The organism is Mesorhizobium sp. M0136 (assembly GCF_040322515.1).
Lineage (GTDB): Bacteria > Pseudomonadota > Alphaproteobacteria > Rhizobiales > Rhizobiaceae > Mesorhizobium.
This window is the reverse complement of record NZ_JAMYTP010000025.1, coordinates 1-57671: the sequence shown is the minus strand read 5'-3', so window position 1 is coordinate 57671 and position 57671 is coordinate 1. Positions and strand designations below refer to the sequence as shown.

Below are 57671 nucleotides of genomic sequence, written 5' to 3'. Positions count from 1 at the left end.
CCTGACGCTGCGCCGCGGCGACAAGCGGCGGACGATCCCGCTGGAGGATTTCTTCATCGCTTATGGCCGACAGGACCGGCAGCCCGGCGAATTCGTCGAGGCCGTGCATGTCCCGGTGCCGGCCGGCGAGACGAAATTTGCCGTCTACAAGATCACCAAGCGCCGCGACGAAGACATCACAGCAGCGCTGGGCGCGTTTTTCCTGAAGCTCGCCGAGGATGGCACGGTGGCGGATGTGCGCATCGCCTATGGCGGCATGGCGGCAACGCCGAAGCGCGCCTTTGGCGTCGAAAAGGCATTGCTGGGCAGGCCCTGGACGGAAGCGACGGTCGAGGCGGCGATGGCCGCGTACGCCGGCGATTTCACCCCGCTGACCGACATGCGGGCAAGCGCCGAATACCGGGCGCTGGCGGCACGCAACCTGCTGCTGCGCTTCTTTGCCGAAACCACCGGCACCCGGGCGCCGATCCAGGTATCACGGCACGAGGCGGCATGATGAACAAGCACGCCACGCCAAACCTGAAGGCGCAAAAAATCGCCGGCGGCGTCGCCACTGACCAGCGCCATGATTCCGCGCACAAGCATGTCAGTGGCACGGCCGTTTACATCGACGACATGCCGGAACCGGCCGGCACGCTGCACGGCTGCCTTGGGCTTTCGACGGCGACGCATGCCACCATCACCAGCATGGATCTTTCGGCGGTACGCGCCGCACCCGGCGTCGTCGATGTGCTGACGGCGAGCGACGTGCCAGGCGAGAACGACATTTCGCCGACCGGCCGTCACGACGAGCCGGTGCTGGCCGACGGCAAGGTGCAATTTTTCGGTCAGCCGATCTTCTGTGTCATCGCTGAAACCCGCGAGCAGGCGCGCCGCGCGACAAGGCTGGCCAAGGTCGAATACGAGGAATTGCCGTTCGTCGCCGATATCGGCGAGCTCAATCCCGGGAAAGACAAGCTGGTCACGCCGCCGCTGACGCTGAAGCGCGGTGACGCAGCGGCTGCGATCAATGCGGCGCCGCGCCGGCTGAAGGGAAAAATGCGCATTGGCGGCCAGGAGCATTTCTATCTCGAAGGCCATATCGCCGTGGCCATCCCTGGCGAGGACCACGACGTCACCATCTATTCCTCGACCCAGCACCCGAGCGAAATCCAGCACATGGTCAGCCATGCGCTCGGTGTTCCGAGCCACGCCGTGACGGTGGAAATCCGCCGGATGGGCGGCGCTTTCGGCGGTAAGGAAACGCAAGGCAATCAGTTTGCGGCATTGGCCGCTATCGCCGCGAAGAAACATCATCGGGCCGTGAAAATCCGGCCCGACCGCGACGACGACATGATAGCCACCGGCAAACGCCACGATTTCCTCGTCGACTACGAGGTCGGCTTCGACGACGAGGGCAATATTCTGGGCGTAGATTTCATGTTCGCGGCGCGCTGCGGCTTCTCGGCCGACCTCTCCGGCCCGGTCACCGACCGCGCGCTGTTCCATTGCGACAACACCTATTTCTGGCCGGCGGTGCACGCGCAATCGGCGCCGCTTTACACCAATACGGTATCGAACACCGCCTTTCGCGGCTTCGGCGGCCCGCAAGGCATGGTCGGCGCCGAGCGCGTCATCGACGAAGTCGCGTTTGCCGTCGGCAAGGACCCGCTCGAAATCCGCAAGAAGAACTTCTACGGCACCTCAGACCGCAACATCACGCCCTACCACCAGACGGTCGAGGACAACATCATCCACCGCATAGTCGCCGAGCTGGAGGCGAGTTCCAATTATGCGAGGCGCCGCCGCACCATCGATGCTTTCAATGCCAACAGCCGCTTCATCAAGCGCGGACTGGCGCTGACGCCGGTCAAGTTCGGCATCTCGTTCACCGCCACCCATTACAACCAGGCCGGCGCGCTGGTGCATGTCTATACCGACGGTTCGGTGCATCTGAACCACGGCGGGACCGAGATGGGGCAGGGCCTCTATGTCAAGGTGGCGCAGGTTGTGGCGGAAGAGTTCCAGATCGACCTCGATCAGGTCAAGATCACCGCGACGACGACCGGCAAGGTGCCGAATACCTCGGCCACCGCCGCGTCTTCCGGCTCCGATCTCAACGGCATGGCGGCGCAGAATGCCGCCCGCCAGATCAAGGACCGGTTGACCAATTTTGCCGTCGAGAGATACCAGGTGCCGCGCGACCAGGTGCTGTTCCTGCCCAACCGCGTGCGCATCGGCAACCAGGAGATCGCCTTCGCCGATCTCGTCAGGCAGGCCTATATGGCGCGCATCCAGCTTTCGGCGGCGGGTTTCTACAAGACGCCGAAAATCCATTGGGACCGCGACAAGGGCGAGGGCCGGCCCTTCTACTATTTCGCCTATGGCGCCGCGTGCTCGGAAGTCTCTGTCGACACGCTGACCGGCGAATATATCGTCGAGCGTACCGACATCCTGCACGAAACCGGCCGCTCGCTGAACCGCGCCATCGACCTCGGCCAGATCGAGGGCGGCTTCGTCCAGGGCATGGGCTGGCTTACAACGGAGGAACTGTGGTGGGACGACAAGGGGCGGCTGCGCACCCATGCGCCATCGACCTACAAGATCCCGCTCGCGTCGGACCGGCCGAAGATCTTTAATGTGACTTTGGCCGACTGGGCGCAAGCAGGCGAGCCGACGGTGTACCGCTCCAAGGCGGTCGGCGAGCCGCCCTTTCCGCTCGCAATGTCGGTGCTGCATGCGCTGTCGGACGCAGTGGCGAGCGTTGCCGGCCACAAGATCTGCCCACGCCTCGACCCGCCGGCCACGCCGGAGCGTGTGCTGATGGCGATCGAACGGCTGAAGCGGGAAGCCAAGACCGGCACTTGAATCCCGGAAACGTGCAATTCAGGCCGAAAAACTCTATCTTTCCCGATAGGGAACACGAAATGATGAACGCGAAAGTGCAGAGCCTGAAAGCCTTTCTTGCCGGCGCCGGCCGGGTCGCCTTAGTTGAGGTGGCCGGGACAAAAGGTTCGACGCCGCGCGAGACGGGTGCCTTCATGCTCGTCTCAGGATCGGCCACTTTCGGCACGGTCGGCGGCGGCCAGCTCGAATACATGGCGATCGACAAAGCGCGGCAGATGCTTTTCTCCCCCCTTGAGGGGGAGATGGCCGCGGAGCGGCAAGAAGGGGTTGTCTCAGAAGGCACCGCCGGTGCGTCGAGCACTGCCGCAGCGACCCCACCCGGCGGCTTCGCCGCCACCCTCCCCTCAAGGGGGAGGGATACCCTCGAAATCGCGCTCGGCCCGGAGATCGGGCAGTGCTGCGGCGGCAGGGTCGAGCTGCTGATCCAGCTGGTCGGCCCCGCGCTTGAAGCCAAGCTGGTTGCGGCGGCGGAAGCCGAGGAGGCGCAGCTACCGCATGTCTACATCCTCGGCGGCGGCCATGTCGGCCAAGCGCTGGCCTCGGCGATGGCCTTGCTGCCGGTGCATATCGTCGTTGTCGAGACGCGAGCCGAGGCGCTCAAAGGCTTGCCGGAAGCAGTCGAAACCAAGCTGACGCCGATGCCTGAGGCGATGGTGCGCGAAGCCCCGGCTGGATCGGCCTTCGTCGTCGTCACCCATGACCACGCGCTGGACTTCCTGATCGTCGCCGAGGCTCTGAAACGTCGGGATGCCGCCTATGTCGGCATGATCGGCTCCAGAACCAAGAAGGCGACGTTCCGGAACTGGTTCCTGAAATCGGCGGACGGAAGCGAGGCGGAATTTGCCCGCCTCGTCTCGCCGATCGGCGGCGATGCCGTTAAGGACAAGCGCCCGCAGGTGATCGCCGCACTCGCCGTAGCCGAGATTGTGACTGCGTTGGCCGGCCATGCGGCGGCACCGTCCGCTCAATCCAAAGCCCCTCACCGCAAGGCGATGGCCGGCTGACGTTTTGGCTATTCCTTCTCCTGCGTGTGCGCCTCAAGGAACCACAGCAATTTGTCGAGCGAGCGTGAATAGGCGGTGAAAATGTCGGCGGTGTCGGCATCGCCCGCGCCAGCCGCCTCGTCGATCGCCGCGCGTGCCCGCTTGGCGGTTGCGGCATAGCGGTCGATCAGCGCCGCCAGATGATCCCGGGTCTTGTGGATGTCGGTCGGATAGGCCTCGAGCATAGTCGCCTTCGACACCTCTTGCGATGTGCCGAGCGCCGTCCCGCCGAGTTGTACGGCGCGCTCGGCAATGGTGTCGACATGGCCGTCGATCTCCTCGCGGAACGTGTCGAGCATCTCGTGGATGGCGATGAATTGCGGTCCCTTGACGTTCCAGTGCGCCTGCTTGGTGATCAAGGCCAGATCGATGGCGTCGGCAAGGCGGGCATTGAGAAGATCGATACACTCTTTCTTGGCATTGGATTGCAGGTCGTTGCGGGTGGCGATGGCATCCATGATCGGCTCCTGTGGCGGTTGCGTCCGCTTGGTTTGAAAAAGGGCGAAGTTTGTGGAAGGTCAATCGAACATGCGCGCAGACGCCCTCATCGCCGCGCGGCACAGCATCCCAAAACGGCGATCTCCGACTTTCGTTCCGCTCGTCGTTTACGCCGGCCTTTTCAAGCCCAGATGGTCGCGCAGCGTGCTGCCTTCATAATCCGTACGGAACAGCCCGCGCCGCTGCAGCTCCGGCACGACTAGTGTGGCAAAGGCATCGAATTGGCCGGGAAAATAGGATGGCATGACGTTGAAACCGTCTGCCGCGCCGCCCTCGAAGCGTGCCTCGAGCTCGTCGGCGATCTGGGCGGGCGTTCCGACGACGCGCCAATGGCCGCGCGCGCCGGCGAAATGACGGGCAAGCTGGCGAATGGACAGCTTGTCGCGGCGTGATTGCTCGATGACGAGCGCCTGCCGGCTCTGCATGCCTTCGCTGGCCGGCAGTTCGGGCAGCGGTCCGTCGATGGGATAGCGCGCGAGATCGGATATGCTGAGATAGCTGGAAAGCAGCGCGACACCGACATCGTCCGGTATCAGCTCCTGCAGCTCATCATGTTTTGCCCGGGCTTCCGCTTCGCTTGCCGCGACGACCGGCGCGACGCCGGGCATGATCTTGACGTCCTCCGGCTCGCGCCCATGGGCCGCCAGCCGTCCCTTGAGGTCGTCGTAGAAGGCCTTTGCCTCCTCGAATGTTTGCGCCGCAGTGAACACCACATCGGCGGTCCGGGCGGCGAGATCGCGGCCCTCATCCGACGCTCCCGCCTGGACCATAACCGGTGCACCTTGTGGCGAGCGCGGCAGATCGAGCGGGTCACGCGCCGAAAAACTTCTGCCTTCGTGTCCACCCTGGCCTTGCCAAAGGCCAGCAACCACGGCAGCGAATTCGCGCGCGCGTTCGTAGCGGTCCGCATGTGGGCGCAGTCCGGTCGAGGCGAAATTGGCGGCCTCGATCTGGCTGGCCGAAGTGACAAGGTTCCAGCCGGCTCGACCGCCGCTCAGATGGTCGAGCGACAGGAAGGTTCGCGCCAGCCCGTAAGGCTCGTTATAGCTCGTCGACGCCGTTGAGACGAGGCCGATGCGCTCCGTCTGCACCGCGAGCGCCGCAAGCAGGCTGATCGGCTCGAAGCCGATCGAGCGCGACGTTTGGCTGGCGATGTTGACATTGGCCTCGCGCACGCCGGCGGCGTCCTCGCAGAAGATCATGTCGAACTTTGCCGCTTCCGCCGTCCGCGCCAGCTGGATGTAATGATCGATGTCGATACCGGCCGTCGCATGCGCCTGCGGATGGCGCCAGGCGGCGATGTGGTGGCCTGTCGCCCACAGGAAGGCGCCGAGCTTCATCTGGCCCCGACCGGCGCTCATTGCCGATCCTCCCCTGCAAGCCCGAGATGGGCGCGCAGTGTCGTCGCGCTGTAGCCGGACCGGACAAGGCCGCGGCGGCGAAGCTCCGGCAGCACGAGACCGACGAAAGCGTCGAGCGCCGATGTGAACGGCATGGCGATGTTGAAACCGTCGCAGGCTTTCGAGCGAAAGCACCCTTCGAGCCTGTCCGCAAACAGGTCCGGCGCGGCGGTTGTTTCGGCGCTGCCGGTAACGTTCATCAGCACTTTCAGCGCCTCCGGCCTGCGCCCGAAAGTAAGCGCACGGCGCTTCAGATCGCCCGACTTGGCCGGCTCGATCGATGGCTCATCCAGCAGGACGACATCGGCGGTGCGGGCGGCGATATCCATGGCGGGCTCGGACAGGCCGGACATGACCAGCACCGGCGTGTCCTGCGGCGACCGCGCCACGTTGAGCGGCCCGCGCACGGAAAAATATTCGCCCTTGTGGTCGAGAAGGTGCATCTTCTCGGGATCGAAGAAGCGGCCGCCAACTTTGTCGAACAGCAGCGCGTCTGCGTCCCAGCCTTTCCACAAACCTTGCACGATGCCGATGAATTCCTCTGCGCGCAGGCGGAAATCGTCGCCGGAAAACCCTTCCGGCCGGCTGAAATTAGCCGCCTCGCGCGGTTCGGGCATCATGCTCGCGTTCCAGCCGGCGCGACCATGGCTGATAATATCGAGCGAGGCGAAACGACGCGCGAGATTGTAGGGCTGGTGGGCGACCGTCGACGCTGCCGCGACGAGGCCGATCCTGCTTGTCACCGTAGCCAGCGCTGCCAGCAAGGTCGTCGCTTCGAAGCGCATTTGCCGGTTCGGCCCACCTGCAACTGGCGCGGAATCGCCGAGCAACACCACGTCCAGGCCGGCCGCTTCGGCTTCTTGCACGAACCGCGCCAGCAGACTGAAGTCCGGGCCGGCGCCGGGCGGATGGGAAGGGGCGGCTTCCGGAGACAGTGAAACGGCCAGACACATTGTGGCGCCGTCGGCCATCGCTTTTCCCTGTTGAGCGAGATTCCTTGGGAATTATCTCGTCGGCTGGACGGAAAGCAACCGGCCAGCCGGCGATCATTTGCCGACCAGAATATCCCGGATCAGCCGCTGGCAGCGCTCGGCCATGAAATCGAGCAGCAGCCGCACCTTCGGATCCTGCAGCTTTTTGTGTGGGTAGACGGCGGCAAACTGCACCGGCGTCGGCGGTGTGTTGCTCAGGATCACCTTCAGCCGCTGGTCGCGGATAAACGGCTCGACCTCGAAGCGCGGTTTGTTGATGATGCCGCGGCCGGACAGCGCCCAGCCGGTCAGCACGTCGCCATCATCAGTATCGTAAGGGCCGTGCACCTCGAACTTTTGCGGGCCGTTCGGCGTCTGCAGCGTCCAGACATATTCACGCGCGCCGGAATAGCGCAGCATCAGGCAATCGTGCTTCTTGCCGATCAGTTCCTGCGGCTCTCTCGGTTCGCCGCGCGCCTCCAGATATTGTGGGGCCGCCACCAGCACGCGCTCGCATTCCATGATGCCGCGCATCCTCAGGCTGGAATCCTCGATGATGCCCAGCCGGAACGCAACGTCGATGCCTTCTTTCATGATGTCGACATTGTGGTCGGAAAGCCGGAGCCGCACCTCGATATCGGGGTACCTGTCGTGGAAATCCGGGATGCCGGATGCTACCAGCCGCCGCCCGAGGCCGAGCGGCGCTGTCACCTTTATGGTGCCGCGCGGCTGGCCGGATAACGCGCTGACTGCCGCTTCCGCCTCGGTGACCGCATCCAGCACCTGCTTGGCGCCGGAGTAGAACACCGTGCCGTGCTCGGTCGGCATCAACTGCCGCGTCGTACGGTTGAACAGCCTGACGCCCAGGTGCTTCTCGAGCTCCTTGATTCGGTTGGAAGCGACCGCCGGCGAAATGCGCATGTCGCGCCCAGCCGCCGACAAATTGCCGAGCTCGACGACACGGACGAAAACGGCGATGTTATCGAGATAGGCCATGCGGCTTTCGTGGCTCTCATGTGGGGTGCGTATGATCAGCCTAGTATTTTCCAATTTTTTTTGAAAGTCATCGTGCGTCTCGGCCCTTTCCGTTTGCGCTCCAACCCGTAAAGTCAGCCGATCGGCAGGGACGATTTTTCATGATGGATTTCGCGATATTCTGGGATTGGCTGAGTTTCGCCGTGCGCTGGCTGCACGTCGTCACCGGCATCGCCTGGATTGGATCGTCCTTTTATTTCGTCGCGCTCGACCTCGGGCTGCGCCAGCGTCCGGGCCTGCCTGCCGGAGCCTTCGGCGAGGAATGGCAGGTGCATGGCGGCGGCTTCTACCACGTGCAGAAATATCTGGTGGCGCCGGCCGAAATGCCCGAGCACCTGACCTGGTTCAAATGGGAATCCTACGCCACCTGGCTGTCGGGCTTCGCCATGCTGTGCGTCGTCTATTATGCCGGGGCGGACCTGTTCCTGATCGATCCGAATGTGCTTGCCATGTCGGTGCCTGCAGGCATCTTGCTGTCGCTGGCGACGATCGGCGTAGGCTGGGTGGTCTATGATCTCTTGTGCCGTTCGCCGCTTGGCAACAGCGACACCGGCCTGATGCTGGTGCTCTACGGCGTGCTGGTGTTCATCGCCTGGGGCCTGACCCACCTGTTCACCGGCCGCGCCGCTTTCCTGCATCTCGGCGCCATCACCGCGACGATCATGTCGGCCAACGTTTTCATGGTCATCATCCCCAACCAGAAGATCGTCGTCGCCGACCTGATCGCCGGCCGTAAGCCCGATCCGAAATACGGCAAGATCGCCAAACAGCGCTCGCTGCACAACAACTACCTGACGCTGCCGGTTTTGTTCCTGATGCTGTCGAACCATTATCCGCTGGCGTTCGGCACAGAGTTCAACTGGGTCATTGCCTCGCTGGTGTTCATCATCGGCGTGCTGATCCGGCACTATTTCAACACCAGGCATGCGCGCAAAGGCAATCCGACCTGGATCTGGCTGGCCGCCGCCGTCCTGTTCGTCGTCATCATCTGGCTGTCGACGGCACCGAAGCTGCTGACAGGCGAGGTCAAAACGTCCTCGGCGGCACAGGTCTACGTCGCCTCGGCGCATTTTCCCGCCGTGCGTGATACGGTGCTTGGCCGCTGTTCGATGTGCCATGCGGCGGAGCCGTCCTACGAGGGCATTTACCACGCGCCTAAGGGCGTGATGCTCGATACCGATGCCGGCATCGCCGAGCACGCCGGCGAGATCTACCTGCAGGCCGGACGCAGCCACGCCATGCCGCCCGCCAACGTCACCCAGATCACCGACAAGGAACGGGCACTGCTGGTAGCCTGGTTCGAAGGCGCGGGGAAATAGCATGACCAGCACGCTCCTGCGCGGCCGCACGCTGTCGTTTTTGCGCTGGCCAGAAACTATCGACGACCATTCCGCCTGGCGCTACGAGCAAGATGGCGGCTTGCTGATGCGCGACGGAAGGATCGTTGCCGCTGGCGCCTATGCCGAAGTCGAGAGAAAGGCGGGCGAGGGAACAAAAAAGATCGACCATAGGCCACATCTGCTGCTGCCCGGGTTCATCGATGCGCACGCGCATTTTCCGCAGATGCAGGTCATCGCTTCCTTCGGCGCCGAGCTGCTCGACTGGCTGAACACCTACACCTTTCCGGAAGAGACCAAATTCCAGAACGCCCAGCATGGCCGCCGTATCGCCAGGCTGTTCCTGGATGAAGTGTTGCGCCACGGCACGACGACTGTCGCAGCCTATTGCTCGGTGCACAAGGAATCTGCCGAAGCGTTCTTTGCCGAGTCGCATGACCGCAACATGCTCAATATCGCCGGCAAGGTGATGATGGACCGCAATGCGCCGGAAGGCGTGCTCGACACGCCGCGATCGGGTTATGACGACAGCAAGGCGTTGATCGAGGAGTGGCACGGCAAGGGGCGCCAGCACTATGCCATCACCCCGCGCTTCGCCATCACCTCGTCGCCCGAGCAATTGGAGATGGCAGGCGCGCTCTGCCGCGAATATCCTGATCTGCACATGCAGACGCATTTGTCGGAAAACCATGCCGAGATCGCCTTCACGCAGCAGCTTCATCCGCAGGCGCGCGACTATACCGATGTCTATGAGCATTACGGGCTGCTCCGCCGCAGAAGCTTGTTCGGCCATTGCATCCATCTCTCGGAACGCGAGGCGGACGCACTTTCCGATAGCGGCTCGGTGGCGGTGTTCTGCCCGACCTCCAACCTGTTTCTCGGCTCGGGCCTTTTCGATTATCAGCGCTATCGCCGCCGCGAGAAGCCGCTTCGCATCGCCGCCGCCACCGATGTCGGCGGTGGCACCAACTATTCGATGCTGCGCACCATGGACGAGGGCTACAAGGTGATCGCGCTGAACGGCGAGAAGCTCAATCCGTTCCAGTCGTTCTGGCAATTGACCCGCGGCAATGCCGAGGCGCTGTCGCTTGCGGAAAAGATCGGCACCCTCGAGGAAGGCAGCGACGCAGATATCGTCGTGCTCGACGCCCGCGCCACGCCGGCGATGCGGCTGCGGGTGGAGACGGCGGACACGCTCGCCGAGGAATTGTTTCTGCTGCAGACGCTCGGCGACGACCGCGCCGTGCGCGAGGTCTATGTCGCCGGCCGCGCGGCCAAGACGGACATGGCGGTTTAGCTGTCGCATGCGACCGGCTTGACCGTGCGGCAGCCATCCGGCAAAGCGTGCGGCGAAGTTGACAGGGGAACGACATGGCCGTTGCGGACGACATCGCTCTGATCACGAAACAGGAAGCCACGCTTGTCTTTTCGGGCTTCGATGAAGCCGTCGCTTTCGAGATCGGCTCGGCGATCCGCGACCGGGCTCTCAAGGAAAACCTGCCGATCATCGTCGATATCAGAACCTTCGACCGGCCGCTGTTCTATGCGGCGATGCCCGGCTCGAACGCTTCCAATCCGGATTGGGCGCGGCGCAAGATCAACGTGGTGCGGCGGTTCCTGAAAAGCACCTACCGCATGGTGCTGGAGCAGCAGCGCCCCGACCGCAGCTTCAAGCCAGGCGAGGGACTGGATATTGCCGACTACGTGCTGGCCGGCGGCGGCTTTCCCATCTCTGTCAAGGGCGCCGGCGTCATCGGCGTGATCGCCGTCTCCGGCCTGCCGGAGCGTGAGGACCATGGCGTGGTCGTCGATGCGCTGTGTGAGCATCTCCGCATCGACGCGCGCGAGCTGGCATTGCCGGCGGAAGCAAAATGACAGAGGTAGACCCCAAGTCCTTTCTCATTTCGATCTTCAACGCCGCCGTTGCCGCCGCCGATCCCCAGAGGACGATCAAGGATCATCTGCCGGCAAGGCCGAAGGGCCGCACGATCGTCATCGGTGCAGGAAAAGGCTCGGCGCAGATGGCGGCGGCTTTCGAGAAGGTGTGGGACGGGCCGATCGAAGGGCTGGTCGTCACCCGCTACGGCTATGGCGCGGCCTGCCGGCGCATCGAGATCATCGAGGCGGCGCATCCGGTGCCGGATGCCGCGGGGCTCGCAGCTTCCCGGCGGCTGCTCGAAAAAGTCCAGGGACTGACTGCGGACGACCTCGTCGTGGCGCTCATTTCGGGCGGCGGCTCGGCGCTGCTGCCGTCACCTGCCGAAGGCCTGACGCTGGCCGACGAGATCGCCGTCAGCGAGGCGCTGCTCGCCTCCGGCGCGCCGATCGCCGCGATGAACACCATCCGCAAACATCTTTCCACGATCAAGGGCGGCAGGCTGGCGGCCGCCGCATATCCAGCCAAGGTGGTCTCGCTGGTTGTTTCTGACATTCCGGGCGACGATCCGGCTCTGGTCGCTTCTGGTCCGACCGTACCGGATATAGGCAGTCGTAAGGACGCATTGGCCTCGATTGCTGCCTATGGCATGAACCTGCCGGTTTCGGTCATGGCGCATATCAATTCGCCGGCGGCCGATGCGCCACGTCCGGACGACCCGCGTTTTATCCGCAACGAGGTGCATCTGATCGCTTCCGCCGGCGTCTCGCTGGAAGCCGCAGCGGCCGAAGCGAAGCGCCAAGGCATTCAGGCGGTCATTCTCTCCGATTCCATCGAAGGCGAGGCGCGTGAGGTCGGCGGCGTCCACGCCGCGATCGCGCGCGAAGTGGCGACGCGCAACCGGCCGTTTGCAAAACCGGTTCTGATCCTGTCCGGCGGCGAGACGACGGTGACCTTGCGCGCAAAAGGCAAAGGCGGTCGCAACTCGGAATTCCTGCTCGCCTTCGCCATCGGCATCAGCGGCATGGCGGGCGTCCACGCACTGGCCGCCGACACCGACGGCATAGACGGTTCGGAAGACAATGCCGGCGCCTTCGCTGACGGCTCGACGGTGTCGCGGATGCGTAAGGCGGGCGTCGATGCCAAGGCCATGCTTGCCGGCAACAACGCCTGGACGGCATTCAATGCCGTAGACGACCTTTTCGTATCCGGTCCGACCGGCACAAACGTCAACGATTTCCGGGCGATATTGATCAAATAGCTCAGGCGGCCATCAGCTTTTTCACCGCTCTCATATCCTGCAGGAACCGGTCGCGTTCTGCCTGCTTATCCGCCGGCTCGCGAATGCGCAGGATGAAGGACGGGTGGATGGTGACGAAGACACGCAAGCCATCGTCGCGCTCCACCACCGCCCCGCGCATCTTCATGATCGGCACCACCTTGCCGAGCAGCGCCTGCGCCGCCGTTGCGCCGAGCGCTACCGCCAGATTGGGCTTGATCAGATCGATCTCCTTGTCGAGCCACCAGCGGCAAGCCTGCACCTCGCCGGCGTTGGGCTTCGAGTGGATGCGCCGCTTGCCGCGCGGCTCGAACTTGAAATGCTTGACGGCGTTGGTGACGTAGACTTTCAGCCGATCGACGCCCGCATCGTCCAAGATCGCGTCGAACACCTTGCCGGCCGGGCCGACGAAAGGCTTGCCCGCCAGATCCTCCTGGTCGCCCGGCTGTTCGCCAACGAAGATCACCTTGGCTTTATCAGGGCCTTCACCGAACACGGTCTGCGTGGCGTCGTGCCATAGCGGACAGCGGCGGCAGATCTTGGCCGTTTCGCGCAGTTCAGGAATCGTTCTGGCGTCGATTTCTGTCGTTTCCGGAGACTTGCTTGCAGGCAAGCTTCTTGCCTGCACCTTTGCATGGTCCGGCGTCGGGGTTGTCTGCATCCTGGCGATCATGACTAAAGGCGGCCTTGTTCGCTCCTGCAATCAGACACGCAATGAGCAAAGCCCGCCGAAGGTTCCGCTGAAATTATTCCGCATGGGCCTTCGACGGCGGATGGCCGACGATGTGATGCCCTACACCTCGTGCAGATAGAGGTGATAATCCAGTTCGCTGACCGTGCGCGCGACGCGCAGATATTCCGACTGCTTGATTGCCACGAACGTCCGGTGCAGGTCTTCGCCCAATGCGCCCTTGAGGAAACTCGACGCCCTTGCCGCCTCGATCGCGGCACGCCAGTCGACCGGCATCGTCGTGCGCGTGATAGCCGATTCGTAGCCATTGCCTGTGGTTTCGGGACCGGGGTCGAGGCCTTCGTCAAGGCCTTTGACGATGCCTGCCAGCACCGTTGCTGCCACCAGGTAAGGATTCGCGTCGACGCCCGACGGCCGGTGTTCGATGCGCCGGTTCTTGGTATCGCCGGCCGGCACACGCAGTGCCACCGAACGGTTGTTGACGCCCCAGGTCGGCGCCACCGGCGCATAGGATTGCGAGACGAAGCGCCGCCACGAGTTGGCGTGCGGCGCAAAGACCAGCATCGATTCCGCCATCGTCTGGATCAGTCCGCCGAGGCCGCGCAGCAGCGGCAGCGACCAGCTTTCACCGCCCGTTTCGGCAAAGACATTCTTGCCGGCATCGTCCAGCAGCGATACATGAAAATGCATGCCCGAGCCGGCATATTTCTCGATCGGCTTGGCCATGAAGCAAGCGGTGACACCATGACGGCGCGCCTGCGCCCGCACCAGACGCTTGAGCATGACGAGATCGTCAGCCGCCCGCATCACATCCTTGCGGTAGTTGAGCGTCAATTCGTACTGGCCCGGCGCATATTCGGAAATGACCGTCTCGGCCGGGATGCCTTGCACCTTGGCTGCAGCATAGATGTCGGAAAACAGCGGCTCCATGCCGTGCAGATGATCGACGGAATAGACCTCCGTCTTGGCCGAGCGGCGTCCGTCGAGCACCGCGTGCGCCGGCTGCACCTTGCCTTCGGCATCGCGCTCGTTGGCGAGCAGGAAGAATTCGAGCTCGAAGGCGCCGGCCGGATGCAGGCCCTTGGCCGCAAGGATATCTACCTGGCGGGCGAGCGCCAACCGCGGGTCGGACGACATTGGCTGGCCGTCGAGATGGTACATCGCCATCAGCACCTGGCCGCGCGGCGGCTGGGTGCCGAACAGCGGCACCAGCGTGCCAGGGATCGGCCATGCCCGGAGATCGCCGTCGCCAGTCGTCCAGATCAGCCCGGTCTCGTGCACATCCTCGCCGGTGATATCGAGGCCGAGGATCGAGATCGGCATGTGCCGGCCGTTCTCGAAGATGCTCATCAGTTCGTGCCGGCGCACGATCTTGCCGCGCCCGACACCGTTGGCGTCGGTCAGCACGATATCCAAGGCTTCGATCTCGGGATGGGCCTCGAGAAAGGCTCGCGCCTCTGCGGGCGTGGAACCCGAAGGTGACGTCACGATGGAACTCAAATCTGGCTTGCGTGCTTCTCTCATGTCGCAAGCTTGTCTCACGCCGTGAGCCTGGCCGCAACCGCCGCGAAGGCGGTGATCAGCCGGTTCACCTGGGCCGCACTCGTGGCCGGGGAGATCAGCATCATGTTGTGGAACGGCGCGATCAACACGCCGCGATTGACCAGCGCGACATGGATCGCCGCTTCGAGTTCGGGCGCATGGGCTGCTTCCGCTTGGCCGCCATTCCTCAGCGGGCCGGGCGCGCAGATGAACTCGACGCGGGCGCCGACACGTGAGACATGCCAGGGCAGCCGGTAGCGGTCGATGACGGCGGTCAGTCCGGCGTCGAGCCGCCGCGCCAGATGATCCATATGGCCGTAGGCCTCGTCGGTCATCACCTCTTCCAATGTGGCGCGCATCGCCGCGAATTGCAGCGGATTGCCCGACAGTGTCGTCCCCATGCCTGAATAGCCCGGTTCCTTCACCCTGTTATAGGCGGCATAGCGGGTCGCGACGTCCTCGCTCATCCCCCACACACTGGCCGGCACGCCGCCGGCGATCGGCTTGCCGAGCACGAACAGATCAGGCTCCAGCCCGAATTTTCTCGTATAGCCGCCGGGACCGGTCGAGGTGGTATGCGTCTCGTCGATTAGCAGCAGCGTGCCGGTCGCACGAGTAAGACGCCGCAACCCATCATGAAAGCCGGCTTCGGGCAGCACCATGCAGGAGTTGGTCAGCACCGGCTCGGTGATGACGCAGGCGACATCGTTGCCCCGGAGTGCCGCGTCGAGCGCCGGCAGATCGTTGAACTCGACGACATCAGTTGCCCGTGTCAGGTCGCGGAACTCGCCGGCCAATCCCGGCCGGTTGACCGGTCTGCCGTCGATCAGCCGCACCATAGTCTCGTCGACCGAGCCGTGATAGCAGCCGTTGAAGACCAGAATCTTCTCGCGGCTGGTGACGGCGCGGGCAACGCGTAACGCAAAGCGGTTGGCGTCGGTCGCCGTCGTTGCGATCTGCCAGAAAGGCAGGCCGAACCGCTGTTTCAGCAGCGGCCCGATGGCCAGTGCGTCTTCGCTGGGCAGCATATAGGTCAGGCCGCGTCCGGCCTGCCGGCGGATGGCGCGGGCGACCGGCGGCGGCGAATGGCCGAACATCGAGCCGGTGTCGCCAAGACAGAAATCGTCCAGTCGGTTGCCGTCGATGTCGGTGATCGTGGCGCCCCTGGCGCTGTCGACCAGAATCGGGAAAGGCGTCGGCCAGTCATTCATCCAGTGCATCGGCACGCCGCCGAAGAAGCCGGGCAAGCCATTGCCGATTATGGCCATCGATTTCGGCCGCGCCTGGCGGAAGACTTCTGCCTCGATCTCGTACAACTCGGCGATCCGGGCCGGGCCGATGCCGCCGATGGAAGTCTTTGCATGGTCGATGACGTTCATGGCGGCCCCTCTCAATCGCAGTTTAGACAATCGGCATCCGCCACCGCAATTGGCCGGGCGGCTGCCCTGTGTTGGGTCAGCGGTCATTTAAATGGAAACAGGCGCTTGACCGCGAGCCGCCTTCGGGCGCCAATGGTACTTCGGCCGGAGGGGACAAGATGGTGCGGGCGATCGTCTGCGCAGCAACGCTGCTGTCGTCGGTTGGTGCGGCTCTGGCGTCGGGCGGCATCTGGTGTTCCGTCGAGGATGCAGCCGTCAAATTTCAGGTCGGTGCCGGGGTCACCAGAGGCATGGGCGGGCCGACCTTCAATTTTAGCGGCGAGCTCGAAATTCTGGGCAGGCCGGCTGCCGACAGTCTGCGCAAGACGGTGTTCGGGGATCAGAACCTCACGCAATATTGGCTCGACAACAAGGAACTGCGGCTGCTTGTCTACCACGAACGGCAGGTCGAAAACGCCTATGGCTATGTCGAACTGGCGATCCTGACCAAGGCCAGCGACGAAGGCGTCTATGACGGCCGCTACTTGCTCTCAATCTATGATGTTACGGCTGATGCCGAAAAGGACGGCAAACCGGATGAATTGACCGGCAAAGTATCTTGCGGAGCCGAGTAAGTAACAGGCTACGCCGAAATATCGATGACGCCGCAGTCACCCGCGGCGCTGCCAAAGGCGACGCGGCGCTCTTGCCTGTCCCACATCATCGAGGTGACGGCGCCCTTGCCCGGCCGGCGCAACAGCACTTCCCTGGCGTCGGCGAAGCGCACCGCCATCACCATGCCGTCATCATAGCCGACAGCAACGACGTCCTGGCTCGGGTGACAGGCGACGGAGGTGACCATCGCATTGCCGCGCGTGCCGAGTTCCAGCGGCGCCTTGCCCATCGGCCCGTCCTTGCCCGAAAACGGCCAGACGATCGCCGCCGGCGCGCCGGAACTCGCCAGCCATTTGCCCTTGGCGCTCCACGACAGGCTTTTGACCTTGCCGGGGTAGCCGGACATCCGCATGTGCTTGCCGTCGGCAAGCTTCCAGCCATGCAGCGCGTTTTCCTGCATGGTGGTGACGACGAAGCCGCCGTCCGGCGAGAAGGTGATGCCGGTGTGGGCACCGGCCCATTCGAGTTCGACCGGCTTGCCGTCGGCGGCCGGGAAATGCAGCGTCGCGCCATTGTAGCGGGCAACGCCGAAGCGCATGCCCTTGGGCGAGAAGGCCAGCCCCTCGACCGAGCGCGGATGCGAGAATTCCCTGGTTTTGCCGTCGGCAAAGCGCACATAGGCAATCTTGCCCGAAGCATAGGCAACAGCGCCTTGCGGCCCGGCGGCGACGCTGGTGATCCATTTTTTGCCTGCGGTCGCCAATTCCGCGGTATTGCCGCCAGCGGTCACGCCAAAGATCCTGCCGTCCTCACCACCGGTGATCAGCCGGTCGTTCGCCGCATCATGGAAGGCGGCGAGCATCCCGTCATTGGCCTGCACCGTCTTGTGGCCGTGGTCGAGCCGATGGATTGTGCCGTCAGCCAGCGCAAAGTGCGGCACGTCGCCGAGGAACACGGCGGCGAGGCAGTGGCCTTCGAGATCGAGCGGGGCGACTGTGGGCATGAGAGATAGTTCCGTCCGAGGTTTCTGCTACCTCACCCTTAAGGGGTTGAGCTGCCCGTCTCAACCCGTGCTTCGGATCGTCGTGAGTAGAGAGCGCCAGCGTTGCGGCTGCCCCTCCTCCCACAAGGGGGAAAAGGAAGAAGGTAGCTAAATCAAGCGGCCTGGCAGGCCTCGAAGCTTGTCTTCAGCCGCTCGGCATCGAGTTCGCGTCCGATGAACACCAGCCGGCTCTCGTGTTTCTCGCCGTCCTTCCAGGCGCGCTGGTGGTCGCCCTCGATGATCATGTGCACGCCCTGGATGACATAGCGCTCGTCATCGCCTTTCAGCGCGATGATCCCTTTCAGCCGCAGGATGTTCGGGCCTTCCATCTGGGTGACCTTCTCGATCCACGGGAAGAACTTTTTCGGGTCCATCTCGCCACCGCGCAGCGACACCGACTGCACGGTCACGTCATGGATGTCGGAAGGGTGCGCATGATGATGGCCGTCATGATCGTGGTGATCATGGCCGTCGTGATCATGGTGGTGGTGGTCATGATCATGATCATGATGGTCGTGATCGTCATGCGCCTCGAGGAAGTGCGGATCGTTCTCCAGCGCTCGGGACAGGTCGAACGCACCGCGATCCAGCACCTCGGACAGCGCCACGCTGGCGCGCGTGGTGCGATGGATGCGTGCCGCCGGGTTGATGGCGCGGATCGTTGCCTCAACCTTGCTCAGCTCTTCGGGGGTGACGAGATCGGTCTTGTTGAGCACGACGACGTCGGCAAAGGCGATCTGGTCCTCGGCCTCGCGGGAATCCTTGAGGCGCAGCGGCAGGTGCTTGGCGTCGACCAGCGCCACCACCGCATCGAGCCTGGTCTTGGAACGCACGTCGTCGTCCATGAAGAAGGTTTGTGCTACCGGCACGGGATCGGCGAGGCCTGTGGTCTCGACGACGATGGCGTCGAAGCGGCCGGGCCGGCGCATCAGGCCTTCGACGACGCGGATCAGGTCGCCGCGCACGGTGCAGCAGACGCAGCCATTGTTCATCTCGTAGATTTCCTCGTCGGATTCCACGATCAGCTCGTTGTCGATGCCGATCTCGCCGAATTCATTGACGATGACCGCGTAGCGCTTGCCATGGTTTTCCGAAAGGATGCGGTTGAGCAGTGTCGTCTTGCCGGCGCCAAGATAGCCGGTGAGGACGGTTACGGGGATCTGCGTCTGTGCGTCGCTCATATTGTGCCTCGAATAGGGATTGTCGGCTCCATATAGGATGTGTGCTCGGCTTTTGCACCAGCCAAACCGGTGGACCAAAGAGAGGCTGGTATTGCCGAACTTTCCTCACATTGCCGAACTTTCATTGGCGCGGGTTGGCGGTGGGCTTAGATAGGCAAAAGGTCATTTCACGAGGGCTGTTCGCATTGAAGAGACGCCAGATGTCCGACAAGTCCTTGCCACTAAGCCGTCGGCAGGCGCTCCGTCTCGTTGCGGTTACCGCTGGCGGCATATTCCTGCCCGCCGGTGCAAGGGCCGGGAAGGTTTCGCCCTATGCCGGGCTTACCTTGTTCGAAGCCGGTGCCGGCGTCTGCGCCATCACGCCCGAGGTCACCGAAGGGCCGTTCTATTTCGACCCGAAGCTCGAACGCGCCGATATCACCGAGGGCAAGAAGGGCATCGCCCTCAATGTGCGGCTGCAAATCGTCGACGCCGCCTGCCGGTCGCTTCCCGGCGCACGCGTCGACATCTGGCATTGCGACGCCCAGGGCGCCTATTCCGGCTATCCCGGACAGGGCGACGGGCAGGATATCGACACGTCCGGCCAGAGCTTTCTGCGGGGCTGGCAGAGAACCGATGAAAGCGGCATCGCTTCTTTCGCCACCATCTATCCCGGCTGGTATCGCGGCCGCACCACCCACATCCATTTCAAGATCTTCCCCGATGACCACTCGGTAATGACCGGCCAGATGTTCTTCCCCGACAGCCTCAGCGAGCAGATATTCGCCACCGTCGCGCCCTATAAAGATCGCCCGGGCAAACGCGATACATCGAACGCGCGGGACGGCATTGCGCGGCAGGCCGGGCTGCTGTCGCAGGCAGCGCTGCGGGAAATGGCGGACGCCTTTCAGGCCTTGATGGTGGTCGCGGTGAAGGCCGGTTGAGAGCGCCTCGTCACGTTCCCATCCAGCCATTGCGGAAAGTCGTTTGTCATCTAACTGAAATAAACATCTGGCATTAGCCACGGCGAACACCGCGAAGCTTGCCGGCAAAGCTATTTTCCGAGCCGGAATGTTTTCGATCGTCATTGCCAACCGGCGGCCTGCTTCCATGCTGTCCGCTCCGGTTCGGCCGAGGAGGGATGAGCATGGCCAAGGCGGACAAGACTGCAACAATGAGCCGGCTGCATTCGGCGGCGCGGCTGGCGCGCACGGCGCTCGCCGCCCGGCTTCTGGCGCATGGTTTCTATGCCGGCCAGGACCAGATCATGCTGGCGCTCGACCGCGAGGACGGGCAGACGCCCGGCAACCTTGCCGGCCGCCTCGGCGTGCGTCCGCCGACCATCACCAAGACCATCAACCGGCTGCAGGCGCAGGGTTTTCTGGAAAAGCGCGCCTCTTCCGCCGATGCCCGCCAGGCGCATATTTTCCTCACCGACACCGGCCGCGAAATCATCCACGCCATCGAGAAGTCGGTGAAGAAGACCGAAAAGCAGGCATTGAAGGGTCTCGACAAGAAGGATCAGAAAGCGCTGTTCAAGCTGCTTGCCCGCGTCGAGGCGAACCTGTCGAACGGCGAAATGGTGCTCCCGGATGACGAACTGGATATCGAAGACAAGATGCTTGAATAGCTCACGCGTTCGCCGCTGACGGCCGCCGCGTCAGTGCCGACCAGCGTCCCGGTGTGACGCCGAACGCCTTCTTGAAATGCCGATTGAAATGGCTTTGATCACTGAAGCCGGCTGCGATGGCGATTTGCGCCAGCGGCTCGTCGGCTTCGATCATCCGACGGGCTCGCTGAAGCCGGCGCATCAACAGGAACCGGTGCGGGCTGGTCGAGAAGGTCGCGCGAAAATGCCGCGACAGGGCATAACGGTCCAATCCGGTTATCGCCTCCAATTCGTCTGAACGTACAATCCGCGCGACATTTTCCTCCAGGTAGCCGCGCGCCAGGTTGGCGGCGCGCCACGCCGTTTTCGCTACCGGTTTCGCCGGCTGACCGGCGTGCCGGGCCAGGCTTTGCATAAGCTGCGTCATGAAATCGACGACAAATAGGTCGTCCAGTTGCTGATCCAGCGGCCCGAGCGCCGAAAGCAGCGTCGCGCGGAGATCGCGGTCTGTCACCACGGCATTCCTCACGAACGGCAGTGATCCGCCGCCGAGACAGTCGAGCATCAGGGACGGCTCCAAATAGAGCATTCTGTATCGCAAGCCGTCTTCGGTGCCGGCACCGCCATCGTGCAGTTCGTCTGGATGAAGGATAATGATCTGGCCAGGCAGGCTCTGATGCATTTGGCCGCGATAGCTGAAGCGCTGCACGCCATAAAGCGTCACCCCGATCGCATAGGTGTCGTGGCGATGGAGATCGAAGGCGTTGCCGTGGAACCGGGCCTCGATGCGTTCCATGCCGGCAGCACGGGGTGCCGGTACGATGCAGTTTTCGGCTGCATCCACGCACAAACGTCCAAGACCCTGAAAGGCTTCCCCGTCTAGGTCGTGCGGCATCGCTTTTCTCGCAGCCTCGGATTGGCCCCTTTCGGATTGGAACTGTCGCATGTTCGATACGAAATTTGCAATCGTGCTCAAGGATGATCTTCCCGTCTGGCAAAAGCTCAATGTCACCGCCTTTCTGACCAGCGGCATCGTCGCGCAATTTCCCGACATTATCGGCGACCCCTACCGTGATCGCGCCGGCAATATCTACAACCCGCTGTCGATCCAGCCGGTCATCGTGCTTTCGGCGGACGGCCAGACGCTCGGCGCGATCCAGCGGCGGGCGCTGGAGCGTGGTGTGACGGTATCGCTCTATGTCGAGGAAATGTTTTCGACTGGTTATGATCTGGCCAACCGTGCCGTCTTTGCCGAATTTGCGCCGGAGGATGCCAAGGTGGTCGGCATCGCGCTTCGCGCCGAAAAGAAACTCGTCGACAAGATCACCAAGGGCGCCCGCATGCACGCCTGACTCGCCGGCCACCAGCAACAAAACCTGAGCCTGACCTTGTGTCAGTCTCTTTTGGCTTGCCCGCAGGCGACAATTCCCGCATGGGTGAAGGACTGCCTTGCTTCCCGTCCGGCCTGAAATTGAATGCTCCCCCAAGACATGACGAAAGCGCGACATCGCCGGCGGCGATCCTGTGCATGCTTTCCGTCTATGTGTTTTTCACCTTCCTCGACACCAGCAGCAAGTACCTTGTCCTGGCCGGCGTCTCGGCGCTGATCGTCGCCTGGACCCGCTTCGCGGTCCATGTGCTGATCGTCGGCGTGTTTCTGCGCGGATGGCGTGAGCCGCTGCGCTTTCGTCCCGCCAACCTGCCGGCGCACATCACGCGCGGTCTGCTCCTGTTCGGATCGACGATGTTCAACATTCTGGCGCTGCGGACGCTGCAACTGGCGGAAACCACCTCGATCTACTTCTTCGGCCCGATGGTGATCACCGCGCTTGCCGGTCCGTTGCTCGGCGAATGGGCCGGCTGGCGGCGCTGGCTGGCGATCATGAGCGGCTTTGTCGGCGTCCTCATCATCACCCGGCCGGGCGTCGGCGTTTTTGGCGTCGGCCATCTCTTTGCGCTCGGCTCGATGCTGTCGAACAGTTTCTACGTCATCATGACGCGCCGCATGTCGGCTACGGAAACCTCCGAAAGCCTCATCCTGTTTTCGGCGCTGGCGCCGGCCGTGCTGCTTTTGCCGACACTGCCGTTTTCGCCTTCGCTGCCGCAGGATGGCTGGCACTGGTTCATATTGCTGATGCTTGGCGTCTTCGGCGCCATCGGTCATTGGCTTCTTGTGCAGGCCTATCGCCTTGCCACCACCACGGCCCTGGCTCCCTACCCCTATTCGCAGATGATCTGGGATGATCATCTCCGGCCTGATCGTCTTCAACCAGTTTCCCGATCGCTGGACGCTGGTCGGTGCCACAGTCATCGTCGCCAGCGGCCTCTACATCGTTCACCGTGAGCACCGGCTTCGTTTGCGCAACCGCGCGACGCTGGACGCGGAGGCGGAAGCGCTGGCAAAAAAACTTTGATTTGCTCGGAATCGATGGCATAAGAGCCGGCCTTTAAACAGTTTAAATTGCTTCGGGAGCCCAGGGCGCTGGCACAGAAGATCAAGCTTTCGACCATCGCGGATGCGCTCGGCGTGTCCACGGCCACGGTCTCGCTGGCCTTGCGCGACAGCCCGCTGGTCGCCGGCGGCACCCGCGACCGCATCAAGGAACATGCCCGCGCCATCGGCTATATCTACAACCGCCGCGCCGCCAGCCTGCGCACCTCGCGCTCGGGCATAGTCGGCGTCGTCGTCCACGACATCATGAACCCGTTCTTTGCCGAGATATTGCGTTCGATAGAGAGCGAGCTCGACCGCAGCCGGCAAACCTTCATCCTGTCGAACCACTACGACCAGCTCGAGAAACAACGCACTTTCATCGACACGCTTCTGCAGCTCGGCGCTGACGGGGTCATCATGTCGCCGGCCATCGGCACGCCGCCCGAAGACATATTCATGGCCGAGGAGAACGGTCTCCCGGCAGTGCTGATTGCACGCACCGTCGAAGGTGCCGACGTGCCGGTGTTTCGCGGCGACGATGCCTATGGCACCGGGCTTGCCACCAACCATCTGATCTCGCTTGGCCACAAGCGCATCGCAATGATCGGCGGTACCGATCAGACGTCGACCGGCCGCGACCGCTATCAGGGATATGTCAACGCCATGGAGGCGGCGGGGCTTGAGGTCAGGCCGTCCTGGCGCATCGCCGGCCCGCGCACCAAGCAGGCCGGCTTCGAGGCTGCCGGGCAGTTCCTGGCGCTAAAGGACAGGCCGACCGCGGCCTGCTGCTGGAACGACCTCGTCGCCATCGGCCTGATGAACGGCATTGCCCGCGCTGGTCTGGTGCCGGGCATCGACATTTCGGTCACTGGCTATGACGACCTCGAGGAGGCGGCGATCGCGACGCCGGCGCTAACCACGGTCTGGAACGGCCAGCGTGAGGTTGGCCGCCGCGCTGCCAGCGCGCTGCTCGACAAACTCAACGGACAGACGGTGCGGCCGTCGCAGGAACTGATCAAGCCGGAACTGCATGTGCGCCAGTCGACCGGCAAACCGGTGGAACGTGCATGACAAAAACCGACCAGCAAGCTGTTGCCATTCTGGTGCCGGGCCAGTTCAACGACCATGCGGTCGGCCGCATCGACGGGGCGTTCAGCCGCGTCCGGATCGAACGCGCCGATCCGTCGCTGGTCACCGACGAGATGCGCCTTACGGTGCGCGGCATAGCCGCCTTTGGCGGCATAAGCGCCGCGTTGATGGACGCGCTGCCAAAGCTCGAGATTATCGCCAATTTCGGCGTCGGCTATGATTCGGTCGATGTCCACCACGCCGCACGGCGCGGCATCATGGTCACCAACACACCGGATGTGCTGACCGAAGAGGTCGCCGACACGGCGCTCGGCCTGTTGATCAATACCATCCGCGAACTGCCGCGCGCCGAGGCCTGGCTGCGCGACGGAAGTTGGCTGCGCAACGGCAACTATCCACTGAGCCGGCTGACTTTGCGCGGTCGCCGTGTCGGCATCTTCGGCATGGGCCGCATCGGACTCGCCATTGCCCGCCGGCTCGATGCTTTCGGACTGCCCATCGCCTATCACAACCGGCGCCGCGTCGAAGGCCTGTCCTATGACTATCACCCGACGCTGAAAGGTCTCGCCGAGGCGGTCGACACGCTGATCTCGGTGGCGCCCGGCGGGGCCTCGACGGACAAGGCCGTCAATGCCGAAATCCTCTCGGCTCTGGGGCCGAACGGCGTCTTCGTCAATATCGGCCGGGGCAGCACGGTCGACGAACCAGCTCTTGCCGCCGCACTTGCCGGCGGCAGCATCGCCGCTGCCGGGCTAGACGTTTTTGCCGACGAGCCGAACGTGCCTGCGGCGTTGCTTGCCGCGCCCAACACCTCGCTTTTGCCTCATGTCGGCTCGGCCTCGCAGCACACCCGCCGCGCGATGGCGGACCTGTGCGTCGACAATCTGGTCTCGTGGTTTTCTCAGCGCAAGGCGCTGACGCCGGTGCCGGAGACGGCAAACGTCAAGGCGAGGCCGTGACCGCCCTATTGTTAACTTCAGCTTAACCCTTCGGAATCATTCTGCCTCCTTGGCTAGTGTATGTCCCCTTGACAGCACGTGACGGCAAGATGAAGCGCGCCTCCTGATGACATCGAACACGGCGCGCTTGAAATGCGCGGAGAAACAGGATGAAAACGCTTCCCGCATTGATGGCGATTGCTGCGCTGTTAGGCAGCGTCCAGCTGTTTTACGCCGGTAGCGGTCAAAGCCGCGCAGCCAGTGAGCCAGCACCTTCGTCCAGCACCTACAGGCTGGTAGCCCATGGTGACGAGGCGTCTTGTGCGGTCACCCGTGGCGCCGAGATTTCGCAAGGTCTGTCGCTGTTGACGGTCGCCGCGAATTGCCGCCAGGTGTTGCCCGGTGTCGAGCAGGCGAAGTTCTGGCGAGAGCAGGATGACGGCACGGTCACATTCAGCGCCAACGGCACCGATCCGATCGTCATGTTCTCGGTCGCCGATGGCGACGGTTACGAATCCTACGCGCCGGCGCTGCCGCTGCTGACGCTGGCGTCGGCCGGCAACTGACGAGCGCTATTCTGCCGCAGCGCGCGCCCCCGATTTCGCCGCCTGATGCAGCCGCACGGCATCGCCGAAAGCGCGAAATATCTTTACCGAGACGCTGTCCGATTTGACCCAGTATTCGGGATGCCACTGGACGCCGACGGCGAAAGCCCGTGCATCGCGCACCGAGACCGCCTCGACAGTGCCGTCGGCGGCGACCGCTTCGACCTGCAGCTTTGGGCCAAGCCGGTCAACAGCCTGGCGATGCACCGAATTGACCATGATGTCCCCGGCGCCGAAGACCCCGGCCAGGCAGCTGCCGGGTTTTATCGACACGCTCTGGCGGATGGCGAAGCGTTCGTCCTGATTGTCGCTTGCCGGCGCACGATGATCGAGCGAGCCGGCGCGTTCCTGGATTTCAGTGGCCAGCGTGCCACCCAGCGCCACATTCATCTCCTGGATGCCGCGGCAGATCGCGAGCAGCGGTACTCCGCGCTCCACCGCCCTGCGGATCAGCGGCAGCGTGGTGGCGTCGCGGGCGGGGTCGTAGGGACCATTGGCTTCACTGGCGTCACCGCCGTAGAGCGAGGGATGAACGTTGGACTTCGAACCGGTGACCATGACGCCGTCGACGGCGGAAAGCAGTTCATCGAAGTCGAGCCGGTCGCCGAAGGACGGTACCAGCAGCGGGAACACGCCTGCCCCCGAAAGCGCTGCTTCAAGATATTGCTGCGGCGCGGCATGCCAGGTGTAATTGTCGAACTGGCGGACGTCGGTCGATATGGCGACGAGCGGCTGGTGCATTTGGTCCGGATACCATCGGGTGCAACGAATTATCTGCCTGCAAAATAGGCGATCCAAAGGCGCATTTCCATGGCAAGTTTCGGCGTGTCGCGTAGGCCAGTTAATCGACCTTAGACTATAGTTGCAAGATCTGGCCCAACGCCGTGAATTTCCCCGAAATGCGCCACTCAAACCGGGCTGCCGCGCTGGACTCGACTCCTTGCCTGTGTATTGTCGGCTCGAAGCCGATCCGGGCGCCGAAGCGTCCCGAATGTCGGTCAGTTGATTCAAAAGGGAGGAACTTCATGGATCGTCGTTCGTTCATCCGCAAGGCCGGCACCACCGGTTTCGGCGCTGCGGCCGCTGCCGCGGCACTTGCTGCGCCGGCCATCGCCCAGTCCAATCCGAAAGTGACCTGGCGGCTGGCGTCGTCCTTCCCGAAGTCGCTCGATACGATCTATGGCGGTGCCGAAGTGTTTTCCAAGATGCTGTCGGAGGCGACCGACGGCAACTTCCAGGTCCAGGTCTTCGCCTCCGGTGAACTCGTTCCCGGCCTGCAGGCCGCCGATGCCACCACAGCCGGCACGGTCGAGGCCTGCCATACTGTGGCATACTATTACTGGGGCAAGGACCCGACCTGGGCGCTGGGAGCGGCGGTTCCGTTTTCGCTCAACGCGCGCGGCATCAATGCCTGGCACTATCATGGCGGCGGCATCGATCTGTTCAACGAGTTCCTGGCGACGCAGGGTCTGTTCGGGCTGCCGGGCGGCAATACCGGCGTGCAGATGGGCGGCTGGTTTCGCAAGGAGATCAAAACGGTTGCCGACCTTTCCGGCCTCAAGATGCGTATCGGCGGTTTTGCCGGCAAAGTGGTGCAAAGGCTCGGCGTGGTTCCGCAGCAGATCGCCGGTGGCGACATTTATCCGGCGCTGGAAAAGGGCACGATCGATGCCGCCGAATGGGTTGGCCCTTATGATGACGAGAAGCTCGGCTTCTACAAGGTTGCGCCCTATTACTACTATCCCGGCTGGTGGGAAGGTGGACCGACCGTCCATCTGATGTTCAACAAGGCGAAATACGACGAACTTTCGCCGGCTTACAAGTCGCTGGTGCACACTGCCGCCCAAGCGGCCGATGCCAACATGCTGCAGAAATACGACTACCTCAACCCGGCGGCGGTGAAGCGGCTGGTTGCCGGCGGCGCCAAGTTGAGTCCGTTCAGCCAGGAGATCATGGCCGCCTGCTTCGAAAAGGCCAACGAGGTCTATGCCGAGATGGAAGCCTCGAACGCGCCGTTCAAGAAGATCTGGGACTCGATCAAGGCGTTCCGCAAGGAGCATTATCTCTGGGCGCAGGTGGCCGAGTACAACTACGACACCTTCATGATGGTCCAGCAGCGCAACAGCAAGCTCTGAACCTTGCTGCTCTGCGGCGCCGGCGTTCCTTCGGGACGCTGGCGCCGCAGCGCATTCCGTTTGCGATCAGCCGGGCACCACCAGAACCTTGACCTCGCCTGGCGCAGGCGGATTGGCGATCACTGCAGCTGACTCTTCAAGCGTGACCTGCCGCGATATCAGCCGGTCTACCTCGATAGCCCCCGAAGCGATAAGATCGGCGGCCCGGCGATGGGTAAAGGGATTGAGGAAGGAGCCCAGGACCTTCAATTCGCGGAACAGCAGGTCGAACGGTTCGAACGCCGCTTTCATGCCTTGCGGCATAACGCCGACGACGACAATTGTGCCGCCCGCTTTGGCCAGCCGCATCGCCTGCTCAACAGTGTCTTTCACGCCGGCGCATTCGAACACCACGTCGACGCCGCCCGGCATCAAACCCGACCGGCCGACGACCGCATCGGTGACATCGAAGGCGCTGGGATCGAGCGTCGCCGTTGCGCCAAGTTGCTCGGCAAGAGCCCGCCGCGAGGCCTGACGCGTCGACAGGACGATGGTCGTCGCACCGGCGAGCTTTGCCAGCTGAACGGTGAGCAGGCCGATCACGCCGCCGCCGAGCACCGCGACCGACGAGCCTGGTTTGATCGCGGCAAGGTCCACGCCATGCAGGCAGCAGCCGAGCGGCTCGCAGAAAGCACCATGCGTAGGCTTCAGATCGCCTGGCAAGGCGAAGGCCTGTTTCTGCGGCAAGGCAAGATATTCGGCAAAGCCGCCGTCGCGATGGATGCCGATGGCACGCAGATTGCTGCAGAGATTGACTCGGCCCGCCTGACAATGCGCACAGCGCCCGCAGGCAATATTGGGATCGCCGGTGACGCGGTCGCCGACCGAAAAGCCGGATACCGCAGGTCCGATCGCCTCGACGATGCCGGAGAATTCATGCCCGAGCGTCACCGGCGGCGTGCACGGGAATTCACCATGGAAAAGATGTCTGTCGGTGCCGCAGACGCCGCACGCCTCGATCCGTACCAGCAGATCGCTCGGCCCGGCGGTCGGTTTCTCGACCTCGCACACGGCGAGGCCGCCCACTCGCTCCAACCGAACCGCCTTCATGGCTGCCGGGCCTTCCTCAGTTGAAACTCGCCTCAGTTGAAACTCGGGGGCTGCGACAGATCGATTGCCGGTGCCGCCGGCTTCGCGGGCGGCTTTTCGTCGAAGCTCGGCGGCTGCGACAAATCCGGCGTGGAAGGTGAGGCCGGGGCAGTGCCGCCGTTGGCCGGCGGCGTGCCGAGCGGCGACAAGCCGATGCCAGGCGTTTCCGGCACCTGGTAGTTGATGGTGCCCGGATCGACGACGGTGCCTTTGTAGTGCATCACCATCTGCGGGAAAGCGATGGTCAGGCCGATCATGATTACCTGGATACAGACGAAGGGCACTGCGCCCCAATAGATCTGCCCTGTGGTGACCGGCGCGATCTGCTTGCCGGTGAGCCGGTCGAGATAGGGCACGCGCGCGGCGACCGAGCGCAGATAAAACAGCGCGAAGCCGAAGGGCGGATGCATGAAGGAGGTCTGCATGTTGACGCCTAAAAGCACGCCGAACCAGATCAGGTCGATGCCGAGCTTGTCGGCCGCCGGCGCCAAAAGCGGCACGATGATGAAGGCAAGCTCGAAAAAGTCGAGGAAGAAGGCGAGCACGAAGACGAGGATGTTGACGCCAATCAGGAAACCGACTTCACCGCCCGGCAGCGAGGTCAACAGGTGCTCGACCCAGATGTGGCCATTGACCCCGTAAAAGGTAAGCGAGAACACCCGCGCGCCGATCAGGATGAACAGAACGAAGGACGACAGCCTGGTCGTCGAGGCCAGCGCCTGCTTGACCACGTCGAGCGACAGCCGCCCCTTCATCGCCGCCATTGCCAGCGCGCCGACGGCGCCCATGGCGCCGCCTTCCGTCGGCGTGGCGATGCCGAGGAAGATGGTGCCCAGCACCAGGAAGATCAGCGCCAGCGGCGGGATCAGGACGATGATCACCTGCTGTGCCAGCCTCGACATCAGGTTGATCTTCAGGCGCTGGTCGACGATCGCCACGACATAGATGAAGATGACGCCAATAGTGGCGCCGAGGATATCGGCGTTGCCGCCATGGTTCGGCGCAAGGTAGCGATACGCCGCATAGGAAACCACCACCGCCGCCAGCACCGCCGCCAGCAGCGACAGCACACCGTGGCCGAGCGTGCGGGCCTCCAGCGGCAGGGCCGGCATCGACTTCGGCCGGAAGATCGACATGAGCAGGATGTAGAGCATGTAGATGCCGGTCAAAATGAGCCCGGGGATCAGCGCCCCCTTGTACATATCGCCGACCGAGCGGCCGAGCTGGTCGGCCAGCACGATCAGCACCAGCGACGGCGGGATGATCTGGGCGAGCGTCCCGGACGCGGCAATGACGCCGGATGCCAGCCGCCGGTCGTAGCCGTAGCGCAGCATGATCGGCAGCGAAATCAGACCCATGGCAATGACGGAGGCCGCCACCACGCCGGTCGTCGCGGCGAGCAGCGCGCCAACGAAAATCACGGCATAGGCAAGGCCACCACGGACCGGTCCGAACAGCTGGCCGATCGTGTCGAGCAGGTCTTCGGCCATGCCGGATCGTTCGAGCACGATGCCCATGAAGGTGAAGAACGGGATCGCCAGCAGCGTATCGTTCGACATCACCCGGCTGCCATAGAAATTATCCGGCAACGCGTGCAGCAACGGCCAGGCGAGATTGATCGAGCCGCCCGAATAGGGCGACAGAAGCACGCCGATGAAGAAGAACATCAGGCCGTTGGCGGCGAGCGAGAAGGCGACGGGATAGCCGATCAGCAGGAAGACGACCAGCGAGGCGAACATGATCGGCGCCATGTTCTGGGCGATGAACTCGATCACGAGCGCACCTCTTCGACGAGCGCCTTGGCTTCTAGCTCGGCCTGCTCATGCACCGATATGAACGGAGTGGGATCGTCCATCTGACCGCGCATGATGGCTATTTTCTTGATGATTTCGGAAATGCCCTGCAGCGCGAGCAGAAAAAAGCCGACCAGCAGAATCGCCTTCGCCGGCCAGATGATCAGCCCGCCGGAATTGTTCGACATCTCGCCGCTGCGATACGACAGCGACACATAGGGAACGAAATAGACGACCATCAACGTCACGAACGGCATCAGGAAGAAGACGTGACCGAAAAGGTCTATCCAGTGCTGCACACGGCGCGAGAACATGCCGTAGACGATATCGATGCGGATATGGTCGTTCTGTTTCAGAGTGTAGGCGGCGGCCAGCATGAAGGCGGCGCCGAACAGATACCATTGCAATTCCAGCCAGGCGTTCGAGGACATGTCGAACACCTTGCGGATCACGGCGTTGGCGGCGCTTACCAGGATCGCCAGCAGGATCAGCCACGAAACCCATTTGCCGATGAATTCGTTCAAACGGTCAATGGCTCTGGAAAGAGCGAGAAGCCCTGCCATGCATTCCTCCCTTGTGTCGGAGCGCGCCGGTTCCCTGTCCGTCGCGTCGCTGTGGACCAACGGTATGCAGTGCGTGGTTCGGCGGGTCAACATCGGACAGCCCGCATAAACACAGTTGTGAGGCGGCCGCCGGCAAAATGCTGCCGCGTCCTTTGCATGTCCAAGGGGACATGTGGTTCATTCATCCAACCAAAGTCGGATGCGGCTCAGGCAATCTTCTGTTGGTCGCGGCCGGAGCCGATCAGCACAAGCATGGCGACGAGGAACAGGTACATCCACCCGTCCCGCCATTCGAGCGGGAAATAGCCGGCCCATAGCGATTCGGCCATGCCGAAAGCGGCGGCGCCCAGTGCCGCCCGCAAAGGCGAGAGATAGCCGCCCACTGCGGTCACGAACAGGATTTTCAACCCGTAGACCAACCCTGTGCCGAAGCTGATGTTGCCGTAGTAGAAGGCGGCGAGCACGCCAGCCATTGCCGCGCAAAGGCCGCCGAAAAGCACCGCCCGCCGAAACACCGCGCGGACATCGACGCCGCACATCGCAGCGGCCTTTGGATCGTCGGATACGGCACGCCAGCTTCGGCCGAAGCTGGAATGTGTGAACCCCCACGCAGCCAGCGAAATAGCCGCCAGCACGGCGGCGCAATCGAGCAACTGAATCAGTGTCAACGTCGCCTTGAAGCTGGCATTCTGCGCGAAGACGATGGTCTGGGCCAGCATTGGCGGCAACCATAGGTCATGGGTATCGGCGGCGATGCGGCTGGCTTCCGACAAGACCAGCAATATGCCGAGCGTGGTCACCACGATGGCGTTGGGCGAGCGGGCGGCCAGCGGTTCGAAGATGCTTCGCGACAGGACATGGCTGAGCAGCGCCGCATAAAGGAATGCCGCCGCTACGCCGAGCGCGACCGATGCAAACAGCGTCAGCCACAGCGCCTGATAGCCGAACGCCGCGGTGAGGATCATCGTATGCCCGCAAAAGGCGAACAGCGCGCCATAGGCAAGATTGGTGCGGTGCAGGATGCCGTTGGTCAGCACGTAGCCGAAGGCAAGCAATGCGTAGAGCGCGCCCGAATGCAGCCCGTTCAGAACCTGCTGGAAGAAATAGAGCATGCAAGACCCTCGATGCATGCCCCACATCGGGGCGGGGCTTGGGACGAACGACATTCTCGATACGGCGATCGCGCCACTGACGAGCGTTGCACCCGGAATCTAACTTGTCAAACGCGATTTATCGGTTAGATTCACGATATGACAGTATCCTGGACTCCGCACCGCTTCACCGGTGGCATGCTGGCGCTCGACACGGCGAACACCGTCGTTTTGCGGAACGATCCGGAGGAAACTTTCGACCGTTTCGACGATCGGGCCGAGATCGCCCGCTTTGCCGAAGCCGCGAGTGGCTTTCGCGCCGCCGAGCTGGGCGGCAGGCGGCTCATAGCGCCGGCGCCTGAAAAGATCGCACCGGTGGTGCTGTCGATTCGCGAGACGACCGATCGGCTGTTTCGTGGCGCGGTATCGAAAGGTGCGATCGACACCGCCGACATGCCTGAATTCCTGGAAGCCTGCGCCGATGGCCTCGCCCATGGCCACACCGAAATCGGCACGCCCGGAAAACCGTTCGGCGATCCGGCAACGCCGATCGCCTTCGAGGTGGCGCTTGCGGTCTCGGCGCTGTCGCTGCTGCGCAGCGACACCATCGCCAGGCTGAGGATATGTCCGAACTGCAGCTGGCTGTTTGTCGACAAAAGCCGCAATTCCAGCCGCCTCTGGTGCGACATGGCGGTGTGCGGCAACCGCCAGAAGGCAAACCGATACTATCGACGCCGGACCGCGGCCAGGGAGGTCACCAATGTCTAAGAAATATTCGCGCGCGATGGTTGTCGTCGCGGCGTTGTTCGCGGCGGCCGCGCTCGGCGCCTGCCGTGATTCCGGCAAGGACCAGCTGTTCGCCATTTCCGGGAAGCTGTTCGAGTTCAACTACCGGCTGGGTATCGCCACCTACGTCATCACCCTCAATCCGCTGCGGCCGGTGGGTGAGGGGCAGGTCGCCGTGGTCTCCTTCCAGAACCCGGCCGGTGGTGATCCGATCATCGTCACCCAGAAAATATGGCCGAAGCTGCCGCATGTGACGCTCACCAGCCCGCCGCTCACCTGCGTTGTCAAGGACAAGCCCTATGCGGTGTCGATCCGCATCGAGGATTCCAGCGGCCAGTTGCTGCAGAGTTTCGAGACCACTCTGACGTCCTCGCTCGACCAGTCGGTCCTGCCCGACCGGCCCCTGGTGGTCGGGCCAGTCTACGAGCTCAACAAGGACTTGGCCGGCCATGTCGACGGCAAGCTGCCCGGTGAACCGAAGCCCAGTTGCCCAAAGGCTGCATGATGCGTCACCAGCGGCACCGACCGCCGCCGGAGTTTTCGTGCTCGGCCATCCTCCCCGACAGGCGTTTCGTGGCGCCACACGGCCGCGCACCGATCGTTTGTTGCGGACCGCCTGGCACCTTCGATTTCGTTTGACCTCCCCGGCAAGGGAAGAAAGACTGTAGGCACTCGACTCCGACGTTGGCCGTGCATCTCCTGGCACGGTCTCCGCACAGGAAACGCCTGATGACGCTGCACAACGTCGCGCTCGACGACAAGTTCGACCTGGCAAAGGAGCGCATCTTCCTGTCGGGTGCCCAGGCAGTCATCCGCATGCTTCTGATGCAGCGCGAGCGCGACCGCCGGGCTGGCCTGAACACCGCCGGTTTCGTCTCCGGCTATCGTGGCTCGCCGCTCGGCGGCCTCGACATGCAGCTGTGGAAGGCCAGAAACCAGCTCGCGCAGTCGGACATCGTCTTCCAGCCCGGTCTCAATGAGGAGCTCGCCGCCACCGCGTGCTGGGGCTCGCAGCAGGCGGAATTGCTGGGCGAGGGTACCCATGACGGCGTTTTTTCGGTCTGGTACGGCAAGGGTCCGGGCGTCGACCGCTCCGGCGACGTGTTCCGCCACGCCAATCTCGCCGGGTCGTCGAAACATGGCGGCGTGTTAGCCCTGATGGGTGACGACCACATGGCCGAGTCCTCGACCAACGCGCATGCCACCGAGTTCCTGTTCGTCGACACCATGGTGCCGATCCTCAATCCGGCCGGCGTCCAGGAGATCATCGACTACGGCCTCTACGGCTTTGCCATGTCGCGTTTTGCCGGCACCTGGGCGGCGATCAAATGCGTCAAGGACAACATCGAATCGACGGCCTCGGTCGATGCCGCGCTCGACCGGCTAGATATCGTCGTCCCGGACTTCGACATGCCGCCCGGCGGCCTCAACATCCGTAACGAGATCGACATGCTCGGCCAGGAGGAGCGGTTGCATGAATACAAGCGCGCCGCAGCTTCCGCCTTCATCCACGCCAATGGGCTGAACCGGATCGTCTATTCGGGCGGCAGCAGCGCCAGGCTTGGCATCGTCACCATCGGCAAGAGTTATCTCGACGTTCGCCAGGCGCTGGAGGATATCGGCATCGACGAAGCGGCCGCCAATCGTATCGGCATCAGGCTGTTCAAGGTCGGCTGCCCGTGGCCGCTCGACCTGCAGCACGTCGCCGACTTTGCTCGCGGCCTCGATACCATCGTCGTCGTCGAGGAGAAAAGGTCGCTGATCGAGGTGCAACTGCGCGAGAACCTTTACGGCACCGCCACGCAGCCGGTCATCGTCGGCAAGAAGGACGAGCGCGGCGACTGGCTGTTCCCGGCCAAGGGCGCGCTCGACTCCAACGACATTGCCATTGCGCTCGGCGAGAGGATTTTGCGAACGATCGGCCCGTCGGAAGAAATCGCCGCGCGGGTGGCGAAGTTGCGCCAGTTCCAGGCGATGCTGGCCGACACGTCAGACATCGCCTCGCGTACGCCGTTCTTCTGCTCCGGCTGCCCACACAATTCCTCGACCAAGGTGCCGGACGGCTCGCTCGCCGCCGCCGGAATCGGCTGTCATTTCATGGCGTTATGGATGGACCGCAATACGGTAGGCTTCACTGCCATGGGCGGCGAGGGCGCGCAGTGGGTCGGCCAGGCGCCGTTCTCGAAGCGCGAGCACATCTTCCAGAATCTGGGCGATGGCACCTACAACCACTCGGGCGTGCTGGCGATCCGCTTCGCGCTGTCGACCGACGCCAACATCACCTACAAGATCCTCTACAATGACGCCGTCGCGATGACCGGCGGGCAGCCGCACGAAGGCGGCCTGACGGTGGACATGATCGCCAGGCAGGTGCGCGCCGAGGGCGTCCAGCGCATCGCCATCGTTACCGACGAGCCGGACAAATATACCGGCAAGGTGGAATTTCCCGCCGGCGCCACTATCCATCACCGCGACGACCTCGATCTCATCCAGCGCGAGTTGCGCTCGGTCAAAGGCGTCTCGGTGCTGCTCTACGACCAGACTTGCGCTGCCGAGAAGCGTCGTCGGCGCAAGCGCGGCACCTTCCCCGATCCCGACAAGCGTATCTTCATCAACGAGCTGGTCTGCGAAGGCTGCGGCGATTGCGGCGTGCAGTCGAATTGCGTCTCGATCCAGCCGGTCGAGACGGAATTCGGCCGCAAGCGCAAGATCGACCAGTCGAGCTGCAACAAGGACTTCTCTTGCGTCAACGGTTTCTGCCCGTCCTTCGTCACCGTCCACGGCGCCAAAATCAGGAAAGCCGAAGGCATAGCCGGCGCGGCCGACCCGCTCGCGGGTGTGCCGGCGCCGGCGCAATTTGCGCTCGGTGAACAAGGCTGGGCGGCGATCATCGACGGTGTCGGCGGCACTGGCGTCGTCACCATAGGCGCGGTGCTAGGCATGGCCGCACATCTGGAAGGCAAGGGCTGCGGCATGATCGACATGGCCGGCCTCGCCCAGAAGGGCGGCTCCGTGTTCACCCATGTCCGCATCGCCCGCACGCCGGACGACATCCACGCCATTCGGGTATCGGCCGGCAAGGCTGACCTCGTGCTTGGCTGCGATCTCGTCGTTTCGGGTGCCAAGAAGGTGCTGGCCGCGGTGCGCGAAGGCCATACCATCTTCCTCGCCAACACCGCCGAGATCATGCCGGGCGAGTTCGCCCGTTCGGCCGATTTCTCGCTGCCCGTCGAGCGGCTGAAGAAAGCGATAAGAACGGCCGCAGGCGACGACAAGACGCATTTCTTCGACGCCACCCGCACCGCCACCGCGCTGTTCGGCAGCTCGCTTGGCGCGAACATGTTCATGCTCGGCTTCGCCTTCCAGCATGGCGGCCTGCCGCTGTCGGCGGAGGCGGTCGAGAAGGCGATCGAACTCAACGGCGAGGCGGTGGCGATGAATGTCGCGGCATTTCGCTGGGGCCGCCGCGCTGCCCACCAGCCGGATTTCGTGCGCGGCCCTCTCGCCCAGCCGGGCAAGGCCACGCAGCCTGCCGCCATTGCCGAGACGCTGGACGACATCATTGCCCGCCGCGTCGCCTTCCTGACCGCCTATCAGAACGCCGCCTATGGCAGGCGCTATGCCGACAGACTGGCGGCGCTGCGCAAGGCCGAAACCGATGCTGTGCCCGGCTCGACCGTGGTGACCGAAGCTGCCGCGAAGAACCTGTTCAAGCTGATGGCGATCAAGGACGAATACGAGGTGGCGCGGCTTTATACGGACGGCTCCTTTGCCGCAGAGCTCGCAAAGCAGTTCCAGAGCTATGGCAAGCTTGAATTCCATCTCGCACCGCCGATCATGGGCAGGCGCGGCAGTGACGGGAAGCCGAAGAAATCGAGCTTTGGCCCGTGGATGATGAACGGGTTCCGCCTGCTGGCGGCGATGAGGGGGCTGCGCGGCACCGCTTTCGACCTGTTCGGCTACAGCGCCGAGAGGCGTATGGAGCGGCAGCTTCTTGCCCTCTATGAAGCCGACCTGGAGCTTGTCGCCGGCGCGCTGGCGCCGGGCAAGATCGAGGCCGCTGGCGCGCTTGTTTCGGTACCGGCGCTCATCCGCGGCTTTGGCCACGTCAAGCAGGCCAGTGCCGAAAAAGCCGCCGGCGAACGCCAGCGCCTGCTCGACCGCCTCTCGAGGGCGCCGCTGCGGCCGCAACTTCAAGCCGCCGAATGATTCCGCGCTCTGACACCCCTTGTTTACCTGAACTGTAGTTTCCCTGCTTCCGCGGCGTCACCAATGGATGCCGGCAGGGCTCGAAACGCCGCTCTAAACCTTTCTTAAGGCCAATGTGACACTGCTGGGTTCCCCAGGGTTGGGATCCAGGCGTGAATCTGAGACGAAAAAACGAGATTCCGGTCGACGTTTACATTCCGTTCGTGGAAACGCTGTTTCGCGACGGCGTGACGCTTTCGATCGGCATTGTCGCGCAGAGCTTCCTGATTGGCCTTGTCTGGTGGAAAAGCGGCGACCCGCTTTATCTGCTTGTCGCTATCATGATGGTTCTTGTAGGCATCTTCCGGATGAGAAACTTCCGGAAATACAACAGTTTGCCCCCGCCGACGACCTGGGAAGAGGCGCACAAGCGCGAGAACGACTATATCCTCTACGGGTCCTTGCACGGGCTCACGCTTGGCGCGTTCTGCCTGCTTGGCATCTATTTTGCGCGCGACAATTTCGCTGAGATCGCCTCCGTCTGCCTGACGCTGGCCACGGCCACCTCGATTGCCGGGCGCAACTATGGCTCCCCGCGCATGGTCACCATCCTGACGCTTGCCTTGACGTGGCCAATCTCGTTGGGGTTCCTTCTGCGTGGCGACATTTACCACATCCTTCTCGGACTCCTGTCCGCGCCGTTCCTGTTTGCGATCCGCAAATTCGCCAACACTGTCCGCGATGTACTTTTCGCCGCTGTCTCGGAAGAAAAAAAGGCGAATCGCATTGCGCAACGTTTCAACCGTGCGCTCAACACCATGTCGCATGGCCTTGTCATGCTCGGTCCCGACGGCCGGGTGGCGGTGGCAAATGCCGAAGCCGCGAACCTGATGTCGCTCAAATCGGCCGATGCGCTGCTCGGCCGCTCTATCCACGGTCTGCTGATGCGTGGGGTTGCCGGCGGCATGCTGGCGCCGAAGGATTGCCGCTACATCGAAGCCCAGCTGACGCGTGCGTTGCGCGAGGGCCGCGACCGAAAGGTCCTGGTCTCGCTCGCCAACGGCCAGCACTATGAATTTTCGGCGCGCGAGGGCAGCCAGGAACTGGGCGTCGTCACTTTCGAGGATGTGACCGCCCGCGTCGAGGCGGAAGACAAGATCCGCTTCATGGCGCGTTACGACAGTCTCACCGGTCTGCCCAACCGCGCCTATTTCCATGAGTTGGTGGTGGAAGCCATGGCCTCGGGCGATCCAGACCGTCTCTGCGGGCTTGCCGTGCTTGACCTCGACGATTTCAAGAGCGTCAATGATACGCTCGGCCATCCGGTCGGCGACGGTTTGATCTACGCCGTTGCTGAGCGGCTGGCCGCGGTCGCCGGGCCAGGCATCACCGTCAGCCGCTTTGGCGGCGACGAGTTCATGATCTTCTTCGAGCGCATCGAGGATGAGAGCCACCTCACCGGCCAGATCGACGAGATCTTCGTCGACCTGCAGGGCGAGGTCGATGTCGCCGGCCACGGATTACGCATCCAGGCCAGCGGCGGCGCGGTGCTGTCGCGGGTCAAGGATACCGACGTCGACGCCATGATCGTCAAGGCCGACCTTGCACTCTACAAGGCCAAGGAGCTTGGCAAGAACGGTTGGCGGCTGTTCGAGGCTTCGATGGATGCTGCCTTCCGCAGCCGTCAGCTGATGAAGGCGGACCTGCGCAGCGCCGTGGAAAACAACGAATTGCGGGTGGTCTATCAGCCGATCGTGGCGATGAGCACGATGCGTATCGCCAGTTGCGAAGCGCTGTGCCGCTGGGATCATCCCGATCTCGGGCCGATTTCCCCCGGTATCTTTATTCCGCTGGCGGAGGAAATGGGGATTATTTCCGACATCAGCACCTTCGTCCTGCATGCGGCCTGCACGGAATGCGCCAAATGGCCGGCCCAGACCAGCGTCTCGGTCAATCTCTCGGCCAAGGATTTTCGCAACCGCGACGTCATCCAGAAGGTTCGCGAGGCGCTTGCCGGTTCCGGTCTGCCGGCCGGCCGCCTCGAGATCGAGGTCACCGAGACGGCGCTGCTCGACGACAAGTCGCTGACACGCCAATATATCGAGGAGTTGAAGCGGCTCGGCGTGCGCATTGCGCTCGACGATTTCGGTACCGGCTATTCGAGCCTCAGCTATCTCCACAAACTACCACTCGACAAAATCAAGATCGATCGCTCGTTCCTGATCGACGTCACCCAGAACAGCCGGTCGCTCGAATTGCTCAAGGGCATCGTCAACCTGTCGCGACCGCTGGGACTTTCAGTCACCGTCGAAGGTGTCGAGACCTTCGAACAGCTCAAGATCCTGGCATTGCAGGTCAAGCCGGACCTGGTCCAGGGCTTTCTGTTCGGATCTGCGCTCAGCGCGTCCGGCATCGAGACCATGTCGAGCACGGTTTGGCCTTTCGCCAAGGATATTAAGACGGCAAGGAAGGCGACGCGACGCTGACTTCACGCTGAAAAACTGCATATTTTAGTATAATTCTATTAATTATTAACCTTAACGAACGGTAAACGACCTCCTGCTTATTTTCAGCTTTACATCTCCTGACCCGTCCGTAGTGTCGGCTGGTGGCGGTAATCGCGGGGAATAGAGTTCATGTGTGCCCAGTTGAGTTCGCTCGGCCATGCGGCGGGCGCTGGTGGGAAAGATGCGTCCGAGACCATGTCCAGCTTCGCCAGGAATATTTCGGCGATGCTGGAGCGGACGGAATACCGCCGTTGCGACAAGGGCGAGGATCTCGAAGACATCTATCGCCTACGCTACAAGTCGTACCGTTCCAACGATATGGTTCCCGACAACGAGAACCACACCATTCACGACGAACTCGACGAGGTGCCTAACGTCTTCCGGTTCGGTGTCTACATCGACCAGGAACTCGTCAGCACGCTGCGTATTCATCACGTCACGCTGTCGACGCCAAGGTCGCCTTCCACCAAGGCTTTTGGTGACATCGTAATGCCGATGCTGGGGGAGGGCATGAGCTTCATCTGCCCCAGTCGGTTCGCCTCCGACCCGGAATGGTCGCGCGTCTATCCGCAGATACCTTATCTCACGCTGCGGCTAGCCGGCATGGCATGTTTTCACTTCAACGCGCCCTATTGTCTTTCGACCATTCGCGAAGATCACGCCGGCTTCTACAAGCGGATCTACTATGCCGAGAAGATCAGTGAGCCTCGTGCCTACCCTGGCGTCTATAACAAGGTCGTGCTCTACCGCGCCGACGTCGGCGCCATCCGCGAGCGGTCGCTATCGCGCTTTCCGTTCTTCCGTTCGACGCCGATGGAGCAACGCATGTTGTTCGATAAGCCCGGCGCCGGCGAACTCGCGCCGCTGACCATCCTGCCCACCGCCAAGTATTTTCGCGAAGCCGCCTGAACGAGCCCATGGAGCCTTCCGATCGCTTTGGCGTTCTGGGCAAAGGTGCTGGTGGTAGGTCGGCATGGCCGACATCCATCACGCACCGCTTCGATAGCGATCCGATCAAAGGAACCGATATGACCATTTCCACGCTCGCCCTTACCCCGCTTATCTCGCTGATTGCAGGCGTGCTGATCCTGGTGATGCCGCGGCTGCTCAATTATATCGTCGCCCTTTATCTGATCGTTGTCGGCCTGCTCGGTCTGTTCCCGCATCTCGCCGGCTGACGACATCGGCAATAGCGGACCTGCCATTCATTGTGATTGGTATCGCCGCGCTCCGCGCAGCGATTTCAAGTTTTGCTTGAGATTGTTGGCTGCGGCGATGCGGCAATAGCGCCATTGCCCTTAACGCGGCTTTTCGCTATGTGCCTGAAAGATGTCTTCGAAGGGGTATTCCAATGGCTGAACACACGCCGACCGGTCCTGTCGAACTGGGCGCGAAGATGGACTATGCCGAGCACGACCGCACCTATGCCGGCTTTGTGATGCTGGCCAAATATGGGTCGCTATTTTGCGCCGCCGTGCTTCTTGCCATGGCGTTCGGCTTCTTTGTGGGCGGCTTCTTCTCGGCGACTATCCTGTTCGTGCTGATCCTGGCCATCGGCGCTTTTATTCTCCGATAACTCCTCCAACCTTTGTCGAAGGCGCCGCCGCGGACGGTCGGTGTCTTGCGGTAACAGGGTTCCGGCCGAAAGGATCGTGCGGTGGGACAGACGGTTTTCATCCCTCGTGAGCTCGATGCAAACGAGCCTCGCGTCGCGGCCTCGCCCGATACGGTGAAGCGGCTGGCAGCGCTGGGTTTCGACGTAATCGTGGAAACCGGCGCCGGCACGGCGTCGCGCATTCCCGACGAGGAGTTTGCCAAGGCGGGCGCCGCGATCGGCAAAGCCGGCGATGCTGCCAAGGCCGACGTGGTGCTGAAGGTGCGCCGCCCCATGGACGTCGAGCTGAAGGGCTACAAGTCCGGCGCCGCTGTCATCGCGATCATGGATCCCTACGGCAACGATGCTGCCGTCGCAGCCCTCGCCAGGGCCGGTGTTACTGCCTTCTCCATGGAGTTCATGCCGCGCATCACCCGGGCGCAATCGATGGACGTTCTATCCAGCCAGGCCAACCTCGCCGGCTACCAGGCGGTGATCGATGCGGCTGCCGAATATGACCGGGCGCTGCCGATGATGATGACGGCGGCTGGCACGGTGCCGGCTGCGAAGGCGTTCGTCATGGGCGTCGGCGTCGCCGGTCTGCAGGCCATCGCCACCGCGCGCCGCCTCGGCGCCGTGGTCACCGCCACCGACGTGCGCCCGGCCGCCAAGGAGCAGGTCGCCTCGCTCGGCGCAAAATTCCTGGCCGTCGAGGACGAGGAGTTCAAGGCGGCTGAGACGGCTGGCGGCTACGCCAAGGAAATGTCGAAGGAGTACCAGGCCAAGCAGGCGGCGCTGACCGCCGAGCACATCGCCAAGCAGGACATCGTCATCACCACGGCGCTCATCCCCGGCCGGCCAGCGCCGAAGCTGGTTTCGGCGGCGATGGTCGCCTCGATGAAACCCGGCTCCGTGATCGTCGACCTCGCGGTCGAGCGCGGCGGCAATGTCGAGGGCGCCGTGCCCGGGAAGGTGGTGACCACCGCCAACGGGGTAAAGATCGTCGGCCATCTCAACGTTCCCGGTCGCGTCGCCGCCTCGGCCTCGCTTCTCTATGCCAGGAACCTCTATGCCTTCCTTGAGACGCTGGTCGATAAGGCGACGAAGACGCTTGCCATCAACCGCGACGACGAGCTGGTCAAGGCAACCATGCTGACCGATGCCGGCAAGGTCGTGCATCCCGCGTTCGTCAGGGCTGAACAGGAGCCACCAAAGGGCCAACATGTCGAACCACCGGCCATTCCTGCGAGGACGATGGTTGCCGAGGCTTCGGCGAAGCCGGCTGCGAAGAGACCAGCCGCTTCGAGGAAGCCCAAGACCACCGGAGGGATCGCGTGATGGATCAGACTCTGCAGAAAGCCCTCGACCAGCTCGACCAGGCGACAGCTGCCGTGCGGCTCGCGGTTCAGAACCTGGCCGCCGCGCCCGGCACCGAAGCGGCGGGTGACGCCGCTCACGCGCTGTCCGGCGGTGCCATCGATCCCTTCGTCTTCCGCTTCGCCATCTTCGTGCTGGCGATCTTCGTCGGCTACTACGTCGTCTGGTCGGTGACGCCGGCGCTGCACACGCCATTGATGGCCGTCACCAACGCCATTTCCTCCGTCATCGTAGTCGGCGCGTTGCTGGCCGTAGGCATCTCGGCCTCGGGCATCGCCACCGGCTTCGGCTTCGTTGCTCTGATGCTGGTATCGGTCAACATCTTCGGCGGCTTCCTCGTCACCCAGCGCATGCTGGCTATGTACAAGAAGAAGGAAAAGTAGGCCGCTATGAACGCCAACTTCGCTTCCTTCCTCTATCTGGTCTCCGGCATCCTGTTCATCCTGGCATTGCGCGGCCTGTCGCATCCGACCACCAGCCGCCAGGGCAACATGTACGGCATGGTCGGCATGGGCATTGCCATCGCCACGACGCTGGCTCTGGCCACCCCTTCCGCCGGCCGCTTCGCGCTGATCGTGCTCGGGCTGCTGATCGGCGGCTCGGTCGGTGCGGTCACGGCACGGCGCATCGCCATGACCTCGATGCCGCAGCTGGTCGCCGCCTTTCACTCGCTGGTCGGTCTTGCTGCGGTCATGGTGGCGGCCGCCGCCATCTATGCACCGGAAAGCTTCGGCATCGGCACCGTCGCCGATATTCATGCCCAGGCGCTGATCGAGATGAGCCTCGGCGTTGCCATCGGCGCCATCACTTTCACCGGCTCGGTCATCGCTTTCTTGAAGCTCGACGGCCGCATGTCGGGCAAGCCGATCATGATCGGTGGCCGCCACTTCATCAACGCGGCCCTGGGCATTGCGCTGATCGTGCTGATCGTGCTGCTCGTCACCACCGAATCCAAGCTGGTGTTCTGGCTGATCGTTGCCGGCTCGCTGGTGCTGGGCGTCCTTCTCATCATCCCGATCGGCGGCGCCGATATGCCGGTGGTGGTGTCGATGCTGAATTCCTATTCCGGCTGGGCCGCCGCCGCACTCGGTTTCACGCTCGGCAATCTGGCGCTGATCATCACCGGCGCTCTGGTCGGTTCATCGGGCGCCATCCTGTCCTACATCATGTGCAAAGGCATGAACCGGAGCTTCATCTCGGTCATCCTCGGTGGCTTCGGCGGCGAGACATCAGCCATTGCCAACGACGGCATCGAGCGCACGGTCAAGCAGGGCTCGGCCGAGGATGCCGCCTATCTGATGATGAATGCGCAAAAGGTCATCATCGTGCCGGGCTACGGCATGGCCGTCGCCCAGGCGCAGCACGCGCTGCGCGAGATGGCCGACAAGCTCAAGGCCAACGGCGTCGACGTCAAATACGCCATCCACCCCGTCGCCGGCCGCATGCCCGGCCACATGAACGTGCTCTTGGCCGAAGCCAACGTGCCTTATGACGAAGTGTTCGAGTTGGAGGACATCAACTCTGAGTTCGCGCAGGCCGACGTCGCCTATGTCATCGGCGCCAACGACGTCACCAATCCCTCGGCTCGTGACGACAAGTCCTCACCGATCTACGGCATGCCGATCCTCGACGTCGACAAGGCGCGCACTTGCCTGTTCGTCAAGCGCTCGCTTGGCTCCGGCTATGCCGGCATCGACAACACGCTGTTCTACAAGGACGGCACCATGATGCTGCTCGGCGACGCCAAGAAGATGACCGAGGAGATCGTCAAGGCCATGGATCACTGAAAAGGCCTCGTTGCCAATTCACTGCCGATCGTCGAATACAGCTCGGCTCCGCGCCGGGCTTTTTCTTGGCTGTTACCGGTTCTGAAGCTACGATGCCGACCCGTCGTCTTGCAAACGGCGTCATCGTGGAGGTGCTGGTGCCCGACCCTGGTTCTGCTGCATCGCCGGCCGCCGATCTGACCGCAGCAGAGAAGGCGCCACGCAAGCGCAGCCAGGCGGTAGTGGTCGTGCACGGCATGGGCGAGCAGCGGCCCATGGACACGTTGAGGGAGTTTGTCCAGGCCGTATGGAGCCACGATCCGGCCCGTGCACCGTTCTATGCCCATGTCGCCGATCCGGCCGACCCGATGGGTGCGAAGATCAACCAGAGCTGGATCACGCCCGACAGCCGGACCAATTCGCACGAACTCCGCCGGATCACCACGCCCTATGATGTCGATGGCCGCCGCACCGATTTCTACGAGCTTTACTGGGCCGACATCACCCAGGGCACGACCCGAAGCCGCCTTGCTGCCTGGGTGACGACCCTGCTCTGGCGCAAGCCCGTCGATATTCCGCGCGATGTGCGCAAACTCTACGTCGTCACGCTTTTGGCCACCATCGTCGTCCTCGGCGCGGCGCTGGCGCTCGCAACGTCGACCTGGCAAGGCTACATCTCCTGGACGACCGGTGTGCTTGTCACGGTTCTGGCGTCGTTCGTCATCTGGTCGGTGGACCAGTTTGGCTTGCCTTATTTCGGCGACGTCGCCGCCTATGTGCGGGCCGAAGCGGCAACGGTCGAGAAACGGGCGCTGGTCCGCGAGCGTGGCCTCAAGCTGCTGAAGCGTCTCATGATGGACGATGCCTATGATCGCATCGTGCTGGTCTCGCACAGCCTCGGGTCGATCATCGCCTATGATCTGTTGCAGATCTTGTGGGCTGATTTCAGGCCTAGAAAGCTGGAAGCCATTCGCGACAAAGCGCGGCTGAAGGCGATCCACGCCGTCGACAAAGCGACGCTGGCCGCCGATGCCTCCGCCTGGCCCGACAGCCTCGATGACCTCCCCGCATTCCGGCGCAGCCAATGGGAGCTCTACCGGCAGCTTCGCGTCGGCGACGCCGATCATCCGCTGCCGTGGAAGATCAGCGATTTCGTCACGCTCGGCAGTCCGCTAACCCACAGCGAGTTCCTGGTGACCTACAACCTCGCCGAATTCAGGCGCGGCATCGCCGAGCGCCTGTTTTCGGCATGCCCGCCGATCGCCGACAGGGCGGCGGGCGGGACCATGCTCTACCAGGAAGGGCGCAGCCATTCCGGCAAGCCGCAGCGGGCGGTGCATCATGGCGCGGTGTTTGCCGCAACGCGCTGGACCAATATTTTCGACAGGGGCAATGGCTGGCTGACCGGCGACCCGATCTCAGGGCGGATGACGGAAAACTTCGGTCCCGGCGTGGAAAACATCCAGATCGAGCTGCGCGGCTCGCTTGGCCGCGTCTTCACGCACAGGCTCTATTGGTCGCTGACGGCGAGCGGCGTCGAAGTCAATGCGCCGGTCGGCGCACGGCCGCGCTCGCACCTTGCCGTGCTGCGCGATGCGGTCGATCTCGGCCGCAAACTGGAAGCTGAGCTGTAGGCGGTGAGCACGACAATGCCGCGGCGGCACTTCAAAGCAAGGTCCCCTTCGGGCGTAATCTTCCCGAAGCGGACCGAGTTCGCCTAGTCACCGATCAACGATTGGTCAGGAAAATCGCTTCCTCGTCGTCGCGCTGCCTGCCGCCAAGTGCTGCGGCCGCGCTGGCAATGAAGGCCCCGATGACCAGCGACAGCGCGCCAATCAGCGAGAAGGTGGCGCCTGCCTTTCTGGCGGTGTCGGCCGCCTGCTGGGCCTTGACCTTGGCCTCCTGCGCTCTGGCGATTACTGCATCGACGCGAGCGGTGGCATCCGCTTCGGACAGGCCTGTGCGGGCGGCCACGAGCCGCGACAGATAGGTCTTGTCGTCGGCCGATATTTCGCCTGCTGCGGCACTCGCGATCAGAATGCGCGATGCCTGCGCCGTTGCCGCGGCGTCGCTCTCCGGATTGGCGGCAGCGAGCCTTGCCGGATCGGCCGGGCGGAACAGCGTATCGACGAAATACGATGTCGCGTCGTTAGTCGAGGCGCCACCAGCGTTTGCAGCAGCACCTGCCGAAGCGCCCATTGCCGCGCCCGATGCCACAGTCGAAGCAGCCTGTACACCGCTACCTATCGCGGCCGAAAGCGCCGTGCCGAGCACGCCGGCGACCAGCAGCGTCGCCAGCGCCCAAGCCAGGAAACCGTGAGCGGTATCGCGGAAGAAGACTTCATCGGTGTGGATGCCGACCCATTTGGTGCGCAGGCGTCCGGCGAGGTAGCCGCCCAGGGCCGACGACAGCCACTGCACGACGATCAGCCAGACGGCAGTGGAAACTGCGAAAGTGGTGACTGACGCACCCGAGCCGGACCATGGCGACACCATGCTCAGCCCAAGCCCGGAGCCGAGCAGCATCAAGATGAAGGTAAGCGTCGACGCAGCAAAGGCGCCGGCGACGATTGGCCCCCAGCTGACAGCGGGGGTAGCGGATTCCGTCGGTGCGGAAACGTCGGCAGTCGTTAGGGTGGACGGCATCGAAGCCCCCTATCTTGCAAACAGCATGATCAGAATAATGATCGGAATCGGGACTCCGAGAAGCCAGAGCAAAATGCCACGTCCCATGGATGCCTCCTGCGGCGATTGTGATCAACTACAATGCCTTGAAAGCCTTTCCGTTCCGGCGGTCCTGGTGATCTCTGTTGCTTGCAACAATCGGCATCGGTGCGCCAAGGCGCACCAATGCACTTCATTGCCTTCTGGCTGGGTATCTGAGATCGTGGCTCAGATGTCCAGATTGGCGACCGACAGCGCGTTTTCCTGGATGAATTCGCGCCTGGGCTCGACCTCGTCGCCCATCAGCCGCGAAAACAAGCTGTCCGCATCCGTTGCGTCATTGACCTTGACCTGCAAGAGCGAGCGCACATTCGGGTCAAGCGTCGTTTCCCAGAGCTGCTCGGCGTTCATTTCGCCAAGGCCCTTGTAGCGCTGCATGGTCAGGCCCTTGCGGCCGGTGGCAAACACGGCACTGAGCAGTGCCAGCGGCCCCGAAATGGTTTCCGAGACATCCTTGCGGCGCAGCACCGGCGGCTCGCCATAGATCTCCGCCAGACGCGGCGCATAGCGGTCGAGCTGGCGTGCGTCGGCGGAATTGATCAGCGCCAGGTCGAGATGTGCGAACTCCTTGACGCTGCGCACCGTTCGCTCGAAGACATAGCCGCCAATGCCCTCGTTCGAGGTCGACATGCGGCCGATCCAGCCGCGCTCGGTATCCTCGGCGATAATGTCGAGACGGCGGGCAACACGCTCGGCCGTCTCATTGGCGCGGCGGAGGTCGGTGAAAATCTCCGGGTTGAGCGCGCCGGCAATCGCTGCCTGCTCGACCACGCCTCTGTTATAGCGCGTGTGCAATCCGTTGATGAGCTGGCGGACAGCTAGGGCGTCGTCGATGGCACTGCGCAGGTCCTGCCCAGCCCGCACCTCGCCCGTGCTGAGCGCAAGCGACGCTTCTTCCAGCCCGGAGCCGATCAGGAATTCCTCGAAGGCGGCTTCGTCCTTGATGTATTGCGAGCTCTTCCCGCGCGTCACCTTGTAGAGCGGCGGCTGCGCGATGTAGAGATGACCACGTTCGATCAGTTCCGGCATCTGGCGGAAGAAGAAGGTCAGCAGCAAGGTGCGGATGTGGGCGCCGTCGACATCGGCGTCGGTCATCAGGATGATCTTGTGGTAGCGCAGCTTGTCGGCATTGAACTCGTCCTTGCCGATCGAGGTGCCGAGCGCAGTGATCAGCGTGCCGATCATGTCGGAGCCGAGCATGCGGTCGAAGCGCGCGCGCTCGACATTGAGGATCTTGCCGCGCAGCGGAAGAATGGCCTGGTTCTGGCGCGAACGGCCGCCCTTGGCCGACCCGCCGGCGCTGTCGCCCTCGACGATGAAGATCTCGGATTTTGCCGGATCGCGCTCCTGGCAATCGGCCAGCTTGCCGGGCAACGAGGTGACGCCGAGCGAACTCTTGCGGGTGATGTCGCGTGCCTTGCGCGCGGCTTCACGCGCGGCAGCGGCCTGGATGACCTTCTCGATGACCGCCTTGCCCTCGGTCGGGTGCTCCTCCAGCCAGGTGCCGAGCGCTTCGTTGACCAGCCCTTCGACCACCGGACGGACCTCGGACGACACCAGCTTGTCCTTGGTCTGCGAGGAGAATTTCGGGTCGGGAACCTTGACTGACAGCACCGCCGTCAGCCCTTCACGGCAATCGTCGCCGATCAGCGCCACCTTTTCCTTCTTGGTCAGGCCCGAAGAGTCGCCATAGCCGGTTATCTGGCGTGTCAGCGCACCGCGAAAGCCTGCCAGATGCGTGCCGCCGTCGCGTTGCGGGATGTTATTGGTGAAGGCCAGCACGTTCTCGTGGTAGCTGTCGTTCCACCACATGGCGACTTCGACCGTGATGCCGTCGCGCTCGGCGCGGATCGATATCGGCTTGTCGAGCAACGGCTTTTTCGTCCGGTCGAGATATCGGACGAACTCTTCGAGGCCGCCATCGTAGTGCAATTCATGGCGCACGATGTCGGCATGGCGGGCATCGGTCAAAACGATGCGCACACCGGAGTTCAGGAAGGCGAGTTCGCGCAGCCGATGCTCCAGCGTACCGTAGTCGAATTCGACCATGGTGAAGGTTTCGGACGACGGCAAAAACGTGATTTCGCTGCCGCTGCGGCCTTCATAGGTGCCGGGGACCTTGTCTTGTTCATAACTGCCGGTGACGCGCAGCGGCGCGTCGGCATTGCCATGCGTGAAGCTCATCTCGTAGATCTGGCCGTTGCGGCGGATCTTCAGTTTCAGCCAGGCCGACAGTGCGTTGACGACCGACACGCCGACACCGTGCAGGCCGCCCGACACCTTGTAGGAGTTCTGGTCGAATTTGCCGCCTGCATGCAGCTGCGTCATGATCACTTCGGCCGCCGAAATGCCTTCGCCGGTGTGGATATCGGTCGGAATGCCGCGGCCATTGTCGATGACCGTCACCGATCCGTCCGGATTGAGCGTCACCGTCACCAGGTCGGCATGGCCGGCCAGGGCTTCGTCGATGGCGTTGTCGACGACTTCATAGACCATGTGGTGCAGGCCCGAGCCGTCGTCGGTATCGCCAATATACATGCCCGGCCGCTTGCGAACGGCATCCAAGCCCTTCAAAACCTTGATGGAATCGGCGCCGTATTCGGCTTCAACGCCGTTGGCGATGTCGGTCTGTTCGCTCATGAAAACCTGTCTGATTGATGCCGTGTGCAGAGCGCGAAAAATCGGCTTCGAATCGCGCATTTCTAATGTCGTAGATATAGGCGCAAAAGGCGGTTTTTCCAAGGTTTGCAGGCATTTCCGGACGGAATGACGGTCGCGTCGGCCGGCTACTGGCGCTTGGCTTCGATCCTGGCCAGCCGCTCACGCAGGAACTTGATCATGAATTTGTATCGCGGCGCCAACCGTCCGCTTCGGTCGAGCTCGAGCGTCATGTCGAGCGCCTTGGAAAGCACGGCTTTCGGATCCTTAGCGACTTGCGCGTAGTCGATATAGGCGACCACCAGGTCGCGCTGCCAGGTGGCGTTGTCCGGATCGGACCGGGCAAGTTTCTCGCGAATGGCCAGGCTGTCCTGATAGGCTTGCCGGGCTCCGCTGACGTCGCGCTGCTTTAGGCGCAGGGTGGCGACTTCGGACAGCGTTATCGACAAGTCACGCTGCCAGTCGGAATTGGCGGGATCGAGCCTGGCCAGCCGCTGCGCAATCGCGTAGCTGTCCAGATAGGCTTTCAGCGCGCCTTTGTGGTCGCCCTGTATCGCCAGGACGCCGGCGACCTTCTCGAGGCAGACGGACAGGTCGCGCTGCCATTCGGTGTTGTTCGGGTCGCCGACGGCGAGCGCGCTGGCCTGCGAAAGTGCCTCACGATAAGCCGAAAGTGCCGCCGGCCAATTCTGCTGGTCGCTCAGCGCATTGCCGATCTTGGCGTTGCCGACCGACAGGTCGCGTTTCAGCTCGGTGTCGTCCGGATCGCGTTTCGCCAGTTGCTTGACGATCGCGAGGCCTTCCCCGTAAGCCGCCAGCGCCCCGGCGGCGTCGCCGCGTTCGCGCAGCAGGTCGCCTATCGTATCGTGGCTGACCGAGACGTCACGCTGCCGGTCGGCGTCTCCCGGTTTGTCCGCCGCCAGCGCCAGCCGCACCTTCAGGCTCTCTTCATAGGCCGCCTGTGCGTTGTCCAGTTGGCCTGCGACATGGGCAAGGTGACCGATCTCATCGTAGGTGATGGTCAGGTCGCGCTGCAGTTCGGCACGGTCGGGCTCTCCGGCGGCGAGCTGTTTCTTGATCGACAGGCTTTCCTGGTAGACCTCTGCGGCGCCGGCCAGATCGCCTTGCGTCGCCAGTACGTTGCCGATCTTGTCGTCGGCCATAGCGAGGTCGCCGAACCACTCCAGATTGTCCGGTTCTGCCTCGGTCAGGCCCTGCAGAATGGTCTTGGCGGTCTCATAATTCTGCAGCGCTGTCGGCAGATTGCCTTGCGCCATCCGCACATTGCCGAGCTTGACGTGGCTGACGGCGAAGTCGCGCTTCACGTTGGGATCGGTTTCATGGTGCAACCGCCGTTCGAGATCGGCTTGCAGTGCTTCGAAGGCGCGGCCGGCCGCATCGATATTGCCGACCGTGGTATAGAGTTTGCCCAGCTCGTCAAGCGTGCGGATCAAGCGGTCGGCATCGTCGAGCGACAGCACCACCCGTCCAGCTTCGCCATAAAGCGCGAGCACGGATTCATAGTCCTTGATGGCTGTGGCGTAGTCGAGGTCGGCCCGCGCCGCCCCGCCGGACAGATAGCGCGTTGCGGCCTCGGAGAGCGTGCGGCTGACGAAATTGGCCTTCAGAGCGTTGCGCGAGACATTATCGATCTCGGCTGCCTCGGCGAGCTTTTTGCGCGCCGCATCGAACGCTCCCAGCGAAAGCTGCTCTTCGGCCTGCCGGCGCAACGCTGCCACCCGCAGATCGTCTGATCCAAGCGTCTGCATTTCGCTCCGCACCTTGACGAAGGCGTCGGCTGCCTCACGCAGCCTGGCGTTCAGACTGTCAGCGGAGAGGTGGCCGGTATCGGAACTGATCAACGCGCCATAGAGCGGTGCCAGCGGCATGTCGGCGTCGCTGGCGATCTTCTCCACCTCGCCGCGCATCTGAGGCGTCACCTCGGCCATGGCGAGCAACAAGCGTTCGCGCTCGGGCAGTTTCTCCTTGGCTGTCGTGGCAAAGAACAGCTGCGGCAGGCCGCTCTCGACATAGGGCAATTGCTTGCCGCGCGAGAGGTCGTAGACCTCCTGCTGCACAAGCGTCAGCACGGAGCGGATCTCGAGTCCATCGGTGCCGAGATATTTCGTCAACGCCGCAGTGAACGGCGAATTCTGGCCGGTCCCATCCGCGGCCGTCTCGCCGGGCGCCGCCGAGAAGGCAAACAGAATGTTTTCAGCCCGCCCGACGCGGCCAAGACCCGGCCGGACCTTGACGCCGACCTCTTTTGCCAGCGCCGTTGCGCCGCGGCCTTCGCCGCCCGCAGCCGCAAACGGATCGCTGCGGCAGGCATCGAGCACGATCAGCCCGACCTTGCTGGTGGCGGCGACGGTCGTGCGGATCTCCTCCAGCGGCAGGCTGGTCCTTTCCAGCGCATCGAGCGACGACGCGTCTGCATCGACCGGCAGGAGCCGATTCTCGCCGGCGATCTCGACGCCATGGCCGGAAAAGAACACCAGTACCACGTCGGCGCCTTTGGCATCCTGGCGGAAATCGTCGAGCGCCCGGCGCATGCGCCGCAGGTCGCGGTTGGTTTCGAGGAAGACCTCGAAGCCGAGCTTGTTCAGCACCGTTTCGATCACCTCGCCGTCGTTGACGGGATTGGCGAGCGGCCGGATCAGCCGGTAGTCGTTCTCGGCGATGACCAGCGCAACGCGCCGCTCCGCCATGGCAGCGGAGGCCGTCGAGAGGATCAGCAGCAAGGCAAACAGAAGACGCAAATCGAACCGCCCCGGCCCGGTCGTTTGCCGGAGCATTCCATCTCTTTATGGCATGAGCAAGTTATGGCATCGGCAAGCTCGGCCGTTCGCGTTGTCAGCCGACCCGCATCGGCTTCAGCGCTTCGCTCCAGCGGAACAACTCGTCCAGCATGGTCCTGGCCCCGCCGAGCACCTGCTCGCTGGGCAGGAAGGCGCCGGTCTCGTCGAGCAGCTTCTGGTACATTGGCAGCGCCACGCCTTCCGGGATCGGCATGACGCCGACGGAGGTCAGCAACGGTTTGACCGCCTGCGCCGCTCGTAAGCCGCCGGAGACACCGCCGTAGCTGAGGATGGCGGCCGGCTTGTATCGCCATTCCCTGAGCAGGTAGTCGACCGCGTTGACGATCGCGGGAGCGGTGAAATAATTGTACTCCGGCGCCACGAAGACGAATGCGTCGGCGGCGTCGATTGCTTTCGACCAGGCTTTCGTGTGGCTGTTTTCGTATTTGCCGAGTCTCGGATGATGCGGGTCGTCCAACACCGGCAGGTTGAAGGCGGCGATATCGGTGAGCACCGGCTCGAATTTCCCGTGTTCGCGCGCAAAGCTCTCCAGCCACTTTGCGAAAACCGGTCCGGCGCGGCCCGGCCGCGTGCTGCCGATGATGACGTTCAACTGGTGCTTCAAGGCAGGCTCCCGCCGGTTTCTGACATCTGTGGTGCTGCCACCTAAGACACGCAGCCGGACACAGCAAGCAGGCACTTTCCGGTGCCCTGGTCACATTCCAGAGAGCGGATGCTTCGCCTTGTCGTCCGCTCACATGGACGCCTGCCTTGCCCGCCACTACATTGAGGTGTCAGCGGAGCAAGCCATGGACAGTCAGCCCGTCCCCTTCGTCCCGCCGGCGCCGAAGCCGCGCACCGCGCCGCCCTCGACGCTGGAGATGATCCGCATCGTCTACCGCAATCCGCTCGAGCTGTGGGGCGAGCCGACCTATAACGAGCCCTGGATTTCGGTGACCGGTATCGGTGGGCCGCTGGTCATCGCCAACGATCCCGGCCTCATCCGCCATGTGCTCGTCGATAACGCCAAGAACTACAAGATGGCGACGGTTCGCCAGCTGATCCTGCGGCCGATCCTGCGCGACGGCTTGCTGACCGCCGAGGGCGAGGTGTGGAGGCGTTCACGCAAGGCGATGGCGCCAGTGTTCACGCCGCGCCATATCTTCGGTTTTGCCGAGCCGATGCTGAGGCGCACGCGGGAGTTCGTCATGCGCTACGAGGGCGGCGGTACGTTCGACATCGCTCACGACATGACGCTGCTTACCTTTGACATCCTGGCCGAGACGCTGTTTTCCGGTGAGATTTCAGGCGAGCCGGGCAGCTTTGCCAAGGAGATCGACCGCCTGTTCGAGACCATGGGTCGGGTCGATCCACTCGACCTTTTGCGGGCACCCGATTGGCTGCCGCGTCTGACCCGCATCCGCGGCCGCAAGACCATGGCCTACTTCCGCAAGATCGTCACCGACACGGTGCAAATGCGCGAGGCGCGGTTGAAGCGTGCTCCGGACACGGTGCCGCAGGATTTTCTCACGCTGCTGTTGAGGGCGGAGGGACCGGGCGGGCTGACCCGGGCCGAGGTCGAGGACAACATCATCACCTTCATCGGCGCCGGCCATGAGACTACGGCCAGGGCGCTCGGCTGGACGCTCTACTGCCTTGCCGAAGCGCCGTGGGAGCGCGAAAAGATCGAGCACGAGATCGATGCCGTGCTGGCGCGTGAGCCCGACCCGACGAAATGGCTCGACGCCATGCCGCTCACCCGTGCCGCCTTCGAAGAGGCGCTCAGGCTCTATCCGCCGGCGCCATCGATCAACCGCGAACCGATCGAGCCCGAAACCTGGAACGGCCTCTACATACCGCGACGTGCCGCGGTGCTGGTGATGCCGTGGGTCGTCCACCGCCATCGCAAGCTGTGGGACAGGCCCGACGCCTTCATGCCGGAACGCTTCCATCCGGGAAACCGCGAGAAGATCGACCGTTTCCAGTATTTGCCGTTCGGCGCCGGGCCTCGCGTCTGCATCGGGGCCAGCTTTGCCATGCAGGAGGCAATCATCGCGTTGGCGATCATGCTTTCGCGCTATCGTTTCGATACCACCGCGCAAACCCGACCCTGGCCGGTGCAGAAGCTAACGACGCAGCCGCAAGGCGGGCTGCCGATGCAGGTCACTAGGCGCGCGGCGTAGGCAGCGGGACGTCCGTTCGTGTTATGCGGCGGACTTGCGCTGGAACTGGCCGGCGGCGCGGTAGCGCCAGAGATAGCTTGGCAGGATGGTTCCGATCGACCGCGGCTGGATACCGAGGCCGGCGAGCGTCCTGTTGTCCTTGACGGCGGCATCCGACACGACATTGTGCTGGCGCAACAGCAGGACCTGGTCCTTGGTCAACAATGGATTGGGCAGCAGCCCGAGAATTGATGCCTGGAGGTTCGCCAGCCACCATGGCACGGGCAGCAAAAACCGCTTGCGTTCGATGATGACGAGCAGCTCTTGCATGCATTCCTTAAAGGTAAGCACCTGCGGCCCGCCGAGTTCATAGATCCGGCCGCCCTGGACCTTGCCGTCGACCGAGTGCGCCACCGCCTCGGCGACGTCGCCGACATAGACCGGCTGGAATTTCGTCTGCCCGCCGCCGATCAGCGGCAGCACTGGGGAAAAGCGGGCCATGTTGGCAAAGCGGTTGAAGAAACCGTCCTCCGGCCCGAAATTGATCGATGGCCGCAAGATCACGGCGTCTTGGACCGTCTCAAGAACGGCCTTTTCGCCGAGCGCCTTGGTACGCGCGTGGTCCGATTGCGCGTGGAGGTCCGCTCCCAGAGCCGAGATGTGGGTGAGGCCGGCGCCGACGGCGCGCGCCGCTTCGGCAATAGCGCGCGCGCCGAACTCGTGGACGGCAGTAAATTTCTGCCGGCCGGCCTCATGCGCGATCGCCACCAGATTGACGACATGGTCGGCGCCTTGCACGGCGCGGTCGACCGACCAGCGCACCCGGACATTGGCCTGCACCGGCTGGATCTGCCCGACATTGCCAAGCGGTTGCAAATGACCGGCGAGATCGGGCCGGCGGCAGGCGACCCGGATGCGGTAGCCGCGCTTGGCCAGCGCCCGCACGACATGACGACCGACAAAGCCGGAGCCGCCGAAAACGACGACGAGCTTTGGGGTCTGAAGGATTTCGGTCATGGCTGGCTCCGGCGGGCTATCCAGATGGCTTGATTGAAGCCGTTTCATAGTCGGTTTCGCGCCAAAGGCAAAGGGCGACCATAGGTCGCCCGGCACTGTTGAAGCATGATTTTCCGGATCCGTTCGAAATGGCAGAAACGCCGTCGAGGCCCCGGCTTTACGGCAACTCCATTAGGAACAGGAACCTTTGTTCGGTAGGCGATTTTAGATGTATGATTTGATTCCGAATGGAGGATATTGCCGATGACGACAAAACGCGTTGCGATCTTCGCTCTGGCTTTCGCAACAGGCTGCAGCATTGGTGCCTCGGCGTTCGCGGCAAACCGGCATCACCACCAAGCGCAACCCGATCGCTACGTTCCCGCCAACGGCGACATCATCGACATTCTGTTCGGTGGCCCGCGCTACTATGACAACCACCTGTTCACGACGGCCGCCGAACCCTGCTCCTACAACAGGGTAGGACCGGACGCGAATGCGGTGAACGTCATCAACGATCATCATTGCGGGAAGTAGGCTCGCGCTCCCGGATCGGCCGGCCTCCTCAGCCGCTCATCCGACAAATGAATTCCTTCAGGACGAATAGCGCGCGGCGAATTCGGAAATGCGTTGCACCACGGCTTTCGGCGCGCTTATGCCGCGCGCCGCCGCCTTCTCTGCCGCTTCTGCCCGGGCACGCCCCGGCACATGCACGCCATAGCGCCGCCGCAACCTGTCGAGCTGGTCCTTCATCCGTTTCTCGAAGTCCGGATCGAGCAGCTTGGGCTCGACGGCGAGCACGAACAGGCCGGTCCCCGGACTGTCCGGCCCGCCGCTGAACCATGGCGCATCGAGCGACCAGTTGGCGCCCGACAGGCCCGCAGCCAGCACCTCGACCATCAGCGCGATGTTGGCGCCGCGCTGGCCGCCGAAGGCAAGCATGGCGCCTTTCATGGCGGCTGCCGGGTCCGTGGTTGGATTGCCGCTGGCGTCCAGCGCCCAGCCTTCGGGGATCTTCTTGCCGTCCTCGGCTGCCTTGCGGATGTTGACGAAGGCGGTGGCGCTCGACGACTGGTCGATGACCAGCGGCGCCCCGTCCGTGGTGGGTGCGGCAAAGGACATCGGGTTGGTGCAGTAGACCGGCTTGATCGAGCCTGAGCCGGCAAGCACGGCCGGGCCGTTGGTGGCGGCGAACGATACCAATCCCTGCGCGGCCAGCCGTCCGGTGAAATAGCCGAGCGCGCCGCAGGTATAAGCATTCTTCTGCGAAAAGATGGCGACGCCGAACAGCCGCGCCGCCTTGGCGAGGTCATCGATCGTGCGGTCGAAACCGGTATGCGCTAAGCCGCCGCGCGCATCGGAAAGATAGACCGCGAGTGCCGGCCTGGTGATCACCGGATCGGCGTTGCCGTCGATACGGCCAGCTTCCAGTGCTTCGAGATAATCGATGAAGTGCGACAGTCCGACGGTCGACAGTCCTTCAGCCTCGGCCGCGACGATCGAGGCAGCCAGCGACTGCGCCGCCTCTTCGTTGGCGCCGGCGCCAAGTGCGGCCATCCGGCACAGCCCTGTCGCCTGGTCGAGACTGAGTTGCATGGCAGCTGCCCTGAATTCGCGACTTTAACAGCCTTAGCCTAGCTTGCTCGGGATCCGCGCCTCGAGCCGGCGGAAACCGAACACCAGGATACCGGTGATGGACATATAGACCAACGCCAGAAGCAGCAAGGGTTCGTAGGTGACGAATAGATCCTGGCGCACCCGCGAGGCTACGGCATAGATGTCTACCATGGTTATCGTTGCCACCAGCGGTGTCGCTTTCAGTTGGAGAACGGTTTCACCCGCCAGCGTCGGCAGTGCCCGGCTGATCGCCTGCGGGAGCCATATGCGCCTGAAGATTTTCCAACGGCTCATGCCGAAAGCGCGGGCCGCTTCGAGTTGGCCATGCGGTACCCCGGCGAAGGCGCCACGCATCACTTCGCCTTCATAGCCGGCATACG

50 protein-coding genes and 1 pseudogene (1 of these 51 running past the window's edge) are annotated in these 57671 nt (G+C 63.2%); 29 read left to right on the top strand and 22 right to left on the bottom strand.

Annotated features, from left to right (window positions below):
- From xdhA to xdhC, 3 genes are all read left to right on the top strand, one after another.
- A protein-coding gene (xdhA, locus tag NKJ35_RS25460; protein ID WP_352650103.1) for a xanthine dehydrogenase small subunit crosses the window boundary here: on the top strand, positions 1-496 show its 3' end. Its footprint begins 986 nt before the window's first position; only the last 496 of its 1482 coding nucleotides appear in the window; its start codon lies off the left edge, out of view; its stop codon occupies positions 494-496.
- A complete protein-coding gene (gene xdhB, locus NKJ35_RS25455) occupies positions 496-2847 on the top strand; it encodes a xanthine dehydrogenase molybdopterin binding subunit (RefSeq protein WP_352650130.1) in 2352 nt (783 codons plus the stop codon). The genes xdhA and xdhB overlap by 1 nt, the downstream gene beginning before the upstream one ends.
- 62 nt (positions 2848-2909) lie before the next feature.
- Complete coding sequence (xdhC, locus tag NKJ35_RS25450; RefSeq protein WP_352650128.1) at positions 2910-3890, top strand: xanthine dehydrogenase accessory protein XdhC; 981 nt, start codon at positions 2910-2912, stop codon at positions 3888-3890.
- A gap of 8 nt (positions 3891-3898) precedes the next feature.
- Here xdhC and dps read toward each other — a convergent pair whose 3' ends face one another.
- From dps to NKJ35_RS25430, 4 genes are all read right to left on the bottom strand, one after another.
- A complete protein-coding gene (gene dps / locus NKJ35_RS25445) occupies positions 3899-4387 on the bottom strand; it encodes a DNA starvation/stationary phase protection protein Dps (RefSeq protein ID WP_023676226.1) in 489 nt (162 codons plus the stop codon).
- A gap of 147 nt (positions 4388-4534) precedes the next feature.
- Positions 4535-5788 carry an LLM class flavin-dependent oxidoreductase gene (locus NKJ35_RS25440; protein WP_352650101.1) on the bottom strand — a complete coding sequence of 418 codons (1254 nt, stop codon included), beginning with the start codon at positions 5786-5788 and terminating at the stop codon, positions 4535-4537.
- Positions 5785-6798, bottom strand: a complete 1014-nt coding sequence (locus tag NKJ35_RS25435) for an LLM class flavin-dependent oxidoreductase (protein WP_352650099.1) — start codon at positions 6796-6798, stop codon at positions 5785-5787. The genes NKJ35_RS25440 and NKJ35_RS25435 overlap by 4 nt, the downstream gene beginning before the upstream one ends.
- A 75-nt stretch (positions 6799-6873) precedes the next feature.
- Positions 6874-7794, bottom strand: a complete 921-nt coding sequence (locus tag NKJ35_RS25430; protein WP_352650097.1) for a LysR family transcriptional regulator — start codon at positions 7792-7794, stop codon at positions 6874-6876.
- Between the two features lie 140 nt (positions 7795-7934).
- On the opposite strand from NKJ35_RS25430, the gene NKJ35_RS25425 reads away from it, so the two are divergent.
- From NKJ35_RS25425 to NKJ35_RS25410, 4 genes are all read left to right on the top strand, one after another.
- The gene (locus NKJ35_RS25425) at positions 7935-9152 is read left to right on the top strand and encodes a urate hydroxylase PuuD (protein ID WP_352650095.1); all 1218 of its coding nucleotides are present in this window, start codon (positions 7935-7937) and stop codon (positions 9150-9152) included.
- A 1-nt stretch (position 9153) separates the two neighbouring features.
- Positions 9154-10467 (top strand): guanine deaminase, encoded by a 1314-nt coding sequence (gene guaD, locus NKJ35_RS25420; protein ID WP_352650093.1) that lies wholly within the window; start codon positions 9154-9156, stop codon positions 10465-10467.
- Positions 10468-10541: 74 nt separating this feature from the next.
- A complete protein-coding gene (locus NKJ35_RS25415) occupies positions 10542-11045 on the top strand; it encodes a heme-degrading domain-containing protein (RefSeq protein WP_352650091.1) in 504 nt (167 codons plus the stop codon).
- Positions 11042-12307 carry a glycerate kinase type-2 family protein gene (locus tag NKJ35_RS25410; RefSeq protein WP_352650090.1) on the top strand — a complete coding sequence of 422 codons (1266 nt, stop codon included), beginning with the start codon at positions 11042-11044 and terminating at the stop codon, positions 12305-12307. Before NKJ35_RS25415 ends, NKJ35_RS25410 begins: the two co-directional genes overlap by 4 nt.
- Position 12308: 1 nt before the next feature.
- On the opposite strand, the gene NKJ35_RS25405 is transcribed toward NKJ35_RS25410, so the two are convergent.
- The 3 genes from NKJ35_RS25405 to NKJ35_RS25395 form a co-directional block, all read right to left on the bottom strand.
- A complete protein-coding gene (locus NKJ35_RS25405; protein ID WP_352650089.1) occupies positions 12309-12986 on the bottom strand; it encodes a UdgX family uracil-DNA binding protein in 678 nt (225 codons plus the stop codon).
- Between the two features lie 132 nt (positions 12987-13118).
- Positions 13119-14540 carry a glutamine synthetase family protein gene (locus NKJ35_RS25400; RefSeq protein WP_352650087.1) on the bottom strand — a complete coding sequence of 474 codons (1422 nt, stop codon included), beginning with the start codon at positions 14538-14540 and terminating at the stop codon, positions 13119-13121.
- A 14-nt stretch (positions 14541-14554) separates the two neighbouring features.
- Positions 14555-15937: an aspartate aminotransferase family protein gene (locus tag NKJ35_RS25395; RefSeq protein ID WP_352650086.1), complete on the bottom strand. Its 1383-nt coding sequence runs from the start codon at positions 15935-15937 to the stop codon at positions 14555-14557.
- Between the two features lie 158 nt (positions 15938-16095).
- Between NKJ35_RS25395 and NKJ35_RS25390 the strand changes: the two genes are divergently transcribed.
- Positions 16096-16551 (top strand): hypothetical protein, encoded by a 456-nt coding sequence (locus NKJ35_RS25390; RefSeq protein ID WP_352650085.1) that lies wholly within the window; start codon positions 16096-16098, stop codon positions 16549-16551.
- 8 nt (positions 16552-16559) lie between these two features.
- Here the strand turns inward: NKJ35_RS25390 and NKJ35_RS25385 are convergent, their stop codons facing one another.
- Positions 16560-17534 carry a WD40 repeat domain-containing protein gene (locus NKJ35_RS25385; protein ID WP_254816026.1) on the bottom strand — a complete coding sequence of 325 codons (975 nt, stop codon included), beginning with the start codon at positions 17532-17534 and terminating at the stop codon, positions 16560-16562.
- Between the two features lie 152 nt (positions 17535-17686).
- Complete coding sequence (locus NKJ35_RS25380) at positions 17687-18754, bottom strand: CobW family GTP-binding protein (RefSeq protein ID WP_352650084.1); 1068 nt, start codon at positions 18752-18754, stop codon at positions 17687-17689.
- Positions 18755-18954: 200 nt separating this feature from the next.
- Here NKJ35_RS25380 and NKJ35_RS25375 point away from each other — a divergent pair, with 200 nt between their 5' ends.
- Positions 18955-19677 (top strand): intradiol ring-cleavage dioxygenase, encoded by a 723-nt coding sequence (locus tag NKJ35_RS25375; protein ID WP_352650082.1) that lies wholly within the window; start codon positions 18955-18957, stop codon positions 19675-19677.
- 203 nt (positions 19678-19880) lie between these two features.
- Positions 19881-20363, top strand: a complete 483-nt coding sequence (locus NKJ35_RS25370) for a MarR family winged helix-turn-helix transcriptional regulator (RefSeq protein ID WP_254816029.1) — start codon at positions 19881-19883, stop codon at positions 20361-20363.
- A 1-nt stretch (position 20364) separates the two neighbouring features.
- Here NKJ35_RS25370 and NKJ35_RS25365 read toward each other — a convergent pair whose 3' ends face one another.
- Positions 20365-21237 carry an AraC family transcriptional regulator gene (locus NKJ35_RS25365; protein WP_352650080.1) on the bottom strand — a complete coding sequence of 291 codons (873 nt, stop codon included), beginning with the start codon at positions 21235-21237 and terminating at the stop codon, positions 20365-20367.
- A gap of 49 nt (positions 21238-21286) precedes the next feature.
- Here NKJ35_RS25365 and NKJ35_RS25360 point away from each other — a divergent pair, with 49 nt between their 5' ends.
- The 5 genes and pseudogenes from NKJ35_RS25360 to NKJ35_RS25340 all read left to right on the top strand — a co-directional run bounded on the left by NKJ35_RS25360 (position 21287) and on the right by NKJ35_RS25340 (position 25369).
- A complete protein-coding gene (locus NKJ35_RS25360; protein ID WP_254816031.1) occupies positions 21287-21694 on the top strand; it encodes a DUF2000 family protein in 408 nt (135 codons plus the stop codon).
- Between the two features lie 176 nt (positions 21695-21870).
- Positions 21871-22756 (top strand): annotated as a pseudogene (locus NKJ35_RS25355) (DMT family transporter).
- A gap of 68 nt (positions 22757-22824) precedes the next feature.
- The gene (locus NKJ35_RS25350) at positions 22825-23847 is read left to right on the top strand and encodes a LacI family DNA-binding transcriptional regulator (RefSeq protein ID WP_254816382.1); all 1023 of its coding nucleotides are present in this window, start codon (positions 22825-22827) and stop codon (positions 23845-23847) included.
- Positions 23844-24824, top strand: coding sequence for a 2-hydroxyacid dehydrogenase (locus NKJ35_RS25345; RefSeq protein ID WP_352650078.1), 981 nt, complete (start codon positions 23844-23846; stop codon positions 24822-24824). Before NKJ35_RS25350 ends, NKJ35_RS25345 begins: the two co-directional genes overlap by 4 nt.
- 149 nt (positions 24825-24973) lie before the next feature.
- Positions 24974-25369: a hypothetical protein gene (locus NKJ35_RS25340; protein WP_352650076.1), complete on the top strand. Its 396-nt coding sequence runs from the start codon at positions 24974-24976 to the stop codon at positions 25367-25369.
- A gap of 6 nt (positions 25370-25375) precedes the next feature.
- Here NKJ35_RS25340 and NKJ35_RS25335 read toward each other — a convergent pair whose 3' ends face one another.
- Positions 25376-26149 carry a gamma-glutamyl-gamma-aminobutyrate hydrolase family protein gene (locus tag NKJ35_RS25335; protein WP_352650075.1) on the bottom strand — a complete coding sequence of 258 codons (774 nt, stop codon included), beginning with the start codon at positions 26147-26149 and terminating at the stop codon, positions 25376-25378.
- Between the two features lie 284 nt (positions 26150-26433).
- On the opposite strand from NKJ35_RS25335, the gene NKJ35_RS25330 reads away from it, so the two are divergent.
- The gene (locus NKJ35_RS25330) at positions 26434-27543 is read left to right on the top strand and encodes a TRAP transporter substrate-binding protein (protein ID WP_352650073.1); all 1110 of its coding nucleotides are present in this window, start codon (positions 26434-26436) and stop codon (positions 27541-27543) included.
- Positions 27544-27609: 66 nt separating this feature from the next.
- Here NKJ35_RS25330 and NKJ35_RS25325 read toward each other — a convergent pair whose 3' ends face one another.
- The 4 genes from NKJ35_RS25325 to NKJ35_RS25310 form a co-directional block, all read right to left on the bottom strand.
- A complete protein-coding gene (locus NKJ35_RS25325) occupies positions 27610-28632 on the bottom strand; it encodes a zinc-dependent alcohol dehydrogenase family protein (protein WP_352650071.1) in 1023 nt (340 codons plus the stop codon).
- Positions 28633-28664: 32 nt separating this feature from the next.
- A complete protein-coding gene (locus NKJ35_RS25320) occupies positions 28665-30443 on the bottom strand; it encodes a TRAP transporter large permease (RefSeq protein ID WP_352480106.1) in 1779 nt (592 codons plus the stop codon).
- Complete coding sequence (locus NKJ35_RS25315; RefSeq protein ID WP_292658329.1) at positions 30443-31027, bottom strand: TRAP transporter small permease subunit; 585 nt, start codon at positions 31025-31027, stop codon at positions 30443-30445. The genes NKJ35_RS25320 and NKJ35_RS25315 overlap by 1 nt, the downstream gene beginning before the upstream one ends.
- A gap of 206 nt (positions 31028-31233) precedes the next feature.
- Complete coding sequence (locus NKJ35_RS25310) at positions 31234-32139, bottom strand: branched-chain amino acid ABC transporter permease (RefSeq protein WP_352650069.1); 906 nt, start codon at positions 32137-32139, stop codon at positions 31234-31236.
- Positions 32140-32277: 138 nt separating this feature from the next.
- Between NKJ35_RS25310 and NKJ35_RS25305 the strand changes: the two genes are divergently transcribed.
- The 11 genes from NKJ35_RS25305 (at position 32278) to NKJ35_RS25255 (ending at position 45970) form a co-directional block, all read left to right on the top strand.
- A complete protein-coding gene (locus tag NKJ35_RS25305) occupies positions 32278-32886 on the top strand; it encodes a CGNR zinc finger domain-containing protein (RefSeq protein WP_352650068.1) in 609 nt (202 codons plus the stop codon).
- On the top strand, positions 32879-33409 hold the full coding sequence (locus NKJ35_RS25300; RefSeq protein WP_352650066.1) for a hypothetical protein: 531 nt from the start codon (positions 32879-32881) through the stop codon (positions 33407-33409). Before NKJ35_RS25305 ends, NKJ35_RS25300 begins: the two co-directional genes overlap by 8 nt.
- A gap of 224 nt (positions 33410-33633) precedes the next feature.
- A complete protein-coding gene (locus NKJ35_RS25295; protein ID WP_352650064.1) occupies positions 33634-37113 on the top strand; it encodes an indolepyruvate ferredoxin oxidoreductase family protein in 3480 nt (1159 codons plus the stop codon).
- A gap of 152 nt (positions 37114-37265) precedes the next feature.
- The gene (locus tag NKJ35_RS25290; RefSeq protein ID WP_352650062.1) at positions 37266-39578 is read left to right on the top strand and encodes a putative bifunctional diguanylate cyclase/phosphodiesterase; all 2313 of its coding nucleotides are present in this window, start codon (positions 37266-37268) and stop codon (positions 39576-39578) included.
- A 150-nt stretch (positions 39579-39728) separates the two neighbouring features.
- Complete coding sequence (locus NKJ35_RS25285; RefSeq protein WP_352650061.1) at positions 39729-40508, top strand: N-acyl amino acid synthase FeeM domain-containing protein; 780 nt, start codon at positions 39729-39731, stop codon at positions 40506-40508.
- A 119-nt stretch (positions 40509-40627) separates the two neighbouring features.
- A complete protein-coding gene (locus NKJ35_RS25280; RefSeq protein ID WP_013528205.1) occupies positions 40628-40777 on the top strand; it encodes a DUF3096 domain-containing protein in 150 nt (49 codons plus the stop codon).
- A 173-nt stretch (positions 40778-40950) separates the two neighbouring features.
- Positions 40951-41175, top strand: a complete 225-nt coding sequence (locus NKJ35_RS25275) for an aa3-type cytochrome c oxidase subunit IV (RefSeq protein WP_254816044.1) — start codon at positions 40951-40953, stop codon at positions 41173-41175.
- 81 nt (positions 41176-41256) lie between these two features.
- The gene (locus NKJ35_RS25270) at positions 41257-42531 is read left to right on the top strand and encodes a Re/Si-specific NAD(P)(+) transhydrogenase subunit alpha (protein ID WP_352650059.1); all 1275 of its coding nucleotides are present in this window, start codon (positions 41257-41259) and stop codon (positions 42529-42531) included.
- Positions 42531-42953 (top strand): NAD(P) transhydrogenase subunit alpha part 2, encoded by a 423-nt coding sequence (locus tag NKJ35_RS25265; RefSeq protein ID WP_302893582.1) that lies wholly within the window; start codon positions 42531-42533, stop codon positions 42951-42953. Before NKJ35_RS25270 ends, NKJ35_RS25265 begins: the two co-directional genes overlap by 1 nt.
- Before the next feature lie 6 nt (positions 42954-42959).
- Positions 42960-44357, top strand: coding sequence for an NAD(P)(+) transhydrogenase (Re/Si-specific) subunit beta (locus NKJ35_RS25260; protein ID WP_352650058.1), 1398 nt, complete (start codon positions 42960-42962; stop codon positions 44355-44357).
- Positions 44358-44449: 92 nt separating this feature from the next.
- Positions 44450-45970: a hypothetical protein gene (locus tag NKJ35_RS25255; RefSeq protein ID WP_352650057.1), complete on the top strand. Its 1521-nt coding sequence runs from the start codon at positions 44450-44452 to the stop codon at positions 45968-45970.
- 94 nt (positions 45971-46064) lie between these two features.
- Here the strand turns inward: NKJ35_RS25255 and NKJ35_RS25250 are convergent, their stop codons facing one another.
- From NKJ35_RS25250 to NKJ35_RS25235, 4 genes are all read right to left on the bottom strand, one after another.
- Positions 46065-46982 carry a hypothetical protein gene (locus tag NKJ35_RS25250; RefSeq protein ID WP_352650055.1) on the bottom strand — a complete coding sequence of 306 codons (918 nt, stop codon included), beginning with the start codon at positions 46980-46982 and terminating at the stop codon, positions 46065-46067.
- 246 nt (positions 46983-47228) lie between these two features.
- Positions 47229-49700, bottom strand: a complete 2472-nt coding sequence (gene gyrB, locus NKJ35_RS25245) for a DNA topoisomerase (ATP-hydrolyzing) subunit B (protein WP_352650053.1) — start codon at positions 49698-49700, stop codon at positions 47229-47231.
- Between the two features lie 146 nt (positions 49701-49846).
- Positions 49847-52513, bottom strand: a complete 2667-nt coding sequence (locus tag NKJ35_RS25240) for a caspase family protein (RefSeq protein ID WP_352650051.1) — start codon at positions 52511-52513, stop codon at positions 49847-49849.
- Positions 52514-52571: 58 nt separating this feature from the next.
- Entirely contained in the window at positions 52572-53141 is a 570-nt protein-coding gene (locus NKJ35_RS25235) for an NADPH-dependent FMN reductase (RefSeq protein WP_352650050.1), read from the bottom strand.
- Positions 53142-53325: 184 nt separating this feature from the next.
- On the opposite strand from NKJ35_RS25235, the gene NKJ35_RS25230 reads away from it, so the two are divergent.
- The gene (locus tag NKJ35_RS25230) at positions 53326-54699 is read left to right on the top strand and encodes a cytochrome P450 (RefSeq protein ID WP_352650048.1); all 1374 of its coding nucleotides are present in this window, start codon (positions 53326-53328) and stop codon (positions 54697-54699) included.
- 21 nt (positions 54700-54720) lie between these two features.
- Here NKJ35_RS25230 and NKJ35_RS25225 read toward each other — a convergent pair whose 3' ends face one another.
- On the bottom strand, positions 54721-55695 hold the full coding sequence (locus tag NKJ35_RS25225) for a complex I NDUFA9 subunit family protein (RefSeq protein WP_352650047.1): 975 nt from the start codon (positions 55693-55695) through the stop codon (positions 54721-54723).
- A 243-nt stretch (positions 55696-55938) separates the two neighbouring features.
- Between NKJ35_RS25225 and NKJ35_RS25220 the strand changes: the two genes are divergently transcribed.
- Positions 55939-56211, top strand: coding sequence for a hypothetical protein (locus NKJ35_RS25220; protein WP_352650046.1), 273 nt, complete (start codon positions 55939-55941; stop codon positions 56209-56211).
- A 57-nt stretch (positions 56212-56268) separates the two neighbouring features.
- Here NKJ35_RS25220 and NKJ35_RS25215 read toward each other — a convergent pair whose 3' ends face one another.
- Both NKJ35_RS25215 and NKJ35_RS25210 read right to left on the bottom strand, forming a co-directional pair.
- The gene (locus tag NKJ35_RS25215) at positions 56269-57270 is read right to left on the bottom strand and encodes an Ldh family oxidoreductase (protein WP_352650045.1); all 1002 of its coding nucleotides are present in this window, start codon (positions 57268-57270) and stop codon (positions 56269-56271) included.
- A gap of 33 nt (positions 57271-57303) precedes the next feature.
- Positions 57304-57671 (bottom strand): ABC transporter permease subunit (locus NKJ35_RS25210; RefSeq protein ID WP_352650043.1); only part of this gene is annotated, 368 nt, incomplete at its 5' end.

Bases quoted from the DNA above. Each gene is read 5' to 3' on its own strand.
- xdhB (WP_352650130.1), top strand. From the start codon at position 496: ATGAACAAGCACGCCACGCCAAACCTGAAGGCGCAAAAAATCGCCGGC.
- xdhC (WP_352650128.1), top strand. From the start codon at position 2,910: ATGAACGCGAAAGTGCAGAGCCTGAAAGCCTTTCTTGCCGGCGCCGGC.
- dps (WP_023676226.1), bottom strand. From the start codon at position 4,387: ATGGATGCCATCGCCACCCGCAACGACCTGCAATCCAATGCCAAGAAA.
- NKJ35_RS25440 (WP_352650101.1), bottom strand. From the start codon at position 5,788: ATGAGCGCCGGTCGGGGCCAGATGAAGCTCGGCGCCTTCCTGTGGGCG.
- NKJ35_RS25435 (WP_352650099.1), bottom strand. From the start codon at position 6,798: ATGGCCGACGGCGCCACAATGTGTCTGGCCGTTTCACTGTCTCCGGAA.
- NKJ35_RS25430 (WP_352650097.1), bottom strand. From the start codon at position 7,794: ATGGCCTATCTCGATAACATCGCCGTTTTCGTCCGTGTCGTCGAGCTC.
- NKJ35_RS25425 (WP_352650095.1), top strand. From the start codon at position 7,935: ATGATGGATTTCGCGATATTCTGGGATTGGCTGAGTTTCGCCGTGCGC.
- guaD (WP_352650093.1), top strand. From the start codon at position 9,154: ATGACCAGCACGCTCCTGCGCGGCCGCACGCTGTCGTTTTTGCGCTGG.
- NKJ35_RS25415 (WP_352650091.1), top strand. From the start codon at position 10,542: ATGGCCGTTGCGGACGACATCGCTCTGATCACGAAACAGGAAGCCACG.
- NKJ35_RS25410 (WP_352650090.1), top strand. From the start codon at position 11,042: ATGACAGAGGTAGACCCCAAGTCCTTTCTCATTTCGATCTTCAACGCC.
- NKJ35_RS25405 (WP_352650089.1), bottom strand. From the start codon at position 12,986: ATGCAGACAACCCCGACGCCGGACCATGCAAAGGTGCAGGCAAGAAGC.
- NKJ35_RS25400 (WP_352650087.1), bottom strand. From the start codon at position 14,540: ATGAGAGAAGCACGCAAGCCAGATTTGAGTTCCATCGTGACGTCACCT.
- NKJ35_RS25395 (WP_352650086.1), bottom strand. From the start codon at position 15,937: ATGAACGTCATCGACCATGCAAAGACTTCCATCGGCGGCATCGGCCCG.
- NKJ35_RS25390 (WP_352650085.1), top strand. From the start codon at position 16,096: ATGGTGCGGGCGATCGTCTGCGCAGCAACGCTGCTGTCGTCGGTTGGT.
- NKJ35_RS25385 (WP_254816026.1), bottom strand. From the start codon at position 17,534: ATGCCCACAGTCGCCCCGCTCGATCTCGAAGGCCACTGCCTCGCCGCC.
- NKJ35_RS25380 (WP_352650084.1), bottom strand. From the start codon at position 18,754: ATGAGCGACGCACAGACGCAGATCCCCGTAACCGTCCTCACCGGCTAT.
- NKJ35_RS25375 (WP_352650082.1), top strand. From the start codon at position 18,955: ATGTCCGACAAGTCCTTGCCACTAAGCCGTCGGCAGGCGCTCCGTCTC.
- NKJ35_RS25370 (WP_254816029.1), top strand. From the start codon at position 19,881: ATGGCCAAGGCGGACAAGACTGCAACAATGAGCCGGCTGCATTCGGCG.
- NKJ35_RS25365 (WP_352650080.1), bottom strand. From the start codon at position 21,237: ATGCCGCACGACCTAGACGGGGAAGCCTTTCAGGGTCTTGGACGTTTG.
- NKJ35_RS25360 (WP_254816031.1), top strand. From the start codon at position 21,287: ATGTTCGATACGAAATTTGCAATCGTGCTCAAGGATGATCTTCCCGTC.
- NKJ35_RS25345 (WP_352650078.1), top strand. From the start codon at position 23,844: ATGACAAAAACCGACCAGCAAGCTGTTGCCATTCTGGTGCCGGGCCAG.
- NKJ35_RS25340 (WP_352650076.1), top strand. From the start codon at position 24,974: ATGAAAACGCTTCCCGCATTGATGGCGATTGCTGCGCTGTTAGGCAGC.
- NKJ35_RS25335 (WP_352650075.1), bottom strand. From the start codon at position 26,149: ATGCACCAGCCGCTCGTCGCCATATCGACCGACGTCCGCCAGTTCGAC.
- NKJ35_RS25330 (WP_352650073.1), top strand. From the start codon at position 26,434: ATGGATCGTCGTTCGTTCATCCGCAAGGCCGGCACCACCGGTTTCGGC.
- NKJ35_RS25325 (WP_352650071.1), bottom strand. From the start codon at position 28,632: ATGAAGGCGGTTCGGTTGGAGCGAGTGGGCGGCCTCGCCGTGTGCGAG.
- NKJ35_RS25315 (WP_292658329.1), bottom strand. From the start codon at position 31,027: ATGGCAGGGCTTCTCGCTCTTTCCAGAGCCATTGACCGTTTGAACGAA.
- NKJ35_RS25310 (WP_352650069.1), bottom strand. From the start codon at position 32,139: ATGCTCTATTTCTTCCAGCAGGTTCTGAACGGGCTGCATTCGGGCGCG.
- NKJ35_RS25305 (WP_352650068.1), top strand. From the start codon at position 32,278: ATGACAGTATCCTGGACTCCGCACCGCTTCACCGGTGGCATGCTGGCG.
- NKJ35_RS25300 (WP_352650066.1), top strand. From the start codon at position 32,879: ATGTCTAAGAAATATTCGCGCGCGATGGTTGTCGTCGCGGCGTTGTTC.
- NKJ35_RS25295 (WP_352650064.1), top strand. From the start codon at position 33,634: ATGACGCTGCACAACGTCGCGCTCGACGACAAGTTCGACCTGGCAAAG.
- NKJ35_RS25285 (WP_352650061.1), top strand. From the start codon at position 39,729: ATGTGTGCCCAGTTGAGTTCGCTCGGCCATGCGGCGGGCGCTGGTGGG.
- NKJ35_RS25280 (WP_013528205.1), top strand. From the start codon at position 40,628: ATGACCATTTCCACGCTCGCCCTTACCCCGCTTATCTCGCTGATTGCA.
- NKJ35_RS25275 (WP_254816044.1), top strand. From the start codon at position 40,951: ATGGCTGAACACACGCCGACCGGTCCTGTCGAACTGGGCGCGAAGATG.
- NKJ35_RS25265 (WP_302893582.1), top strand. From the start codon at position 42,531: ATGGATCAGACTCTGCAGAAAGCCCTCGACCAGCTCGACCAGGCGACA.
- NKJ35_RS25260 (WP_352650058.1), top strand. From the start codon at position 42,960: ATGAACGCCAACTTCGCTTCCTTCCTCTATCTGGTCTCCGGCATCCTG.
- NKJ35_RS25255 (WP_352650057.1), top strand. From the start codon at position 44,450: ATGCCGACCCGTCGTCTTGCAAACGGCGTCATCGTGGAGGTGCTGGTG.
- NKJ35_RS25250 (WP_352650055.1), bottom strand. From the start codon at position 46,982: ATGCCGTCCACCCTAACGACTGCCGACGTTTCCGCACCGACGGAATCC.
- gyrB (WP_352650053.1), bottom strand. From the start codon at position 49,700: ATGAGCGAACAGACCGACATCGCCAACGGCGTTGAAGCCGAATACGGC.
- NKJ35_RS25240 (WP_352650051.1), bottom strand. From the start codon at position 52,513: ATGCTCCGGCAAACGACCGGGCCGGGGCGGTTCGATTTGCGTCTTCTG.
- NKJ35_RS25230 (WP_352650048.1), top strand. From the start codon at position 53,326: ATGGACAGTCAGCCCGTCCCCTTCGTCCCGCCGGCGCCGAAGCCGCGC.
- NKJ35_RS25225 (WP_352650047.1), bottom strand. From the start codon at position 55,695: ATGACCGAAATCCTTCAGACCCCAAAGCTCGTCGTCGTTTTCGGCGGC.
- NKJ35_RS25220 (WP_352650046.1), top strand. From the start codon at position 55,939: ATGACGACAAAACGCGTTGCGATCTTCGCTCTGGCTTTCGCAACAGGC.
- NKJ35_RS25215 (WP_352650045.1), bottom strand. From the start codon at position 57,270: ATGCAACTCAGTCTCGACCAGGCGACAGGGCTGTGCCGGATGGCCGCA.